Source organism: Ralstonia sp. Ralssp135 (genome assembly GCF_047304345.1).
Classification (GTDB): domain Bacteria; phylum Pseudomonadota; class Gammaproteobacteria; order Burkholderiales; family Burkholderiaceae; genus Ralstonia; species Ralstonia chuxiongensis.
The window spans coordinates 1-55,959 of the sequence record NZ_JBGLYZ010000033.1; the positions used below are offsets into that span (position 1 = coordinate 1).

General features: G+C 64.6%; 52 protein-coding genes (1 of these 52 only partly in view). 24 read left to right on the forward strand and 28 right to left on the reverse strand.

Going from position 1 to position 55,959, the window contains the following annotated elements; translation table 11 throughout:
• Window positions 1-39 precede the first annotated feature (39 nt).
• Both ACCD03_RS19610 and ACCD03_RS19615 read right to left on the reverse strand, forming a co-directional pair.
• Window positions 40-1,056, reverse strand: coding sequence for a helix-turn-helix domain-containing protein (locus ACCD03_RS19610; RefSeq protein ID WP_253535217.1), 1,017 nt, complete (start codon window positions 1,054-1,056; stop codon window positions 40-42).
• An 88-nt stretch (window positions 1,057-1,144) separates the two neighbouring features.
• Complete coding sequence (locus ACCD03_RS19615; protein WP_325654325.1) at window positions 1,145-2,662, reverse strand: sensor domain-containing diguanylate cyclase; 1,518 nt, start codon at window positions 2,660-2,662, stop codon at window positions 1,145-1,147.
• Window positions 2,663-2,953: 291 nt separating this feature from the next.
• Between ACCD03_RS19615 and ACCD03_RS19620 the strand changes: the two genes are divergently transcribed.
• The 3 genes from ACCD03_RS19620 (at window position 2,954) to ACCD03_RS19630 (ending at window position 7,825) form a co-directional block, all read left to right on the forward strand.
• Window positions 2,954-3,148, forward strand: coding sequence for a hypothetical protein (locus tag ACCD03_RS19620; RefSeq protein WP_413412626.1), 195 nt, complete (start codon window positions 2,954-2,956; stop codon window positions 3,146-3,148).
• Between the two features lie 283 nt (window positions 3,149-3,431).
• Entirely contained in the window at window positions 3,432-6,065 is a 2,634-nt protein-coding gene (gene mprF, locus ACCD03_RS19625; protein WP_325654322.1) for a bifunctional lysylphosphatidylglycerol flippase/synthetase MprF, read from the forward strand.
• On the forward strand, window positions 6,062-7,825 hold the full coding sequence (locus ACCD03_RS19630; RefSeq protein WP_413412627.1) for a virulence factor: 1,764 nt from the start codon (window positions 6,062-6,064) through the stop codon (window positions 7,823-7,825). Before mprF ends, ACCD03_RS19630 begins: the two co-directional genes overlap by 4 nt.
• Window positions 7,826-7,903: 78 nt before the next feature.
• On the opposite strand, the gene ACCD03_RS19635 is transcribed toward ACCD03_RS19630, so the two are convergent.
• From ACCD03_RS19635 to ACCD03_RS19645, 3 genes are all read right to left on the reverse strand, one after another.
• Entirely contained in the window at window positions 7,904-9,625 is a 1,722-nt protein-coding gene (locus ACCD03_RS19635) for a SulP family inorganic anion transporter (protein ID WP_413412628.1), read from the reverse strand.
• Window positions 9,626-9,704: 79 nt separating this feature from the next.
• Window positions 9,705-10,226, reverse strand: coding sequence for a signal peptide protein (locus ACCD03_RS19640; protein ID WP_413412629.1), 522 nt, complete (start codon window positions 10,224-10,226; stop codon window positions 9,705-9,707).
• A gap of 209 nt (window positions 10,227-10,435) precedes the next feature.
• Window positions 10,436-11,362, reverse strand: a complete 927-nt coding sequence (locus ACCD03_RS19645) for a LysR family transcriptional regulator (protein WP_413412630.1) — start codon at window positions 11,360-11,362, stop codon at window positions 10,436-10,438.
• A gap of 112 nt (window positions 11,363-11,474) precedes the next feature.
• Between ACCD03_RS19645 and ACCD03_RS19650 the strand changes: the two genes are divergently transcribed.
• Window positions 11,475-12,224, forward strand: coding sequence for an SDR family oxidoreductase (locus tag ACCD03_RS19650; RefSeq protein WP_413412631.1), 750 nt, complete (start codon window positions 11,475-11,477; stop codon window positions 12,222-12,224).
• A 90-nt stretch (window positions 12,225-12,314) separates the two neighbouring features.
• Here ACCD03_RS19650 and ACCD03_RS19655 read toward each other — a convergent pair whose 3' ends face one another.
• The 3 genes from ACCD03_RS19655 to ACCD03_RS19665 all read right to left on the reverse strand — a co-directional run bounded on the left by ACCD03_RS19655 (window position 12,315) and on the right by ACCD03_RS19665 (window position 17,417).
• On the reverse strand, window positions 12,315-14,642 hold the full coding sequence (locus ACCD03_RS19655) for a TonB-dependent siderophore receptor (RefSeq protein ID WP_413412632.1): 2,328 nt from the start codon (window positions 14,640-14,642) through the stop codon (window positions 12,315-12,317).
• A gap of 449 nt (window positions 14,643-15,091) precedes the next feature.
• Window positions 15,092-15,898 (reverse strand): oxidoreductase, encoded by an 807-nt coding sequence (locus ACCD03_RS19660; RefSeq protein WP_413412633.1) that lies wholly within the window; start codon window positions 15,896-15,898, stop codon window positions 15,092-15,094.
• Between the two features lie 58 nt (window positions 15,899-15,956).
• Window positions 15,957-17,417, reverse strand: coding sequence for an efflux transporter outer membrane subunit (locus ACCD03_RS19665; protein ID WP_413412634.1), 1,461 nt, complete (start codon window positions 17,415-17,417; stop codon window positions 15,957-15,959).
• 86 nt (window positions 17,418-17,503) lie between these two features.
• Between ACCD03_RS19665 and ACCD03_RS19670 the strand changes: the two genes are divergently transcribed.
• The 7 genes from ACCD03_RS19670 to ACCD03_RS19700 all read left to right on the forward strand — a co-directional run bounded on the left by ACCD03_RS19670 (window position 17,504) and on the right by ACCD03_RS19700 (window position 25,629).
• Complete coding sequence (locus tag ACCD03_RS19670; protein ID WP_413412635.1) at window positions 17,504-18,118, forward strand: TetR/AcrR family transcriptional regulator; 615 nt, start codon at window positions 17,504-17,506, stop codon at window positions 18,116-18,118.
• A gap of 87 nt (window positions 18,119-18,205) precedes the next feature.
• Window positions 18,206-19,321 carry an efflux RND transporter periplasmic adaptor subunit gene (locus tag ACCD03_RS19675; protein WP_413412636.1) on the forward strand — a complete coding sequence of 372 codons (1,116 nt, stop codon included), beginning with the start codon at window positions 18,206-18,208 and terminating at the stop codon, window positions 19,319-19,321.
• A complete protein-coding gene (locus ACCD03_RS19680) occupies window positions 19,318-22,440 on the forward strand; it encodes an efflux RND transporter permease subunit (RefSeq protein WP_413412637.1) in 3,123 nt (1,040 codons plus the stop codon). The genes ACCD03_RS19675 and ACCD03_RS19680 overlap by 4 nt, the downstream gene beginning before the upstream one ends.
• 140 nt (window positions 22,441-22,580) lie before the next feature.
• Window positions 22,581-23,222 (forward strand): transcriptional regulator, encoded by a 642-nt coding sequence (locus ACCD03_RS19685; protein ID WP_413412638.1) that lies wholly within the window; start codon window positions 22,581-22,583, stop codon window positions 23,220-23,222.
• On the forward strand, window positions 23,219-24,187 hold the full coding sequence (locus ACCD03_RS19690) for a threo-3-hydroxy-L-aspartate ammonia-lyase (RefSeq protein WP_413412639.1): 969 nt from the start codon (window positions 23,219-23,221) through the stop codon (window positions 24,185-24,187). Before ACCD03_RS19685 ends, ACCD03_RS19690 begins: the two co-directional genes overlap by 4 nt.
• The gene (locus tag ACCD03_RS19695) at window positions 24,184-24,597 is read left to right on the forward strand and encodes a RidA family protein (RefSeq protein ID WP_413412640.1); all 414 of its coding nucleotides are present in this window, start codon (window positions 24,184-24,186) and stop codon (window positions 24,595-24,597) included. The genes ACCD03_RS19690 and ACCD03_RS19695 overlap by 4 nt, the downstream gene beginning before the upstream one ends.
• Before the next feature lie 150 nt (window positions 24,598-24,747).
• Complete coding sequence (locus tag ACCD03_RS19700; protein WP_413412641.1) at window positions 24,748-25,629, forward strand: flagellar brake protein; 882 nt, start codon at window positions 24,748-24,750, stop codon at window positions 25,627-25,629.
• 4 nt (window positions 25,630-25,633) lie between these two features.
• Here the strand turns inward: ACCD03_RS19700 and ACCD03_RS19705 are convergent, their stop codons facing one another.
• The gene (locus tag ACCD03_RS19705; protein ID WP_253535183.1) at window positions 25,634-26,518 is read right to left on the reverse strand and encodes a LysR family transcriptional regulator; all 885 of its coding nucleotides are present in this window, start codon (window positions 26,516-26,518) and stop codon (window positions 25,634-25,636) included.
• Between the two features lie 114 nt (window positions 26,519-26,632).
• Here ACCD03_RS19705 and ACCD03_RS19710 point away from each other — a divergent pair, with 114 nt between their 5' ends.
• Window positions 26,633-27,070 (forward strand): multidrug/biocide efflux PACE transporter, encoded by a 438-nt coding sequence (locus ACCD03_RS19710; protein ID WP_253535181.1) that lies wholly within the window; start codon window positions 26,633-26,635, stop codon window positions 27,068-27,070.
• 115 nt (window positions 27,071-27,185) lie between these two features.
• Window positions 27,186-27,827 carry a response regulator transcription factor gene (locus ACCD03_RS19715; RefSeq protein ID WP_413412642.1) on the forward strand — a complete coding sequence of 214 codons (642 nt, stop codon included), beginning with the start codon at window positions 27,186-27,188 and terminating at the stop codon, window positions 27,825-27,827.
• A gap of 17 nt (window positions 27,828-27,844) precedes the next feature.
• On the opposite strand, the gene ACCD03_RS19720 is transcribed toward ACCD03_RS19715, so the two are convergent.
• The 9 genes from ACCD03_RS19720 to ACCD03_RS19760 form a co-directional block, all read right to left on the reverse strand.
• Entirely contained in the window at window positions 27,845-28,063 is a 219-nt protein-coding gene (locus ACCD03_RS19720) for a DUF1059 domain-containing protein (RefSeq protein WP_206273118.1), read from the reverse strand.
• 138 nt (window positions 28,064-28,201) lie between these two features.
• The gene (locus ACCD03_RS19725; protein ID WP_413412643.1) at window positions 28,202-28,648 is read right to left on the reverse strand and encodes a DUF3455 domain-containing protein; all 447 of its coding nucleotides are present in this window, start codon (window positions 28,646-28,648) and stop codon (window positions 28,202-28,204) included.
• A gap of 113 nt (window positions 28,649-28,761) precedes the next feature.
• Entirely contained in the window at window positions 28,762-29,172 is a 411-nt protein-coding gene (locus ACCD03_RS19730; RefSeq protein ID WP_413412644.1) for a DUF488 domain-containing protein, read from the reverse strand.
• Window positions 29,173-29,226: 54 nt separating this feature from the next.
• Complete coding sequence (locus ACCD03_RS19735) at window positions 29,227-30,255, reverse strand: ABC transporter substrate-binding protein (protein WP_413412645.1); 1,029 nt, start codon at window positions 30,253-30,255, stop codon at window positions 29,227-29,229.
• A gap of 291 nt (window positions 30,256-30,546) precedes the next feature.
• Window positions 30,547-31,443, reverse strand: a complete 897-nt coding sequence (locus tag ACCD03_RS19740; protein ID WP_413412646.1) for an ABC transporter permease — start codon at window positions 31,441-31,443, stop codon at window positions 30,547-30,549.
• Window positions 31,433-32,227, reverse strand: coding sequence for an ABC transporter ATP-binding protein (locus tag ACCD03_RS19745; RefSeq protein WP_045202037.1), 795 nt, complete (start codon window positions 32,225-32,227; stop codon window positions 31,433-31,435). The genes ACCD03_RS19740 and ACCD03_RS19745 overlap by 11 nt, the downstream gene beginning before the upstream one ends.
• A gap of 56 nt (window positions 32,228-32,283) precedes the next feature.
• Window positions 32,284-33,006: a GntR family transcriptional regulator gene (locus ACCD03_RS19750; RefSeq protein ID WP_045202034.1), complete on the reverse strand. Its 723-nt coding sequence runs from the start codon at window positions 33,004-33,006 to the stop codon at window positions 32,284-32,286.
• A 146-nt stretch (window positions 33,007-33,152) separates the two neighbouring features.
• Entirely contained in the window at window positions 33,153-35,429 is a 2,277-nt protein-coding gene (locus tag ACCD03_RS19755; RefSeq protein WP_045202033.1) for a nitric-oxide reductase large subunit, read from the reverse strand.
• 32 nt (window positions 35,430-35,461) lie between these two features.
• Window positions 35,462-35,752, reverse strand: a complete 291-nt coding sequence (locus tag ACCD03_RS19760; protein ID WP_004627827.1) for a DUF2249 domain-containing protein — start codon at window positions 35,750-35,752, stop codon at window positions 35,462-35,464.
• Between the two features lie 273 nt (window positions 35,753-36,025).
• On the opposite strand from ACCD03_RS19760, the gene nirK reads away from it, so the two are divergent.
• From nirK to ACCD03_RS19775, 3 genes are read left to right on the forward strand one after another with little or no spacing between them, the layout of a single operon-like run.
• Window positions 36,026-37,525, forward strand: a complete 1,500-nt coding sequence (gene nirK, locus ACCD03_RS19765; protein WP_253535157.1) for a copper-containing nitrite reductase — start codon at window positions 36,026-36,028, stop codon at window positions 37,523-37,525.
• A 46-nt stretch (window positions 37,526-37,571) separates the two neighbouring features.
• Window positions 37,572-38,333, forward strand: coding sequence for a formylglycine-generating enzyme family protein (locus ACCD03_RS19770; protein WP_413412663.1), 762 nt, complete (start codon window positions 37,572-37,574; stop codon window positions 38,331-38,333).
• The gene (locus ACCD03_RS19775; protein ID WP_045202029.1) at window positions 38,330-38,914 is read left to right on the forward strand and encodes an SCO family protein; all 585 of its coding nucleotides are present in this window, start codon (window positions 38,330-38,332) and stop codon (window positions 38,912-38,914) included. Before ACCD03_RS19770 ends, ACCD03_RS19775 begins: the two co-directional genes overlap by 4 nt.
• 18 nt (window positions 38,915-38,932) lie before the next feature.
• On the opposite strand, the gene ACCD03_RS19780 is transcribed toward ACCD03_RS19775, so the two are convergent.
• Together ACCD03_RS19780 and ACCD03_RS19785 are read right to left on the reverse strand one after the other, a co-directional pair.
• Window positions 38,933-39,781 carry a fumarylacetoacetate hydrolase family protein gene (locus ACCD03_RS19780; RefSeq protein WP_413412647.1) on the reverse strand — a complete coding sequence of 283 codons (849 nt, stop codon included), beginning with the start codon at window positions 39,779-39,781 and terminating at the stop codon, window positions 38,933-38,935.
• A complete protein-coding gene (locus ACCD03_RS19785) occupies window positions 39,778-40,560 on the reverse strand; it encodes a GntR family transcriptional regulator (RefSeq protein WP_413412648.1) in 783 nt (260 codons plus the stop codon). The genes ACCD03_RS19780 and ACCD03_RS19785 overlap by 4 nt, the downstream gene beginning before the upstream one ends.
• Window positions 40,561-40,776: 216 nt before the next feature.
• Here ACCD03_RS19785 and ACCD03_RS19790 point away from each other — a divergent pair, with 216 nt between their 5' ends.
• From ACCD03_RS19790 to ACCD03_RS19815, 6 genes are all read left to right on the forward strand, one after another.
• Window positions 40,777-42,084, forward strand: coding sequence for an MFS transporter (locus ACCD03_RS19790; RefSeq protein ID WP_316673126.1), 1,308 nt, complete (start codon window positions 40,777-40,779; stop codon window positions 42,082-42,084).
• Between the two features lie 161 nt (window positions 42,085-42,245).
• Complete coding sequence (locus tag ACCD03_RS19795; RefSeq protein ID WP_024978375.1) at window positions 42,246-42,974, forward strand: aspartate/glutamate racemase family protein; 729 nt, start codon at window positions 42,246-42,248, stop codon at window positions 42,972-42,974.
• A gap of 21 nt (window positions 42,975-42,995) precedes the next feature.
• Window positions 42,996-44,411 (forward strand): dihydropyrimidinase, encoded by a 1,416-nt coding sequence (hydA, locus tag ACCD03_RS19800; protein ID WP_260781168.1) that lies wholly within the window; start codon window positions 42,996-42,998, stop codon window positions 44,409-44,411.
• 30 nt (window positions 44,412-44,441) lie between these two features.
• Window positions 44,442-45,179, forward strand: coding sequence for an aspartate/glutamate racemase family protein (locus ACCD03_RS19805; protein WP_413412649.1), 738 nt, complete (start codon window positions 44,442-44,444; stop codon window positions 45,177-45,179).
• 87 nt (window positions 45,180-45,266) lie between these two features.
• The gene (locus tag ACCD03_RS19810; protein ID WP_024978378.1) at window positions 45,267-46,151 is read left to right on the forward strand and encodes a LysR family transcriptional regulator; all 885 of its coding nucleotides are present in this window, start codon (window positions 45,267-45,269) and stop codon (window positions 46,149-46,151) included.
• Between the two features lie 146 nt (window positions 46,152-46,297).
• Window positions 46,298-47,251 carry an AEC family transporter gene (locus ACCD03_RS19815; protein WP_413412650.1) on the forward strand — a complete coding sequence of 318 codons (954 nt, stop codon included), beginning with the start codon at window positions 46,298-46,300 and terminating at the stop codon, window positions 47,249-47,251.
• Between the two features lie 27 nt (window positions 47,252-47,278).
• Here the strand turns inward: ACCD03_RS19815 and ACCD03_RS19820 are convergent, their stop codons facing one another.
• Window positions 47,279-48,325 carry an alpha/beta fold hydrolase gene (locus ACCD03_RS19820; protein ID WP_413412651.1) on the reverse strand — a complete coding sequence of 349 codons (1,047 nt, stop codon included), beginning with the start codon at window positions 48,323-48,325 and terminating at the stop codon, window positions 47,279-47,281.
• Window positions 48,326-48,359: 34 nt separating this feature from the next.
• The gene (locus ACCD03_RS19825; protein WP_045202009.1) at window positions 48,360-48,758 is read right to left on the reverse strand and encodes a cupin domain-containing protein; all 399 of its coding nucleotides are present in this window, start codon (window positions 48,756-48,758) and stop codon (window positions 48,360-48,362) included.
• A 329-nt stretch (window positions 48,759-49,087) separates the two neighbouring features.
• Here ACCD03_RS19825 and ACCD03_RS19830 point away from each other — a divergent pair, with 329 nt between their 5' ends.
• Both ACCD03_RS19830 and ACCD03_RS19835 read left to right on the forward strand, forming a co-directional pair.
• Window positions 49,088-49,339: a hydroxyquinol 1,2-dioxygenase gene (locus ACCD03_RS19830; protein ID WP_413412652.1), complete on the forward strand. Its 252-nt coding sequence runs from the start codon at window positions 49,088-49,090 to the stop codon at window positions 49,337-49,339.
• Window positions 49,340-49,399: 60 nt separating this feature from the next.
• Window positions 49,400-50,182, forward strand: coding sequence for an alpha/beta fold hydrolase (locus ACCD03_RS19835; RefSeq protein WP_413412653.1), 783 nt, complete (start codon window positions 49,400-49,402; stop codon window positions 50,180-50,182).
• Window positions 50,183-50,204: 22 nt separating this feature from the next.
• Here the strand turns inward: ACCD03_RS19835 and ACCD03_RS19840 are convergent, their stop codons facing one another.
• The 6 genes in view from ACCD03_RS19840 to ACCD03_RS19865 are tightly spaced (each overlapping or abutting the next) and all read right to left on the reverse strand, a layout consistent with a single transcriptional unit that may run on beyond the window.
• On the reverse strand, window positions 50,205-51,296 hold the full coding sequence (locus tag ACCD03_RS19840) for an acyl-CoA desaturase (RefSeq protein WP_413412654.1): 1,092 nt from the start codon (window positions 51,294-51,296) through the stop codon (window positions 50,205-50,207).
• A complete protein-coding gene (locus ACCD03_RS19845) occupies window positions 51,280-52,410 on the reverse strand; it encodes a sterol desaturase family protein (RefSeq protein ID WP_413412655.1) in 1,131 nt (376 codons plus the stop codon). The genes ACCD03_RS19840 and ACCD03_RS19845 overlap by 17 nt, the downstream gene beginning before the upstream one ends.
• Window positions 52,407-53,030 (reverse strand): phosphatase PAP2 family protein, encoded by a 624-nt coding sequence (locus ACCD03_RS19850; RefSeq protein WP_413412656.1) that lies wholly within the window; start codon window positions 53,028-53,030, stop codon window positions 52,407-52,409. Before ACCD03_RS19850 ends, ACCD03_RS19845 begins: the two co-directional genes overlap by 4 nt.
• Window positions 53,027-54,337 carry a F390 synthetase-related protein gene (locus tag ACCD03_RS19855; protein ID WP_413412657.1) on the reverse strand — a complete coding sequence of 437 codons (1,311 nt, stop codon included), beginning with the start codon at window positions 54,335-54,337 and terminating at the stop codon, window positions 53,027-53,029. The genes ACCD03_RS19850 and ACCD03_RS19855 overlap by 4 nt, the downstream gene beginning before the upstream one ends.
• Window positions 54,334-55,140, reverse strand: coding sequence for an MBL fold metallo-hydrolase (locus tag ACCD03_RS19860; RefSeq protein WP_413412658.1), 807 nt, complete (start codon window positions 55,138-55,140; stop codon window positions 54,334-54,336). The genes ACCD03_RS19855 and ACCD03_RS19860 overlap by 4 nt, the downstream gene beginning before the upstream one ends.
• Window positions 55,118-55,959 carry the 3' portion of an NAD-dependent epimerase/dehydratase family protein gene (locus ACCD03_RS19865; protein ID WP_413412659.1) on the reverse strand. 172 nt of this gene lie beyond the right edge of the window, so 842 of the gene's 1,014 nt are visible here — the last part of the coding sequence; its start codon lies off the right edge, out of view; its stop codon occupies window positions 55,118-55,120. Before ACCD03_RS19865 ends, ACCD03_RS19860 begins: the two co-directional genes overlap by 23 nt.

The following is a 55,959-nucleotide window of genomic DNA, read 5'->3' on the forward strand; positions in this document are numbered from 1 at the left end:
GAAGGAAAACCGGAGCGCGGCAGGGGTACCGCGCGCGCTTCAGCGCATCTGCATGACCCAGGTGCGCCAGTCTTTTTGCTGAACGAAACGCATGGCGGTGGCACGACCTTCGATGGCCAGCATGCGTGTCTCACGCGGTGACATGCCAGAGGCGCGGCGGTACGCGCGCGTAAAGTTCGATGCGTCGGAAAAACCGTAGGTCTGCGCGATTTCGGCCACCGAACGGTGCGTCTGCGAGCGGTCTGCCAGGATCGCGTGGCACTGTCGCAGGCGCTCCGTGCGCAGGTAGTTGAAGAAGCCGCCTTCGCGCTCGAAAAGCCGGTACAGCGTGGCACGCGAGATGCCAAACTGCACGGCAACCCCCTCGGGCGAAAGTGTGAGGTCGGACAGGTTCTGCTGCACGTGCCGGCAGATCGAAGCAAACAGGCTTTCCCTGACGGCGGGCGCACTGGCTTCGGTCACCTGGCAGTTGATGGCGGCCGCCGCCAGTTGCAGCGTGCCCGGGATGACGGCCTGCGCCTCGGCCTCGCTCAATTTTCCGACCGATTGATAGAGCGAGCACAGATGATCGCGCAGCAGCCCGACCATCGGGGCATCGCCGCGCAGCACGCGCATGCTGAGTTCGTCCGGCGCGCGCAGCAGCGGCGCCAGCAGCCGCCGTGGCACGGCCAAGCTCAGGAATCGGCTGTCGCTTGTGCTGGTGGCGAGCGGCTGCGCAGCGTCGACGATGAACAGATCGCCGGGGCGCGTGGCGGTGCCGGTGGCGCCGTCGCGCTGACCGCAACTGCCTTCCAGGTAGTACTGGAGCACGTAGACATCCATGCCGTCGCGCCCGAGCTTGGAGCGGGACCGATCATAGTGCTGTGCCTGCGCGCTGATCATGCCCACACCCGTCTCGCCGCAAAGATACGCGTCGACGCTGGCTTGAAAGCCATGCGACTGCGGGGCGGCGGAGCGCGTGTCGAACAGCACGTTGATGGCATCCCGCCACGCCGCAAATTGATGCTCGCGCGGCAGCGCAGACGTATCGAAGTGGGAATGCGGAGGTTTGCTCACGGTGGTTTCCTGAAAGGCCCGTGCATTGTGCAGAAGCGGTGGCGCATGATGGCATGCCCCCAAAGTGGGGTGCCCGACGGGGGCTGGCCTAAACGACTGCCAACTTCGGCCGCTCCTGTCTGGGGATGACCACGTTGCGGCCCGCGGCCTTGGCTTCATACAGGCGCCCGTCGGCCAGGTGGATCAGGTCTTGAACGGTATCGTCCGCCGCCGCGACGCCCGAGTGGGAAGCCACCCCGACGCTGACCGTCAGCTTGCCGTACGCGCTTCCCGCGTTGGGTTCGTCTGCGCGTAGCACGGCGGTGCGGATGCTCTCGGCCACGCGCAAGGCGCCACTGAGGTCTGTATTGGGCAGCACGGCGCAGAACTCTTCGCCGCCATAGCGGCCGGCAAAATCGCCGGGGCGCTTGATGCTGTCGTTGATGCAGCGAGCCACCGTGCGCAGCGCGGTATCGCCCGCGGCATGGCCATACTTGTCGTTGTAGGGTTTGAAGTCGTCCACGTCGATCATCAGCACTGATATCGGGGTGTGATGGCGATTGGCACGGCGCCATTCCACATCCAGTGCAGAGTCCAGCGCGCGGCGCGTGCCGAGCCCCGTCAGGCTGTCGGTATTGGCCAGCAGGTGTAATTGCTGCTCCATCTCGAGCCGCTTGCACAGTTGCTGCGCAAGGAGGAACGACAGCACCATGAATACCGCGTCAAGCATCAGCACGATGCCGCTGATCACCCATGCGCGCTGCCGCCATTCTGCGTAGATGTCTTCGGTGGCCAGCCCGACGGTGACAATCAGCGGGTGGTCGCCGATATGGCGGAAGCTGAACAGGCGCTCGATGCCGTCGAGGCTGGCGACGTCTACGTACGAGCCTTGCGGCGTGAGCAGGCGCTTCTGGAAGGCAGCGGCATCGGCCAGGCTGCGACCGATGAGCTTTTCGCTGTACGGTCGCCGCATCAGCAGCGTGCCGTCCGTGCGTATCAGCGTGACGGTTGCGTGGGGGCCCAGGTTGATGCCATCGAATAGCCGCCGGAAGTAGTTCAGGCGCAGCGTGCCGACCACGATGCCGTTGAATTCGCCATGCGGGCCGTTCAGCCGCCGGCTGAGGCCGAGCGACGTGTCCAGGCCGGTCACGCGCGGCGTAAAGGGCTCGCTGATGTACAGCCCGACATTTGCGGAGCCCCGATGCACCTGGAAGTAGTCGCGATCGCCCAGGTGAATATGCCGCGGCGGTACAGAACGGGAATCGAGGACCACGTCGCCAACCTTGTCGGTCACTAGCAGGGAGCCCAGGTCCTGCGCGTTGGTCGACCGGTCGAACAGCACGAGCTGACGTACGGCGGGCGGTAACGCCACCATGGCGGGCTCGCGCACGCCGTCGATCACGGCCTGCAGCGACAGGTCGTACACCTCGATGTTGCGGGCAATGTCGCGTTGCAGGATCAGCGACAGGTTGTCGGCGGCATCGCGCGCGCGCGCCAGCGCGTCCGTGCGCATTTCCCAGAGCGAGAGCGCGGTGAGCGCGGCCAGCGCCAGCGACAGCACCGACGCGCCGATGATCAGCAGGGAAGGCCGCCGCAGGAATGCACTCGTGACGCGCTCTAAAGGCATGCGCAGAATTGTGAAAATATTGAAAACGACAGCCTCAATTGTGTACCGGACCCCACCTTTCTACGCAATACTATCTAAGACGTTTTCTGCAGTGAAAACGTTTGCGGCCATTGATTTCACCCTGTCCACGCAACGTTTGTGGCGGTGGGTGTGCCGCTTGCTGATCCTCGGCTGAGTGCCGCACCTGCGGCGCCGGGCATGCTGCCCGCCCGAAAGATGTGCATTCCGCTCCCCATGCCATCGTCTCAGGCCAGCTTTGCCTATTCTGGGTAAGCATCCTTGGAGAACGCCATGCCAGAGCCAGACGATCGCGCCTCACCCACTCCGGCGCCCGCCAACCCGCATCCGCCCGTGGCCGATACGCACGATGAAGCCCTCCTCGACGAGGGCATCGAGGAAACCTTTCCTGCCAGTGACCCGGTTTCCGTCGATGCCGGCAAGCCCAATGTGCCCCCCAAGGCGCCGGGGAGCGCGCCCAAACCGTAAAATGCTGGCTGCGTGTCAACGTATCGGCGGCTTCAGTCGTATTACGTAGGCCGCAAACAACGTGCGAATCCAGCACACGCGCCGTCTGAAGCGCGGGGCGAGAGAAAGCCGGCGCGCGCGACAAGCCCGTGCCGGTAGGCCGGGGTCCAATCAAGACGTCGATACCGTGCGGAGCATGGGCTTCGGCGGTTTGGCTTGCCGCGCTCTCCCGTCTCTGCGTGTTCGGATTCGTATATCGCTTTGACCGGCACTCCACCAAGCCAGCAGGATTTCGTTTTTCACCATGCCTGACGCCGCGTCCAACGACGCCAGTCCAACATCACGCCGATCCTCGGCCCGCACCGCGCCTGACGCGCCCGCCACGCCTGCGCCCTCTGACTCCGGCTTTGGCCTTGCCGGCTGGATCGTGATCGGTGTGGTGCTCGTGCTTGGCGCGCTGGTGTTCGACAGCCTGTATGCGCTGCTCGACCATGTGCACTACGCCGACATGGTCGCCGCGCTGCAGGGCACACCGCGCTCGCACCTGATGCTGGCCATGCTGGCCACGGCGCTCAGTTACGTCGCCCTGACCGGTTACGACGCGTCCGGCCTGCGCTATGCGGGCGCGCATGTGGCGCCCACTACGGTGGCGACCACCTCGTTCATTGCCTATGCGCTGGGCAACACCGTCGGCCTCGGTTCGCTGACGGCCGGGGCGGTGCGCACGCGCTTGTACTCAGCGGCCGGGCTTGACCCTGCGCGCGTGACAGAGGCGGTGGCCTTTGATGCGGGCGCGCTGGGCGTGTCCACCACGGCTTTTGGGGCGGTCGGGCTGTTGTGGGGCGCGCCGCACATCGCGGCCATTGCGCATTTGCCGGCGGCGTTGCTCGAAGTCGTGGCGTTGCTGGTGCTGGCCGGCGTCGTGGCGTTGTTGGTGCTGTGCATGCGACAGCGCCACGTGACGCTGTTCGGCCGCTGGGAGATCCGCCTGCCGCCGCCAGGGTTGGCCGCGCGTCAGTTCGCGATTTCAGCAGCCGACATGAGTGCGGCTGCGGCGGCGCTGTGGGTGCTGATGCCAGCAGGCGCCGTCGATCTGCCCACGTTTGTGGCGTTCTACGCGCTAGCGGTCACGCTGGGCGTGCTGAGCCAGAGCCCGGGCGGTCTAGGCGTGTTCGAGGCGGTGATCCTGCTGGGCTGCAGTGGCCAGGCGCCGCCGGCCGAGGTGCTTGCTGCGCTGTTGTTCTACCGCGTTATCTATTTCCTGCTGCCGCTGGTCGTGGCCGCCGCCATGCTCGGCGTGTTCGAGTTGCGCTCCGGTGCCGGGGCACCGTTCGCCCGCGCAGCGGTCAAGCTGTCGCCGGGGCTGTTGGCCGCGCTGACGATGGTGGCAGGCGTGATGCTGCTCGTCTCGGGCGTCACTCCCGCCACGGACGAAGCCGAAGACCTCCTGCGCATGCATGTGCCGCTGTTCGTGGTGGAAGCCTCGCACATGATCGGCAGCGTGGCGGGGCTCATCATGCTGTTTGTTGCGCGCGGGCTGCTGCACCGGCTGGACGCCGCGTGGTGGGCTGCGCTGGTGCTGTCGCTGCTCACCGGCGTGCTGGCGCTACCCAAGGGCATTGCCGTGTCTGAGATGGCCGTGCTGGTGACGCTGGCGGTGCTGCTCGTCATCTCGCGCCGGCAGTTTGACCGGCCGTCGTCGTTGTTTTCGCAGCGACTGGAGGCGGGGTGGTTGATCGCCATGCTCTGCGTATTTGCGGCGTGCGTGTGGATCCTCTTCTTCGCCTACCGCGAGGTGGCCTACGCCAACCAGCTCTGGTGGCAATTCACATTCGACGGCGATGCGCCGCGCTCCATCCGCGCGCTGATGGCGGTGGCCGTGACCGGGCTCGGGTTCGGCATGCGCCAGCTCTTTCGCAAGGAACCCGGTGTCACCACGTTCCCGAGCGACGAAGAACTCGCCCGCGCGGCTGAGATCATCCGCAAGCAGCCCGCTGCCGACGCCACGCTCGCGCTGATGGGCGACAAGAGCTTGCTGTTTTCGCCGTCCGGCAACGCGTTCATCATGTATGCCAAGCAGGGGCGCTCGTGGGTGGCGCTGTCTGACCCCGTGGGCGCGCAGCAAGAATGGCCCGAGCTGATCTGGCGCTTTATCGAAATGGCCGATGCGCATGGCGGCCGCGCCGCGTTCTACAAGACGCGCCCGCAGACGCTGTCGCTGTATCTCGATGCGGGGCTGCGCGCCTACAAGCTGGGCGAAGAGGCGTATGTGTCGCTGCCCGAGTTCAGCCTGAAGGGCTCGCGCCGCGCCAACCTGCGCCATGGCGTCACGCGCGGCGAGCGCGAAGGCCTGTCGTTCGAGATCATCCCGGCGGCAGACGTGCCGACCGTCCTGGACGAATTGCGCGCCATCTCCGATGAATGGCTACGCAATCAGAACGCGCGCGAGAAGGGCTTCTCGCTTGGCGCATTTGACGACCGTTACATCTGCAGCCAGCCCGTGGCCGTGGTGCGCCGCGAGGGCGTCATCCTGGCGTTTGCCACGCTGATGTGCCCCGACGTGCTGCGCATCGAGGCGAGTGTCGACCTGATGCGCTATCGCAGCGACGTGCCGCCGGGCACGATGGATTTCCTGTTCGGCAAGGTCATCCTGCACTTCCAGGCGCAGGGGTATCAGCGTTTCGGGCTGGGGATGGCGCCGATGTCTGGCATGGTTGAGCATCAGCTTGCGCCGCGCTGGCACCGCTTCGGACGGATGATGTTCCGACACGGCGCGCGCTTCTACAATTTCAGAGGGCTGCGCAATTTCAAAGACAAGTTCGAGCCGGTGTGGGAAGCCCGCTACCTGCTCGCACGTGGCGGTATTGCGCCGCTATTCACATTGACGGACGTTGCCGCGCTGATCGGCGGCGGCTTGAAGGGAGTGATCTCCAAATGAGTTGGCAAGCACCGCGCACGCAAGAGGCGCGGCATCGGGGAGTACTACGCAAAGGCTTGCGTTGGGCTGGGTATCTGAGTGCGGTCGGCATGGTGCTGGCGGCGTCCTGGGCCTTCGCTGCTGATGCTCCAGCCGCAGCCAAGCCCACGCCCGTGCAAGGTCCGGTGCTGGTGCCGCCCGTCGGCATGACGGGCGCCAGCGGCGTTGTGGCTGCGCCGCCGCGCGGCGACATGCCGCCTCGCCTGCAGATGAGCGCTGCGGCCGTCACCGCCAACAAGACCGCCAATGGCGGCGTGCTGTCGCTGCCCGTGGTGTCGCCTGCTACGCCTGCGGTGGCGCCCGGTGCCGTCGAGTTCGTCACGCACGGGCGCTTTCGCGATGTGCCGGTCTACAAGCCCAAGGGCGAAATCCGCTCCGTCGTGCTGATGCTCTCGGGTGACCTGGGCTGGACGCCCGCCGCATCGCGCATGGCAGAGAGCCTCGCGCAGCAGGGCGCCTTGGTGGCCGGTCTATCGACGCCTGCGCTGTTCGCCAGCCTCGAGGCTGACCTGGGCGATTGCGCCTTCCCCGACGGTGACCTCGAAAACTTCAGCCGCTTCCTGCAGGCCTACGAGAAAGTCCCGGGCTACTACCCGCCCATCCTCGTTGGCGACAACGAAGGCGGTGCGCTGGCCTACGCCATGATTGCCCAGGCACGCCCGAACATCTTTGCCGCGGCCATGTCGATGGAATTCTGCCCGGTGCTGGAGTTGCGCAAGCCGCTGTGCAAGGGCGAGGGCGTGCACTTCAGCCGCCGCATGAGCGAGAGCCGCACCACGGCCAAGCGCGTCAAGCCGCCGGAGAACGCCGGCGTGGTCCTGCTGCCCGCCACGAAGCTGTCTGCGCCATGGGTGGCGCTGCAATCAGCCACGCCGACGTCGTTTGCGCGCCGCTCCGGTCCGCTGTGCGAAGCGCGTGCCACGCAAGCCTTCATCGATACGATTTCGGGGGCGCAATCGGTGGCGTTGCCTGCCACCGCGTCGGCTGCCAATGCACCGCCCGTGACAGCCAGCGAGCCGTTCAAGATGGCTTTCGCCAAGCTTGTTGCCCAACGCAAACCGCCGCCCCCGCCGCCGCCCGCAGCGGTGTCGGACTTGCCGATCATCGAAGTGCCCGCGCAGCCCGGTACATCGTCGGAGTTGTTTGCCGTGCTGCTCTCGGGTGACGGCGGTTGGGCCGGGCTCGACAAGGAGGTGGCTGCTGCACTGTCCAAGTCGGGCGTGCCCGTGGTGGGCATTGATTCGCTGCGCTACTTCTGGACGCCGCGTACGCCAGCCTCCGCCGCTGCTGACATGGATCGCCTCGTGCGCTTTTATGCGGCGCGCTGGAAGAAACAGAAGGCTTTGCTGATCGGCTATTCGCAGGGCGCAGACGTGCTGCCCTTCATCGTCAACCGGCTGCCGGCGGCATCGCGCGAGCATGTTGCGCTGGCCGTGATGATGGGCCTGGGCAAGCGCGCCGATTTTGAGTTCCACATGACCAACTGGGTGTCGAGCAGCGCGTCTGGCTTGCCGATCCTGCCCGAGGTGCAGAAGCTGCCGGCGGGCCTGGGCATGTGCATCTACGGCAAGGAAGAGAAAGACACCAACTGCCCAGGTCTGGACCCGAAGCAGGTGCAGCTTGTGAAGCTGCCTGGCGGCCATCACTTTGATGGCGATTACGCCAAGCTGGCGCGCATCATTCTTGAAGGCGCGCGTGCAGCGGGCAAAGTCCCGCGCTAATCCGCCAACGCCGGGGCTGGCGAGCGTCTCGCAGCCCCCGGAAGACTGGCGTGTATGGAATGCGGTGGCGGTGTCGCGCTAGGCCGGCGCCGGTGTGCCGTCAGTCGCGGCCAGCGACTGCACGCACTCATCCACGCTCAGCTCATGCAGCATCTCGGCGCGCAGCGTGTTGTCGGTGGCACGCTGCAAGACTGTCAGCGCGCGCGGCTTGAGCCGCACCAGCATCAGTTGCAGGCCGCGCGCCGCACATTCGGCGGCAAAGATGCGCAGCGCCTCGATGGCCGAGCCGTCGACGTCCGGTGTTTCTTCCAGGCTGATCATGACGGTGCGCACCGCAGGTTCGTGCGGCTGTTGCAGCATCGCGCGCACCGTGCCGAGCACGCGTTCGGTGTTGGCGAAAAACAGCGGTACTTCCGGCCGGACGATCAACACGCCAGGGACGGCCTTGGCTTCCGGGTGCAGAGACACATCGACAAAATCGTGGCTTTCGCGCAGGCGCCCCAGCACGCTCACGTTGGGCTCCGAGAGCTGGCGCAGAGTCAGCAGCAGGCTCACGCCAATCGCGGCCAGCAGCCCGTGCAGCACTCCCAGCACCAGCACGGCCAGCAACGCGGCAATCACCACCAACCGATCGCGGCGCCAGGCCCAGTAGGGCTTGAACACGGCCGGATGCAACGAATGGCTCACCGCAAAGATCACGATGGCCGCCAGCACGGGCTCGGGAATGCGCGCGAGCTGCGGCAAGAACAACCACACGATCAGCGCCACCACGGCTGCTGCACAGAGCCCCGAAAAACGCGATTGCGCGCCCGCGGCTTCGTTGGCGGACGTGGCTGAATATCCGGCGCCGACGGGCATGCCGTGCAGCAGGCCCGAGAGCAGATTTGCGCAGCCCAGCGCGACGAGGTCACGGTTGGCGGAGATGCCATCGCCGTGCTTGAGCGCGAAGTTGCGGATCGAGCCGTAGGACTCGGCATAGAGGATCAGCATGAGCGCAAAGCCCAGTTCAGCGCTTTCCATCCATTGCACCCGGTTCAGCGCAGGCACGCCGAAGCTGATGTTCTGCAGGTCGATATGGCCGACCACGGCAATGCCGTAGCTGTGCCAGTCGATCCAGTAGCCGGCCGCGATGGCCAGCACGATGACGACCAGCGTTGCCGGAATGCGCCCCCAGCGCCCAAGGCCGAATAGCAGCGCGAGTGCGACGGCTCCCAATGTCGTGCTGTACGGGTTGGCACTGGCCGCACTGGTGATGAGGTCCAGCGCGATGCGCGGCGTGTCGCTGTGGCGCACCGTCACGTCGAGGATCTTGGGCAACTGCTTGACGGCAATCGTCAACGCCAGCCCGAACGTGAAACCGCGCAGCACCGGCCGCGCGATGAAATCCGACATGCCGCCCAGGCGTGCCGCGCCAGCCAGGATGAACAGCACCCCCGTTGCGATGATGAGCGCCGCTGCCATCGTGAGCGCCGTCGCGCCGTTACCGCTAGGTTCCGATAGCACCGTCGCAAACAGCACGGCGGCGGATGACGACGTGGCCGAGACAATGGCAAAGCGGCTTGTGCCGACCAGCGAATAGACCACCAGGCCGCACAGCAATGCGATTAGCCCGGCCTGCGGCGGCAGGCTGGCGATGCCTGCGTAGGCAACGGCTTCGGGCAGCAGCAGGCCCGCAATCGAGAACCCGGCGATGACGTCGCGCACCACGCGCTGCTGTGGCGGCTGTGGTGGCGCATCCAGCGGGGCGAAGCCCTCTGGGTGTTGCAGGGCGACGGCGGGATGTTCGTTGCTGGGGGGCATGCGATGCGGTGATCAGGCTGAAATGGACGACGCCGCGACCCGGGTGGGCCGCGGCGTGCGGGTTTGCGTCAGGCGTGTCTTACTTGGTGCAGGCCTTGTTGCGGCTGGGGCGCATGCCGGCGGCCTTTGCGTCGGCTTCGGTCATGTATTCGCCCTGCTTGGTCTTGCCGTAATAGCGATCGCCCGGGCAATGGTAGACCTTGGTGCTGGCATTGGCCCAAACCTTGTCGGGGCCGCCGCCGGGGGCAACGGTGCCCGCAGCGGCCGCGGCCGGCTTGGCAGGCGCTGCGGCTGCAGGTTTGGCTGCTGGCGCGGGGGCGGGAGCCGGAGCGGCGGCAGGTGCAGCGGGAGCGGCTGCGGCAGGTTTGGCGGGAGCCGGAGCAGCAGGTGCACCGCCTGCGCTGGCTTTCTTGTCGACACCGCCATGGCCGCGGCAAGCGCCCTTGAGCGTCGCGCCGCTATACGGCGTGCCATCCTTGCAGACCGCGTGGACGGCCGCCGGGGCTGCGGCCGGTGCGGTGGCGGGCGCGGCGGTGCCCTGCGCAAACGCCGAGCCCATCACCAGCGCACCCATCGAAAACATCAACGCAGACAGTTTCATAACGAGACCCTCAACGAGGCACGGAGATACGTGCGTGACCGATTAACGCTGGCCGACGGCGCGCGTTGACCCACCCGAGGGTTTGTCAGAAGACAAACGCTGCAACGTTGATCATTCCGCAACAGTCGGCGTCGCTTGTGTTGCGCCGACGGGCGATGCGGCGCCGGCGCCATCCCAGCATAGGCAAGATCACGTGGCCCGGCGAAGTTTTAGGCGAATGCGTCGATACCCTGGACCAGCCGCTTGGCCAGGCGGGGCTGCCGTAGTTGTTCGAGCCACCATTGGAGTGCGCGGCCTTCACCGTCGCCATCGCCGCTGCGCCAGCCGACGTAGAGCAGGTTCGGTTCGCGCGGATCGGTGGTGCGTTTCTCTACCAACTCGCCGCGCGCGAGCAGCGACGCCACGCGATGCCTCGGCAGCCAGCCGACGCCCAGGCCGTCGCGCTGGGCAAGCGCCTTGGCGCGCATGCTGGGCACGGCCAGCGTCGGTTGCCCGCTGAGCATGCCGTAGGCGCGGCCGGCCGTGGTGCGCGCGGAATCGGCCACCACGACGGCCCGATGCCGGGCAATTTCCTCGCGCGTGAGTGGCGCCTCGATGGCTGCCAGCGGATGCCGGGGCGACACGGCAAACACCCACTCCACCACGCCCAGTTCGAACCACCCGAGGTTCGGGATGGACGGCGGCTCGTTCGTCGCCCCGATGACGAGATCGGCGCGGCCGTCGCGCAGCGCCTCCCATGTGCCGGCCAGCACCTCGTGCGTCACGCGCAGCGCCACGCCCGATTGCAGCGCATCGAACGCGTGCATCACGGGCATGAGCGATTCGAACTCCAGCAGCTCGTCCGTCACGATCCAAAGGCGGTCTTCCCAGCCGTTGGCCACCTGCCGCACGCGCTGCGTCACGCGCGACACATCCTGCGCCAGCCGTGCGGCTTCTTCTGTAAGCAACTGCCCGGCGCGCGTGAGTTGCAGCCGGTAGCGGCGCCGATCAAACAGCAGGGCGTCGAAGCGCTGCTCCAACTGTCGCGCGGCATACGACACGGTCGACGGCGCCTTACCCAATTGCGCCGCCGCGCGCGACAGGCTCCCCGTCTGCCGGATGGCTTCCAGCAGGGCCAATTCTTCATCCGTCAACATGTGCAATTCCTTCGAACATGTTCATCGTCCAGATCGTATGGCAAACCGCTTGCCGGCGTCCACACTGCAGTCACGCGATTGTTCAAGTTCAACTTTCCTACTGGAGGACATCATGAATCGCTTCGAAGGCAAGACCGTTCTGGTCACTGGCGGCAACAGCGGTATTGGCCTGGCAGCCGCCCAGGCATTTGTGCGGGAAGGCGCCCGCGTGGTCATTACCGGCCGTGACGCCGCAGCGCTGGAAACGGCGCGCGCCGCGCTCGGCAACAACGCCATCGCCATCCGCAATGAAACCGGCAGCGTGGCGGCCGCACGCGAGCTGACCCGCCAGTTGCAGGAGGCAGGCGTGCGTCTGGATGCCGTGTTCATCAACGCTGGCATGGCCAGGTTTGCCGCCGTGCCGGACGTGGACGAGGCGCTTTGGGACGCCACCTTCAATGCCAACGTGAAGGGAGCGTTTTTCCAGATCCAGGCACTGTTGCCCATCCTCAACAAGGGCACGTCGATCGTGCTGAGCGGCTCCATCAACGCGCACATCGGCATGCCGAATTCTTCGGTCTATGCCGCGAGCAAGGCTGCGCTGATCTCGCTGGCGAAGACGCTGTCGGGTGAGCTGATCGGCTCGGGCATCCGCGTGAATGTGGTCAGCCCTGGCCCGGTGACAACGCCGCTGTACGGCAAGCTCGGGCTGGATGCCGACACGCTGGCCGCCACCGCCGCCCAGATCCAGGGTCAGGTGCCGCTGGGCCGCTTTGGCCAGCCGGAGGAGATTGCATCGACCGTGCTGCATCTGTCGGCGCCGGAATCGGCCTTCATTGTCGGCACGGAAATCATTGCCGACGGCGGCATGAGCCAACTCTGAGCCCGTCTGTTGGCCGGTACAGCTGACTTGGTGGCGAGCACTAAGCGGCTTTCCTTAAGCGCGGCGCCTTGCCGGCTTGGTCGGCCAACGTCAGAAGTTGTGGGTCACGCGCAGTGTCAGCGTGCGGCCCGGCTGAACGGGGATGAAGTTTCCAGACTGTGCGTTGCCGTAAGCCCGGATATTGAAGAGATTGCGCGCGAAGAGATCGACGCTCCAGGATTTCTGGTGCCAGAAGAGACTGGTGTCGACGCGCACGAAGCCGGGCATGCGAAACGGGGTGTCGCCGTAGCATGGGGCGCCGCGTTGCCCCGTGATGCCAATCCCGGCGCCCGCGCCTTTCAATGGGCCCGCCTGCATGGTGTACGTCGTCCAAACCGCGCCGCTCAGGAATGGCGCTTGTGGCAGGTATCCCGTGATCAGCGTGCCGGATACGCGAGACAGTGCCACCCACAACGAAGTGTCCAAGCCTTTGGTTACCGCGCCTTGCATCGAGGCTTCCAGTCCTTCGCTGCTTTGGTGCGCGATTTGTGTGTCGTAGCCGGCGGGCGCCACATCCACCAGCCTTACGTGGTGCGCGTCGATGCGATACAACGCCGCCTGCATCGTCAGCGCGCGGTTGGCATCTGCCCAGCGCAGCCCGGTTTCCAGCTGGCGACTCCGTTCAGGCAACAACGCTTGGCACGGGTCGAAGTAGCTGGTGTTGAGGCGGAAACCGCGTGAGTAATCGGCAAACCATGCGGTATGCGGCGTCAGCTTGTAGAGCACGCCCAGCGACGGTGTCCAGGCGGAGCCCTGAAGCTGCCCGAGCGGCAGTTTGGCGATGTAGTCATTCACGTACATGGCGCCGGACAGCTCCCAATGCTCGCCAATGGCGACTTGGTCACGCACGCGAAACACCGACTGCCGTACCGATTGCGAAACCTGAATGCCCGGCACGAACGTGGCCGGCGGCAGTTGAACAGGTGCAAACGGATTCTGCGGCATCAGAAGAGGCGCTGCCGCAAAAACCATGTCCTGCCGCTCCTGAAACTCATCCCAGCCGAATGTGAGCACGTGCTGGAACGGCCCATGCGCGAACCTGCCCGTGAGCTCGTTCGAGATGGCCCACGAGGTGTCGTTGCTGCGGTCGCCAAAGTTCAGCGTCGACGTAGGTGCCATGTTGTTGACGACGAGCGCCGTATGCCAGAGCGCAGATTGTTCGGTGAGCGCTTCGTACGTGCCGCGTGAGTGCAAGGACCAATCTTCCGAGAGGTTGCGCGAGACCTTGTAATAGGCGCGGCTCGCGCGGGACTGCACGTTGTCGTCGGCATTGCCTAGCGGGCTTTGCATGGCCAATCGGACAGGCGCGCCATTCAATGCAAACGTGGCGGGCGGCATGGGCTGGCGGCTGGTGACGGATTCGAGTCCGACTGTGACTTCCGTAGCTGCATCGTGCCAGCCGAGCGCTGCAAGCCCGTAGCTCTTGTGCCGACCGGCGTATCCCGAATCGCTGTTGGCCGTCGTGTCCTGCAACGCCACCGCCCGGTAAGACAGGTCGGTCGATCCGATCGGGCCGGCCAGATCCACCACGGCTTTGCGCTCGGCGTGCGAGCCGATTTCCACCGCCACCGTTCGTTGTGGCGCTGCCGTGGGTGCCCTGAGATTGGCATTGATTCCGCCAACGGCTGTGGGGGCGCCGCCAATGTCGGCATGCGTTCCTTTGATCACCGAAACATCCTCTACCGCCTCGACGGGTCGCACCGCAGCCATCTTGTCGGGCTGACCATCGACGGAGATCTGTCCCGTCATGAAACCACGCGTGGCGTACCGTGGCGCGGCGCTGGGGTCGAGCGACATCGACGAGACACCGGCAAGTGCCAGGGCATCTGCCATCGTCGGGGCATTCTGGCTGGTGAGCAACTCTCTTGTGAGGGTGCTGACGGCGTGGGGCACGCTCGTGATGGGCGTCTCGATATGCGTGATGGAGCCTGTTGTGAACGCGGCAAAATCGCTGCCCATCCTTGCGCGTACCTCGGCGGGTGGCAGGGTCCCGATGTCGCGCGGCGCCTCGGGGGCATCCACGATGGTCAACGTGTTGTCGGTCAGCGTGGTCAGTTGCAGCCCGCTGTTTTTTAAGGCCTGCTCCGCCGCCTGCTGGGCCGACATGGTGCCGCGAACCGGACCGGCGAACAGGTCTTTCGCAAGACCGGAGGGAAACGACATGGGCTGTCCGCTCACGCGAGCGATTTCCATCAACACGCGCTCCAAGGGCGCTCGCTCAATGGAGAAATCCCATGTGTCTTGTGATGCGGCGTGGGCGCACTGCACAGCGAACAGCGCGGCAAGACCGAGCAGCCGCACCCCGCGCGATGTGCGGCCCGTGCGCGGCGGCAGGCAGGCCTGCGCCGCAGCGCATGCGAAGGCTTTAAACGACCGCATGGTGCTGATGCACGCGGCGCAGCGGCACTTCGGGCACATCCTGAACAGCGATCAGGCAGTGGGATCTGCGGGCACCCTGGCGGGCGCGGCTCCGTCTCGATAGCGGCTCTGAAAAACACCGCGCCGCTGCCTGGCGTGAGCCCCTGCGCACATCCCTCTTGGTGAGCGAATTTCCCGTGTGTACTGCCCCTTCATCACGCAAGTCCCCCGAATTTTTTTGGTGGTACGGCGCAACGCGGAGTGCAGGAACCATGCCATGCACGGCTTTGGGGGGCAGAGACATGCTGTGCCGCCACGCCTGACAGGATGCGTCGTCAAGCTTCCATGGCGGGGCAGATTTGATGAGGTTTTTTCAAGATGTTTTCGGGCCGCACGTCCGAGGTTCCGGACTCGCGGTGAACATTGTTGAGATTTGCGGTGGGAGTGAGCGCACCCCCGGGGAACGCGCTTCAGGAGAGGCCGAACGTTTTTCTCAGGCTCGAGTCAACGGGGCCAGCCGGCATGAAACGGCGCAGCTTGCTCAGAAGAGATGCCTCGCCTTTTGGTGTGCGGCGCATCTTCCATGCCCCCAGTGCAGCATCGACGATGGTGCTTGCGACACCATCGGGGTCCGGCGCCTTCTGGACGCTTTTTTGAATCGCCTGAGAAACGATGCCGCGCTCCGCGTCGTAGGCGGAGACTTTGGAAACCGCTTGAGGTGCGTTGGCATCCAGGCTGGTCTTGGTGAATGACGGCTCGACAAGCACCACACGGATCCCGAGCTTGCGTACCTCGTGATCCAAAGTCTCGGACATTCCCTCCACCGCGTGCTTGGATGCCGAATACAGGCCCATGTAAGGCGCCGGCAGGAAGCCGAGCACCGAGCTGATGTTGACGATGCGCCCCGAGCGTTGCGCGCGCATGTGCGGCAATACGGCCTGCGTGGTGCGCAGGATGCCGAACACGTTGGTGTCGAACAGCGTCTGGGCTTCGGCAACCGACGTTTCTTCTGTCGCGCCGAGCAGGGCCACGCCGGCGCTGTTGACCAGCACATCAATACGCTTGGCCTGCGCGATGATCGTCTCGATTCCGCGCTGGACAGAGGTTTCATCACGGATATCCATCTGGACCAGTTCAACACCGGCGATCGGTTGAGTGCGAGCGATGTTGCGCACGGTGCCGAATACGCGGCACCCGCGCAGAGCAAACTTCGCGGCGGTGGCACGGCCGATGCCCGAGGACACGCCGGTAATCACAACAACTTTGGAATTCGACATGGCAATTTCTTTCTGTATGGGTGAATGGGCGCTGCGGTAAATCGGTTTTGCCAGCGGTCTATTTGCTGGCGACGGCGGTTGGCGTATCGGGCTGCCAGCCACCGCCCAGCGCTTTGAATGCCGCCACAGCGGCACGCGCGGATTCCGTTTGGGCCTGGGCGCGTGCGTCCGAGGCACGCAACAGGCTCTCGTCTGCCTGCAGGACTTCGATCAGGCTGACGACGCCTTTTTGATACGCCGCAAATGAAGCATTCCGCGCGCGGCTCAGCGAATCCACGCCCTGCGCGAGCACCGTGGCTTGCTCCTCGTGCTTGACCAGGGCGGAGAACGCGTCCTCCACATCTTCCGTAGCACGCAGCACGGCGAGCCGGTACGCAGCGAGCATCTCCGCCTCTTGCCCCTTGGCTTGATCGATCTGCGCGTTGATGCGGCCGAAGTCGAACAGGCGCCAGCGCAGGCCGAGCACGCCCGCAAATTGGCTGGCGCCACTGCCGAACAGGCTTCCAGCGCCCACCGATGTGGCGCTGCCGAGCAGGCCGCTGAGCGAGAACTTCGGGTAGTACTCCGCGATGGCGACGCCGATTCGCGCGTTGGAAGCAGCGAGGCGGCGCTCGGCGACGATGAGGTCGGGGCGACGCCTCAGCAAATCGCCGGGCGATCCGCTGATGGCAATCTGCGGTGCGGCGGGGATGTCACCGTCTTGCGCAAGCTCGTCCCGGTGCGTGCCCGGTAGCGAGCCGAGCATCACGTCCAGCGCGTTCATCGCTGCATCCAGGCCTGCTTCAAGCTGTGGAATGGAGGCGCGAACCTGCGCCAGCGCGCCTTCCGCCTGCCTGACTTGAAGCTCCGCCGCCAGCCCCTTGCCGTAAAGCAGGTTGATGGTGGCGAGCAATTCCTCTTGCGTCTTCACCTGATGGCGCGCCACCTTCAGGCGCGTCTGCAAGCCGCGGATGGTGATGTAGATGTCGGCCGTCTGCGCTGCCACGGCCAGCCGTGTGGCCACGGCGCCAGCTTGGGAGGCTTGGTAGTCCGCCAGCGCAGCCTCGCGGCCACGGCGCAGGCCGCCAAATACGTCCAGCTCCCAGCTGGCGTTTACGTCAGCCTCAAACGTGTTGCCGTAGCGGTCAAAGCCGGGCCTCGAGTTCAACACGCGGCCTAGCGGGGTTTCGACAGATTGGTATGCACGCGCAGCCTGGCCCGTGACATTGCCGGAGGGCAGCAACGCGGCATTGGCGGCGCCCAAGCCCGCACGCGCTTGCGTGACGCGGGCGAACGCCTGGGCAAGGTCCAGGTTCTGTTCCAGTGCAAGCTGCACCAATCGGGTGAGTTGCGGATCGCCAAAACCCGCCCACCACGTGGAGAGGTCAACTGCTGTGTTGGCGGGGCGCTGCTCCACTGCGGGCTGGCCACGGAACCGTTCCGGAATCGGCGCATCGGGCTTCACATAGTCGGGGCCGACCGCACATCCGGCCACCAGGCTTGCGAGAAGGAGGGCCGCAGAGGCGTGTTTTGGCAACATGACGAGGTCCATCGAAATTTTTAGTGACTATAGTACAAATTGGTCACAAGTTGTTCAACTATTGCGACTCACGTAAGCTGGAGCCCATGAAGACCCCTCCCTATCCCGTTTCCGCTCGCGGCCCGGCGGATCACGACGTGCGAGACCAGATCGTCGCGGCCGCTACCGAGCACTTCAGCCGCTACGGCTATGAGAAGACCGCCGTGTCCGATCTGGCGAAGGCCATCGGTTTTTCCAAGGCCTACATCTACAAGTTCTTCGAGTCCAAGCAGGCCATTGGCGAGATGATTTGCGCCAACTGCCTGCGCGAGATCGAGGCCGACGTGAATGCAGCCCTGGCGGAGGCAGACTCCCCGCCGGAGAAGCTGCGCCGCATGTTCAAAGTCTTGACGGAATCGAGCCTTCGGCTGTTTTCCCACGATCGCAAGCTGTACGAGATCGCCGCTTCGGCAGCGACTGAACGCTGGCAAGCGGTGATCGCCTATGAAGGCCGCATCCAGAAGTTGCTGCGCGATGTGCTGCAGGAGGGCCGGGAGACCGGAGACTTCGAGCGCAAGACACCATTGGACGAGGCCACTGCAGCCATCTACCTGGTCATGCGCCCGTACATGAACCCGTTGCTTCTGCAATACAGCTTTGATTACACAGAGGTGGCGCCCGGACTGCTTTCCAGCCTTGTACTCCGAAGTCTTTCCCCCTGAGACGCAGATTTTTTCGTTGTGACCATTGACTAAATTGGTCACAAGAACAAGAATGAAAGCCCAGATCATCCTGTCGATGGGGCTTTCATGCTTTCGCGTCGCTTTGTTACCTCTTCCGTTGTTCTTGCGTTGCCGCTTGCGCTGAGCGCTTGCGGCGAAAAAGCCCCCGTCGACCCACGCACCCAGGCGCCTCTGGTGCGCGCCGCGTTTGTTCGGCCTGTGGCGTCTGCATCGCGCTCCTTCACAGGCGTCGTGGCTGCCAGGGTGCAGAGCGACCTCGGGTTCCGCGTGCCCGGCAAGGTGCTGGAGCGGCTGGTGGACGCGGGGCAAACCGTCAAGCGCGGGCAGCCGCTCATGCGCATCGATCCTGCGGATCTGAAGCTCGCCGCGCACGCACAGCAAGAAACCGTGGCCGCCGCCCGGGCACGCGCGCAACAGACGGCGGAAGACGAAGCGCGCTACCGCGACTTGCGCGGCACGGGCGCGATTTCCGCCTCCGCCTACGACCAGGCCAAGGCTGCGGCGGATGCAGCCAAAGCGCAACTGAGCGCCGCTGAAGCGCAGGCTGACGTAGCGCGCAACGCCAGTCGCTATGCAGAACTCGTTGCCGATGGAGACGGCGTGGTCATGGAAACACTGGCCGAGCCCGGCCAAGTGGTCAACGCCGGGCAGGCGGTGGTGCGCTTGGCTCATGCCGGGCGCCGTGAAGCGGTGGTCCAGTTGCCGGAAACGTTGCGGCCGGCAATCGGTTCGGTCGCACAAGCCACGTTGTTCGGCAAGGAAAGCGATGGAACGCCCGCCAAGCTCCGACAGTTGTCGGATGCTGCCGATCGGCTCACCCGCACGTATGAAGCGCGCTATGTGTTGGATGGCGAACTGGCCAATGCGCCGCTTGGCTCGACCGTCACGATCCAGATTCCCGATCGATTGGCCACCGCGCAAGCCGATCTGCGGGTGCCGCTGGGCGCTGTGTTCGATGCCGGCAAGGGCCCCGGCGTGTGGGTCATCCAGGGCGACCCTGCCAAGGTGTCGTGGCGCTCCATCACCATCGTGCGTCTTGGTGACGAAGGGGCAAGCATTGCCGGACAGATCAAACAAGGCGAGCGGATCGTCGCGTTAGGCGCACAACTGCTGCGCGAGGGCCAGCAAGTCCGCGTGGCCGGGCAGGGCACCGGCACCGCCCTCGTGGGAGTGCGACTGTGAGCCCGGGCCACTTCAACCTATCGGCGCTTGCCGTGCGCGAGCGTGCGGTCACGCTGTTCCTCATCTGCCTCATCTCGCTGGCGGGGCTGATTTCCTTCTTCAAGCTGGGGCGTGCAGAAGACCCCGCGTTTACGGTCAAGGTGATGAACATCGTCACCGTGTGGCCGGGTGCTACCGCGCAGGAAATGCAGGACCAGGTGGCAGAGAAGATCGAAAAGCGCATGCAGGAGCTGCGCTGGTACGACCGCACGGAAACGTACACGCGGCCGGGCCTGGCGTTCACCACGCTGACGTTGCTCGACAGCACACCGCCATCGCAAGTGCAGGAGGAGTTTTACCAAGCGCGCAAGAAGGTTGGCGACGAGGTGGGCAACCTGCCGTCAGGCGTGATCGGGCCAATCGTCAATGACGAATATTCGGACGTGACCTTTGCCCTGTTTGCGCTCAAGGCGCAGGGCGAGCCGCAACGTGCGCTCGTGCGCGATGCAGAGACGCAGCGCCAGCGCTTGCTGCACGTGCCCGGCGTGAAGAAGGTCAACATCATCGGCGAACAGTCGGAGCGCATCTACGTCGAGTTCTCACATGACCGACTGGCAACGCTGGGCGTGAGCCCGCAAGACGTGTTTGCTGCGCTCAACAACCAGAATGCGCTGACGGCCGCCGGCTCGGTGGAAACAAAAGGGCCGCAGGTGTTCGTCCGCCTGGATGGCGCATTTGATGAGTTGCAGAAGATTCGCGATACGCCGGTGGTGTCGCAAGGCCGCACGTTAAAGCTCTCCGACATCGCCACCGTCAAGCGCGGTTATGAAGACCCGGCCACGTTCATGGTGCGCAATGGCGGGCAGCCGGCCTTGTTGCTGGGCATCGTCATGCGCGAGGGTTGGAACGGGCTCGATCTCGGCAAGGCGCTCGACAAGGAAGTCGGCGCAATCAATGCGGACATGCCGCTTGGCATGAGCTTGACCAAGGTGACGGATCAGGCGGTCAACATCGCCGCGTCCGTTGATGAGTTCATGCTGAAGTTCTTTGCGGCATTGCTGGTCGTGATGCTGGTGAGCTTCATCAGCATGGGCTGGCGCGCAGGCCTTGTGGTGGCCGCAGCCGTGCCGCTGACGCTCGCCGTGGTGTTTGTGGTCATGGCCGCGACAGGCAAGAACTTTGATCGCATCACCCTCGGCTCTTTGATTCTCGCGCTGGGCCTGCTGGTGGACGACGCGATCATCGCCATCGAAATGATGGTGGTGAAGATGGAAGAGGGCTACAGCCGCGTGGCCGCTTCGGCCTATGCGTGGAGTCACACCGCCGCGCCCATGCTGTCGGGCACGCTGGTCACGGCCGTCGGTTTCATGCCCAACGGCTTTGCACGTTCCACCGCGGGCGAATACACCAGCAACATGTTCTGGATTGTCGGCATTGCGCTGATCGCGTCCTGGGTGGTTGCGGTTGTGTTCACGCCTTACCTGGGCGTGAAGATGCTGCCCGACTTCAAGAAGGTCGAAGGTGGTCACGCTGCCATTTACGACACGCCGCGCTACAACCGCTTCCGCGCGCTGCTCGGGCGCGTGATTGCGCGCAAATGGCTGGTGGCGGGTGCGGTGGTTGGGCTCTTCGCGCTGGCCATTGCGGGCATGGCGGTGGTCAAGAAGCAGTTCTTTCCAATTTCGGATCGCCCGGAAGTGCTGGTCGAGGTGCAGATGCCTTATGGCACATCAATCAACCAGACCGACGCGGCGACCGCAAAAATCGAAAGCTGGCTCGCCAAGCAGAAGGAAGCCAGAATCGTGACGGCGTATATCGGCCAGGGGGCGCCGCGCTTCTTTCTGGCAATGGGGCCGGAGTTGCCGGATCCGTCGTTCGCCAAGATCGTGATCCGCACCGATAGCCAGGAAGAGCGTGACGCGCTGAAGCAGCGTCTGCGTCAGGCCGTTGCAGATGGCTTGGCCCCCGAGGCGCGCGTGCGCGTGACGCAGCTCGTGTTCGGCCCGTATTCGCCGTTCCCGGTGGCTTACCGCGTGACGGGTCCGGATGCGGAGACACTGCGCCGCATCGCGGCCGATGTGCGGCAGGTCATGGACGCCAGCCCGATGATGCGCACGGTCAATACGGACTGGGGCATGCGTGTACCCACGCTGCACTTCACCTTGCAGCAAGACCGTCTCCAGGCTGTGGGCCTGACTTCCAGCGCTGTCGCGCAGCAACTGCAATTCCTGCTTAACGGCGTTCCTGTGACGGCGGTGCGAGAAGACATCCGCACCGTGCAAGTGACCGCGCGCTCGGCTGGCAACGTGCGGCTCGACCCGGCCAAGATCGCAGACTTCACGCTGGCTGGCGCCAACGGGCAGCGCATTCCGCTCTCGCAGATCGGCAAGATCGATGTGCGCATGGAAGAGCCCATCATGCGCCGTCGCGACCGCATGCCGACCATCACGGTGCGTGGTGACATTGCTGATGGTCTGCAACCGCCCGACGTGTCGACCGCCATCAGCAAGCAGCTTCAGCCCATCATCGAGAAACTGCCGAGCGGATACCGCATTGAGCAGGCGGGCTCCATCGAAGAGTCGGGCAAGGCGACAAAGGCCATGCTGCCGCTGTTCCCGATCATGCTGGCGGTGACCCTGCTGATTCTCATCTTCCAGGTGCGATCGATTCCGGCGATGGTCATGGTGTTCCTGACCAGTCCGCTGGGGTTGATTGGCGTGGTCCCGACCTTGATCCTGTTTGGGCAGCCATTTGGCATCAACGCGCTGGTTGGCCTGATTGCGTTGTCGGGCATCTTGATGCGCAACACGTTGATCCTGATCGGGCAGATTCAGCACAACAAAGACGAGGGGTTGGACCCGTTCCGGGCCGTGGTGGAAGCGACGGTCCAACGCGCCCGCCCCGTGATTCTCACGGCGCTGGCCGCCATCCTTGCCTTCATCCCGCTGACGCATTCGGTGTTCTGGGGTGCGCTCGCTTACACGCTGATCGGGGGAACGTTCGCCGGCACGATCCTGACCCTGGTGTTCCTGCCGGCGATGTACTCGATCTGGTTCAGGATCCGGCCTGGCAACGCGGCCGAGGCGAAGCACGCATCTCACGAAACGGCGCAGCCCCCAGGCCAACTGGTGCCTGAGTAATCTTTCTTCGCCTGCCCCAGTTACCTCCGTTCTCTCTCGACCTTCGGGCAGGCGTTTTTTTCTCGCCGGGAGCCGCACGCCGTCATGGCGGCTCCCATGGTGTTGACGAAATGTCAGAAATTGACGTATCGTCAACACCCATGAAGTCCATCGAAGAAAACCGCCTTCTGCTGCGCGAAGGCCGCAAGATCGTCGAGGCGCTAGGCAACACGCTGGCGCCGCTGGTGGAAGTCGTCCTGCACGACCTGACCGATCCCGATCATTCCGTCGTCGCCATCGCCAATAACCTGTCCGGCCGCCAAGTGGGCGACGCCGTGACGGAGCTGGGACTCGCGCGCCTGGCCGATCCGGACTTCCCGGAAGTCATCGAAAACTACGCCAACCGGTTTCCCGATGGGCGCCCGGCCAAGAGCACGTCGATCGGCCTGAAGAACAGCCGTGGTCAATATGTCGCGGCCATCTGCCTGAACATGGACGTCTCCATGTTGAACGCGGTGACCGCCGGCCTCACGCAACTGATGCGCGTGGATGTGACCGCGCCGCCGGTGCCCGAGTCGCTCGGCTCCCGCCGCGTGGAAGACGTGCGCGTTGCGCTCGAACAGTTTGCCGCCTCCCGCAACACCACGCCCATGGCCATGACGCTCGATCAGCGCCGCGAAGCCATGCGCGAACTCGCCGCCAGCGGCCTGCTGAACTTGCGTCGCGCGCTGACCGAGGTCGCCCAGACGCTCGGCGTGGCGCGCTCCACCGTCTACACCTACCTTCCCGAGAACCTCGCATGAGCCTGCCCATTTCCTACGACGACGTTGTTGCCGCCCACGCGCGCTTGCAAGGCGTTGCCCACAAGACGCCCGTGCTGACGTCAGCAACCGCCAATGCCATGACCGGCGCCGAGCTGTTCTTCAAGGCCGAGAGCTTCCAGCGCATGGGTGCGTTCAAGTTTCGCGGCGCGTACAACGCGCTGTCGCAGTTCACGCCGGAGCAGCGCAAGGCGGGCGTGATCACGTTTTCGTCCGGCAACCATGCGCAGGCGATTGCGCTGTCGGCCAGGCTGCTGGGCATGCGTGCTGTCATCGTCATGCCCAAGGACGCGCCCGTCGTGAAGGTGGAAGCCACGCGCGGCTACGGCGGCGAGGTGGTGTTCTTCGACCGCTACACCGAAGACCGTGAAGCCATCGGCCGCAAGCTGGCGGAGGAACACGGTCTCACGCTGATCCCGCCGTACGACCATCCGCACGTGATGGCCGGGCAGGGCACGGCGGCCAAGGAGCTGATCGAAGAGGTTGGGCCGCTGGATGTGCTGCTGGCCCCGCTGGGCGGTGGCGGCTTGCTCTCCGGCTGCGCCACGGCAGCGCGTGCGCTGAACCCCGCGTGCAAGATCTTTGGCGTGGAGCCCGAGGCTGGCAACGACGGCCAGCAGAGCTTTCGCAAGGGCGAGATCGTCCATATCGATACGCCCAAGACGCTGGCCGATGGCGCGCAGACGCAACATCTGGGCAACTACACGTTTGCCGTGATTCGCGAACTGGTCGACGACATCATCACCGTGAGCGATGCTGAACTTGTCAGCGCCATGCAATTTTTCGCGTCGCGCATGAAGGCCGTCGTCGAGCCCACGGGCTGCCTCGCAGCCGCCGCCGCACTCACCGGCAAAGTCGACGTGCGTGGCAAGCGTGTCGGCGTGATTCTTTCGGGCGGCAATGTCGATTTGCAGCTCTTCGCCAAGCTGGTGCTGGAGGCGGCATGAGTGCCCACGGCCAAACCACCCCCAGCGGCGCTCGCTATGTCAACGCGCCGGGTTTGCGACCGCCGGCGGGGCACTATTCGCATGCGGTCTGCGCCAATGGTTTCGTGTTTGTGGCGGGGCAGATTCCAGTCACGCCGGCAGGCGAAAAGCTCGTCGATGCGCCATTCGAGACGCAGGTGCGCCAGGTGCTGTCCAACCTTGACGCCGTGCTTGCCGCGGCCGGCACCGACCGCTCTCGTCTCGTGCAGGTGCGCGTGTACGTGACTGACATGGAAACGTACTGGCCAGCGTTCGATGCGCTGTATCGTGCGTGGATCGGCGAACTGCGTCCCGCGCGCGCCGTGGTGCCTGTGCCGACGTTGCATTACGGTCTGGCAGTGGAAATCGAGGCGACGGCCCTGGCGGTGTGATGCAAACGCTTGTCGTTGATGTGCGTCAGACATGCAGGGTTCGCGCGAGTTGATCTCCGGCCGTTTGCCCGCCATTGTTGCAGAATGGCCGGTATGCCTGCCGTGGCATATGCCTATGCCCGGCCCAGACGCACAGATCCATCGCCCCTCATGACCCAACCAAAAACGCGGCAGCTTACCCAGGAAGACGTGCCGGTCGGCCAGCCGCTGCCGTTCCCGCTGGCCGATAGCGTAGGCCGCCTGCTGCTGCCCGCCGGTACCGTGGTACCGGATGCCGAAGACGTGCGCCTGCTGTTTCATCATGGTCCTGTGTTGGCGTTGGACGAAAGCAGTGACGTTGCCCCGTCCGTGGCTGCCGCACCGGCAGAAACGAAGCCCCGCCTTGGGTCGACAGGGCTGGGCGTCGGCACCGTCCTGCAGGTGCAGGAAAAATCCGCCCCGCTGCGCGGGCTGCTGCCATGCCGCCTGATTGGCTACATCGAAGGCGAAGCGGTGTTCATCACGCAGCCTGCCGATGGCAAGCGAACGCTGCGCCCCGAAGTCCGGGACGTCCTCTTGCTGCGCGGATTCTCGGGCCGCGCGGTCGTCACCATGATGTGTAGCGTGGTGTCCGTCGGCCAGTTTCCCTCGCCGTATCTGGTGCTGTCTGCGCCGATCAAGATGCAGAAGATGCCGCTGCGTCGCGCCAAGCGTGTGCAGGTACGGATCGGTGCCCGCTTACGCCCCGAAGGGCAGGCGGCTTCAGCAGCAGATCGCGTGGCGGTGATCCGCGATATCTGCCTGAATGGCGCGCTTGTGCAAAGCGCCAGCGCGGCATTTCAGCCCGGCGACCGGCTGTCTGTCGATTTCAGTGCCTACGTCGATGGACAGTTGGAGTCGTTCTCCCTGACAGGCCGCGTGGCGAGCGGGTCGCCCGCCCTGGGGTCGCCTGCTTCTGCGTTCCCGTCGTTTGGCATGGAGTTTTCGCTGACGAAGGAGCAGACGGCGCAGCTTTCGCACCTGATCATCGATCGGCTTGACGAAAACTCCTGAGCGCCTAGCCCGCCAGCATCGTTTCCAGCAGCCACGCGCCGGCCTGCCCAAGCGTGCGCTTGCGTGACCATACGGCGTCGACCGGGACGAGGCGGGGCCAGCCGCGTGCACGTACTTCATGCAACCGGTCTGCCGCAAAGTGATCCACCAGCCAGCGCGGCAGTTCCGTCCACCCGAAGCCCAGCACGGCCATTTCCAGCAACATCAGATAGCTCGGCGCGGACCATCGCCGAGGGCTACGCACAGGCACCGCGTCGGCGCGCGGCCCGGCCGGGTCGACGAAGGTGTTCAGCCGCAGCTCGCGTGCCTCGCGCAGTACCGCGTGCGGCACCTCCTCATCGCCATATCGGGCGAGCGGGTGCTGCAGCCCGACGAAGAGTCCAATCTCCGACTGCTCTGCAATGGTCGCCGACCCGATGTCGGCCGGATATGCCGCCTGCGCGGCCACCAGACCGATCTGCGCGCGGCCTAGCTGGATGATGTCGACCACGTCCTCGTGTTCGGCGATCAGGCATTCGAGTTCGAGGTCGGGGTAGCGCTGCTCGAGCGTGGCGAGCGTCTGCTCATAGCGGTCCGACTGGTAGGTGTCCGACACGACGAGCGTCAGGCGCGCCTCCAGGCCACCGGCCATTTGCGCCGCCAGCCGGTCCATCTGCTCGCTGGCGTCGAGCACGCGACGCACCTGAGTGAGCATCGCGCGGCCCGCTTCGGTCAGCGTCGGTTGTCGCGTGCCGCGGTCGAACAACGTGAGGCCCAGGTCGATCTCCAGATTGCCGATCGCCTCGCTCACCGTCGATTGCCGTTTGCCCAGCTTGCGAGCCGCCGCCGAGAACGAGCCCAGCGTGGCGGCTTCGGCAAAGGCATGCAGGGCTTCAGGGGAGTGGCGCATAGATCGCTCCAGAGCAGACGAATTGGCTCAATATATCGGAAAAACCGATGCTATCGAATTGGTAAAACCCGCTTTCGCCGATGAAAATCTCGCCCATTCATCGGAGTCGTTGCCATGCAAATCCCAGCCAAAACCCCTGTCGAGCGTGTATTCCATGCGCTGAGCTTTGAGTTGCTCGCCACCATCATCTGCGCGCCGCTGTTCAGTTGGATCATGGGCGTGTCGCTTGCACACATGGGCGCGTTGACTCTCATGTTTGCCGGTGTGGCGATGGTGTGGAACATGGTGTTCAACGCGATCTTCGAGCGGGTGGAGCACCGCTACAAGCTTTCGCGCACGTTGATGGTGCGCGTGGTGCATGCCTGCCTGTTCGAGGGCGGGCTGGTCGTGATGCTGGTGCCCCTGGGCGCGTGGTGGTTGAACATCAGCCTGTGGGAGGCCTTCGTCATCGACATCGGCATCATGCTGTTCTTCCTGCCTTACACGTTCTTCTTCAACCTCGCGTACGACCATCTGCGTGCGCGCTGGATGTCGCGTCGCGCGCTGGCCTGAAACGCGGGCTGGCCTAGGGCAAAAGGGGCAGTGCGGGAGGTGGCGCGCTTCCTATAATGAAGTCCCTTTCAAGACGGGCGCCGCGGTCGCAAGCCGCTGCGCCCGTATTGCCTTCATGCTGCATCTTTCCGTCATGTCACCTCATGCCTCGGCAACCGTGCTGCGCCAGTGCTACGTGGCGGCCTGTGCGGGAGATGCCGTGGGCGTGATGAACGTGCTGCGCGATGCGTGCGGCGCGGACCATGCTGCGGCCATGATCCGGTGGCGCGTCGATGGGAGGTGGCACTGGGCGGCGTCGCGCGGCGCATCCTCGGCCGACGTGCTGCCGCATGCGGTTCGCGGTGATGGCGTCGATTCGTGGCCCGTGGCCGATGCCGAAGTGCGCGGCGCAGTGTGGCTCGATTACCGCAAGTCGGGCGTGCCGCAATCCATGCAGCATGGTGCGGCGCCACAAGCCTTGCTGCCGCACTTTGCGCAAGCACTGCCGTTGTGCTGGCAACGCGTGGCTGCACGCACAGGCATCTCGCCTGCGCAGCCGGCCAGCCTGTGGTTGACCGATGCATTCCACCTGACGCGCCGCGAAGCCGATGTGGCCGATCTGCTGGCAAGCGGCTCCGACCCAGCCTGTATAGCGCGTACGCTGGGCATTTCACTCGACACGGTGCGCACGCACCTCAAGCACGTCTATCGCAAGACCAACACGCACAGCCAGTGCGATGTGGTGCGGCTGATGCTGGCGCTGTCGGCGCGTCGGTAGGGGCGGCCGCGTTTTGATCAGGCAGTGGCCATCTTTGGTGGCGCCACGGCAGGGGTGCCATCCTGGAAAAGAGTCTGCAGTTGCGCTCGCAGTTCGGGCGAATCGGTGTGCTTGTGCACGGAAACGGCATGCTGCACAGCCGCCTCCAGCAATTCGGCATCGCTGTCGGCGCTGATGGCGACCGAGCAGTTGGTCTCGCTGGGGAAGGCGCGGCAATCGATGTAGCGGCGGCCCATGGCGGTGCTCCTGAAATAACGAATGACGACGGCGCGACGTGGCGAATCACCGGTCGCGCGTCTCTTCGTTATAGGGTCGCCAAGGAAGCCCGTCGTCCCCCGTATGGGGTAGGGGCACTCACCTCGGAGAGCGGTGCGTCAGTCGAGGAAAACGTATTGCGCCAGGTACGGGCTACGGCCTTCCTGGCCTTCTTCCGTGCAGGGTTGTGCGGGTGCGATGCCGCCGTGGGTCTGCAGCCGCTGCACGTAGCGCACACCGCTCAACAGGCCCGCGCCGGCAACATTGGTGGCTTGCAACAGCAACAGCGGAATGGCACCGGCTTCCGAGGTGTTGGGCGCCTGCTGCAAGACTTTTCCAGTGATCTTGCTGCCGTCGGAGGCTTCCCAGCTTGGGCCTGCTCCGTGTTTGACGACGAGCTTGCCGCTGGCATCGTAAAGCTCCGCCAGTGGCGCCTTGAAGACCCACGCCAGAGGCTTGTCGCCGTCGCGCTTGCAAACGTAGATCTGCACCCCCGTGGCCGATAGCGTGGCGACGATGTGGTGTGCGTCGGCTGGCTGGAGCGCGGCGGGCGCAGTTTGCGCCATGGCTGTCTGCGCACTGGTCATTGCCAGTGCGAGCAGAAGGGCAGATGCGGTGCGGTGGCGAAGCATTTGAGGCAAGCTGGACATGGTCTTCCTTGTATAAGTGGCGTGCTTGTTCACGGAGCCAACTTCGCTCCACGTTCCTTCAACAACTCGCGCAGCACCGACCGATGGCAATGCGCCTCGTCCTCGCAATAGCACCCGACCGACAGGTTGGTCTGGTGCGAGAGCGCGGCCAGCATGTCGAGCAGACGCGCGGCATCGCCGTCGCGCATTTCGGTGCGGAAGTGGCGCACGAAGGTTTGCCAGCCCTTGTTTTGCTGATCCTTGTCGTGCTCGGATTGGGCGGCCTGTGCCTGCTTGACGAGTTCGGGCGTGGGAGAGAGCAGCGGCATCCAGACGTCGTAGAAATCGCGGCTGGCGAATTCTTCCTTGGGTACGCCGCGCGGCGGTCGCCGCACGGTGCCGATACGCAAGCCTTCGTCGGGGTGACGCGGCTCGCCGAGCCGGACGATGCGTAGTGCCATGAAATGCCTCCGTGCGGATGCTGCGTGCTGCTCGTTGTGCTCAAGTGTTTCGCGTTACGAACCCTGCCGGTTCTGCACCGTCGGGAAGAAAACATCCTTCCACGACGCGGGCTTGTTCTTGAGCGTGCCCACGCGCTGCATGAATTCAGCATAGTGCGCGACGCCCACCGGCGTGGTCGTGAAGCGCGAATCCGGATCGTCCAGGATCTTCTTCACCTCTTCCGGCGAACTCTTCACCTTCGACTGCGCAATGTAGATCTGTGCGGCTTTGGTCTTGTCTTTGGCGATGAGGGCGTTGGCTTCATCCAGCGCGGCCACGAATGCCGCCGACAGCTTCGGGTTGGCCTCGTAGAACTTCTTGCTGGTGTAAGTCATGTCCAGCGTGATGTTGCCCAGTACGTCGACCGTGTTGAACACGCGGTGCAGGCCGGGCGCCGCGGCTTCGGTGTACGAGAACGGCGGCGAAGCCATGTGGCTGTTGATCTGGCTGCCGCCGGCGAGCATGACAGCGGTGGCGTCGGGGTGCGGCAGCGGCACGGTGATCGGGTCAAGCTTGTTGAACTGCTTGTCGCCGAAGGTCTTGGCGGCAGCCATTTGCAACACCACGGCCGGCAGCGAAGTCTTGATGCCCGGCACGGCGATGCGGTCCTTGTCGGAGAAATCCGCCAGCGTCTTCACGTTCGGGTTGCGCGTCATCAGGTACATCGACGAGGAGCTGAGCGACGACAGCCCGCGCACTTCCATCGCGCTGCCGCGCGTCTTGTCCCACAGCGTGAGGAAGCCCGGCACGCCCAGCGAGGCGATGTCGAGCGCGCCCGAGAGCATGGCGTCGTTGATGACGTTGCCGCCATCGAGGATGCGGTAGTTGACCTTTACGTCGCCCAGGCCGGCGGCCTTGGCCTGCTTTTCCAGCAGGTGTTCGCTGGCCATCACCATGATGGGCAGGTAGAGGATGCCGTAGCCGTGGGAGATGCGGATTTCGCTGGCTTCTGCGTGCGCGGTGCTGATGGCGCCGCCGAAGAGGGACGTGGCCAGCGTGGCGGCCATGGTGAAACGGAGGATGTTGCGGCGGGGTTGCTGCATTGCTTGTCTCCTTGTCGTTGTTTGTATGGCTGTGTGTTGGTGGTGCATCTGGTGTTTCGTCCCCTGCCGGGGCCGACTCACTTTCTTTGTCTTGCCAAAGAAAGTAAGCAAAGAAAGGCGCGCCCGATGCGACGAAAGACTCCTTGAATTTCCGTGACCGTGCGGAGAAGGAGGCAAACTCGCTTCGCTCAAACAGGCCTCCTTCTTTTTTCCGCCCGCTCACAAAAATTCAAGGCGCCGCATAGGGCAGGGTACGGCCAAACCGTCTGGGCGCTTGCGTTGCGCCAATGCTCAGTTCTGCATGCCCCAGCGTTTGACGGTGCGGGCTTCCAGCGTGCGGAACACCAGGTTCTCGACGAGCAGGCCGATGATGATGACGGTCAGCAGGCCGGCGAACACTTCGGGAATCTGCAGTTGGTTCTTGTTCTCGTAGATGTACCAGCCGAGGCCGCCTTGGCCAGAGCTCACGCCAAACACGAGTTCCGATGCAATCAACGTGCGCCATGCGAAGGCCCAGCCGATCTTCAGGCCTGTGAGGATGGATGGGAACGCTGCCGGGATCAGGATCTTGGTCAGATACCCCATACCAGAAAGCCCGTAGTTGCGGCCCACCATACGCAGCGTGTTCGATACCGACAGGAAGCCTGCATGCGTGTTGAGCGATACGGCCCACACCACGGAATGCACGATCACGAAGATCAGGCTGCCGTTGCCCAGGCCGAACCACACGAGCGCGATTGGCAGCAGGGCGATGGCGGGCAGCGGGTTGAACATGGCAGTGAGCGTTTCCAGGAAGTCCTGCCCGAGCCGATTGCTGATGCCCAGTACCACCAACGCACACGACAACGCCAAGCCCAGCGCGTAGCCCGCCAGCAGCGTTTGCATCGACGTGCCGATGCGAGCAAACAGCGTGCCGCTAGCCAGGCCAGCCCACAGCGCTTGCACGGTATCGGAGAAGGTCGGCATCAACAGCGGGTTGTCGAGCCAGCGTGCACCGCCTTCCCACACGAGTGCCAGCACGACGAGGATGACGAGCTTGCGCAGCCACGCCTGCTCGTACAGGCGTTCAGCAAAGGAGAGCGGTTTTTCCACCACGCCGATACGCTCGAACGCCACGGGCGTGCTGTAGACGGGGGCGCGGTTGCTGATGTCGGTGGTGGCCGGCATGGAAAGCGTTTCAGTCTGCATGGGTTTCCTCCACCGTGCGGGCGAACAGCATGTCGTGAATCTCGGCTTCTAGCGCCTTGAAGCGCTCAGGATCATCATCGTCGCGCGCGAGGCTCGGCAGTTCGGCGCGCACCTGGCCGGGATGCGGCGAGAGAATCAGGATGCGGCTGCCGCAGCGGATCGCCTCCGGAATCGAGTGCGTGACGAACAGCACGGTGAAGCGCGTTTCATCCCACAGCTGCAGCAATTCGTCCTGCATCTTGCGGCGCGTGAGCGCGTCAAGCGCGGCGAAGGGCTCGTCCATCAGCAGCACGTCAGGTTCCATCGCCATGCCGCGGGCGATGGCCACACGCTGTTTCATCCCGCCCGACAGCATGTGCGGGTGATGGTCGGCAAACTTGGTCAGATTGACTTTGTTGATGTAGTGCAGGGCGCGTTCTTCGGCTTCACGCGCGCCCAGCTTGCCCGTGGAGAGCAACGGGAACAGTACGTTCTCTTTCACCGTCTTCCATGGCAGGAGCTGGTCGAACTCCTGGAACACCATCATGCGATCCGGGCCAGGCTTGGTCACGGGCTGGCCCTTCAGGCGGATCTCGCCTTCGGTGGGCGTGAGGTAGCCGCCGATGGCCTTGAGCAAGGTCGATTTACCGCAGCCCGATGGGCCCAGCAGGATGTAGCGCTCGCCGGGATAGACCTGAAAGTCGACGCGGTAGGTGGCCGTCACCAGATGCTGGCGTGTCTTGTACTGCAGTGTGACGCCGCGCACGTCCAGCAGCGGTGGGGCCGTCGATGAGTTGGCCTGCATGATGTTGTCTCCTGTGTGTGTTTTCTTGTCGGTATGGCTGGCCGCGTGTGGGCGCGTTACCGGATATCCACGTGGTATCGGAAGTGCGCCGCCGCGCCGCGTGAGCGCCGCCATTCAAGCGGTATCCGGTCGTAGCCGCGCGCAACGCGTTCGATCACCATCACCGGATCGCCGGGCTGGATGCGCAAGAGACGCGCATACGTTGCGTTGACGGCCTCGGCGGTGAGCGTTTCTTCGGCGCTGGCGATGATCTGGCCGCAGTGGGATTCGTACAGCGGATACAGCAGGTCGCCAAACGCGTCGAGTTCCAGCGTGGCGAGCGGGGCGAAACGGTCGTACGGCAACCAGATTTCTTCGGCCAGCATTGGCGCGCCATCCAGCAGGCGCAGCCGTGTCAGGCGAATGACCGGCGAGCCGGTTTCAATCTGCAGACCCGCAGCCGGCGCAGACGGCGCATCGAGCACGTCGCGCTTGAGGATGCGGCTCTCAGGAATGCGTCGCTCGCCGCTTTCACTCTGGAAACGGAAGAAGCGGAACAAGGAGCTGGCAAAGCTGGCGCGCCGCACGAAGGTGCCGCGGCCCTGGAAGCGTTCGAGCAGCCCTTCGGCCACCAATACGTCTACAGCTTTGCGGACGGTGCCGACCGCCACGTTGTACGTCTTGGCAAGCTCGGCTTCGGTCGGGATGGCGTCGCCCGGGCGCCAGTGCTGTTGGGCGATCTGCGCGGCCAGATCGTCGCGCAATTGCTGATAGCGGGGCAGGCGGAGATCGGCGGGCATGGGGTATCTGAAGTGGTCAACTATTCATCTATATGACTCGTCATTGTAGGGAGCTTGTGAGCGGCAGGCATTACAGGAAAACCCGCAGGGCCCGGTCGAATCGACACGGGCCCTGCGGGTTTTTGAGAGAACTGCGCGGTTAAGAATTAACGCATGGCGCGAGCCGAAGCCGGCAGCGGCTCGGTCTGTTGTGCCTTCGGACGGCGCAGCAGCCGCAGCGCATACCAAGCCAGCACAAGCGCACCGATGGCGAACACGATGTCACCCGGCACACGCAGCCAGACCAGCGTTTCCATCACTTTCGAGTGCACCACCTCCGGCGAACGGGCGTACCACATGCCCTTGGTGACGCTGGCCCAGGCCTGGTAGATACCGGCCGGCAACAGCGACATGAACACCATCATTGCCAGGCCGATGTTCAGGCCCCAGAACGCGGGCTTGAGCAGGCGATCGGCATGCAGGCTGCGCGCATACAGGCCGCGCAGGCAGAACAGCATCAGACCGATACCGAGCATGCCGTACACCCCGAACAGCGCGGCGTGTCCGTGGGCGGCCGTCATGTTCAGACCCTGCACGTAGTACAGCGAAGCAGGCGGGTTGATGGCGAAGCCGAGCAGGCCGGCGCCGACGGTGTTCCAGAAGCCCACGGCCACGAAGCACAGCACGGGCCACTTGTAGGCGTTGAGCCACGGCGTGCCTTGCGTGCGGCGATAGTTCTGCAGCGCTTCGAGCCCGATCAGCGAAAGCGGCACCACTTCCAGCGCAGAGAACACCGCACCCACCGAGATGATCGAGGTCGGTGTCCCCGTGAAGTACAGGTGATGCAGCGTGCCCAGGATGCCGCCGAACAGGAACACGATCGTCTCGGCCACGATGGCGCGGTTGGCGCTGGTGGCACGGATCAGGCCCAGGCGCGTGAAGATCAGCGCAATGACGGCGGTGGCGAACACTTCAAAGAAGCCCTCGACCCACAGGTGGACGAGCCACCAGCGCCAGTATTCGATCATCGAATAGTGCGTGTGTTGGCCCCACACCAGCGAGGTCGAATAGAACCCGCCGATGCACGTGGCCGACAGGAACACCATGGCGATCAGCCCGCGCGATTCCGACGGCGTCTTCAGTGCCGGCCACAGCGCGCGGCCCAGCAGCACGACCCAGAACAGCAGGCCGACGAACAGCAAGATTTGCCACACGCGGCCCATGCTGGTGTATTCCAGCCCCTGGTTACCGACCCAGAAGCCGAAGTCCGCACCGCGATGCTGCAGCGTGCCGAGCCAGCCGGTGGCGATGGAGCCCACCACGATAAAGATCAGCGCCCAGAACAGCACATCAACGCCCAGCTTCTGGAACTTCGGTTCACGCCCCGACAGCAGCGGTGCAATGTACAGGCCTGTGGCCAGCCACGCCGTGGCAATCCACAGCACGCCAAGCTGCGTGTGCACGGTGCGGCTGATCACGTACGGCAGCACCTGCGCCAGGGGAATCCCGAAGAACGATTCACCTTCCACCGCATAGTGCGCGGTGATGGCGCCCATGCCGATCTGCACCAGCATCAGGCCGATCACGGCAAAGAAGTACTTGCGCGTGGCCTTCATCGACGGCGTGGCAACCACGTTGAGGAACGGATCGGCCGGCAGCGGCGCAGCCTCCTCTTCGTGCTTGCTGCTGCCGTGCAGCCACAGCATGGCGGCAATACCGCCCAGCAGCAGCACGATGCTGACCATCGACCACATGGCGGCACCGCCGGTCATGGTGTTGCCCACGAGCGGTTCATGCGGCCAGTTGCTCGTATACGAGATGTCGGTCTCGCCCGGGCGGTCGGCAGCGGCGGCCCACGACGTCCAGAAGAAGAACGCAGCTAGGGCTTCGCGATCGGCCGCCTCCGGCAGCACGCCGGTAGCCATGGCGTATTGATCACGCAGCGTTGCCAGCGACGGATCGGTGCCGAACAGGGCCTCGAAGTGCTGCGACACACCGCGGATGGCCTCTGCGCGCTCACGCGACACGGTCAGGATGTCGTGATTTGCGTCGTACGTATTGCGGCGCATTTCCTCTTTTACGCTGGCGTCGACGGCGGCTTGCTGCACGGTCGTCAACGGCGCATCGGTATCGAACTGCTGATGCGCGCGGATGGCTTGCAGCGCCGTGGCTTCACGGTGAAGCCAATCGGCAGACCAGTCAGGCGCAACGTAGCTACCGTGGCCCCAGACGGTGCCAAGCTGCTGGCCGCCGGCTGCCAGCCAGGCTTCCTGGCCGCGCTGGATTTGTTCGCCGGTAAAGAGCACCTCGCCCACAGAGGTGACGACGGCATGCGGAATCGGCGGCGCTGCCAGATAGATCTGCCGGCCCAGATAGCCCAATGCTCCGAACGACAGGATGAAGATCAGGCCGAGCCACCGCCATAGCCTTTGGTTGTTTTTCATGACAAGGTTCCTTGCAGGATGCAATCGGAAGTTCAGGCGCCACCACCGCAACCACCACAGCAGTGGCCAGCGCTGGCGGCAGATGCCACCTTGGTGATGGCAACGCGCCACGTGCCGGGGCCGCGCTCCAGGTAGTCCCAGGAAAACTGGCCCGGGCGCTCCACTTGAAACTGCGACTGCAGCGGGCGCGGATCGTGATCGTTGATCAGCTCCAGGCTCTGGCCGATGCCGAGTTCCCCGAAGGCGGAGAAGATCAGCGGATGGCGCTCGCGCGGCGCCAGCACGCGGAGGTCGAGCTGGATGGTGGAGGCGGACTGTGTCATGGGGATTCCCTCTGTGGGTGTCGCATCAAAAAGATGCATTAAGGATGCAACTATATTACTGAGGGGAATCTCCGGTGTTATTGATGTATATCAGATGCTTGTTTTATGGGTATCTTGATGTGGCGAATCACGCCACGACTGGGCTTGCGCGCCACGCGGTGCGGTGGATGTACCGGTCGGGGCCGGTTTTCGTTTGCGCTGTATCAAAGCCCTAATGGCCTCCGGGGCCTAACGTGGAGCGGACGACACCAGACCGATACACGGGAGAAAAAAATGAGCCGTCTTCACACCGTCCGCAGCCTGATGCGCGCGGGCTTGATTTCTGTGGTGCTGGGCGCACTGCTTGCGGGCACTGCGGCCCGCGCCGCCAGCGCCAAGTTGCCGGGTGACTTCGGACCGCCGCGTGGCGAGCCGATCCACGCCGTCCTAACGAGCCCGCCGCTTGTGCCACCGCCGGTTCACCGGAACTATCCAGCCAAGGTCATCGTGGAGCTGGAAGTGGTCGAGAAGGAAATGCAGATCTCCGAAGGCGTCAGCTACACCTTCTGGACGTTCGGCGGCACCGTTCCCGGCAGCTTCATCCGCGTGCGGCAGGGCGACACGGTGGAGTTCCACCTCAAGAACCACCCAAGCAGCAAGATGCCGCACAACATCGACCTGCACGGCGTGACCGGGCCGGGCGGCGGCGCAGCATCGAGCTTCACCGCACCTGGCCATGAATCGCAGTTCACCTTCAAGGCGCTCAACGAGGGCATCTACGTCTACCACTGCGCCACCGCGCCGGTGGGCATGCATATCGCCAACGGCATGTACGGCCTGATCCTGGTCGAACCGCCCGAAGGCCTGCCCAAGGTTGATCACGAGTACTACGTCATGCAGGGCGATTTCTACACGGCCGGCAAGTACCGCGAGAAGGGCCTGCAGCCATTCGACATGGAAAAGGCCATCGACGAACGCCCGAGCTACGTGCTGTTCAACGGTGCCGAAGGTGCGCTTACCGGCGACAAGGCGCTGCACGCCAAGGTGGGTGAAACGGTGCGCATCTTCGTTGGCAACGGCGGGCCCAACCTTGTCTCCAGCTTCCACGTGATCGGCGCCATCTTCGATCAGGTGCGCTACGAGGGCGGCACCAACGTGCAGAAGAACGTGCAGACCACGTTGATCCCGGCGGGTGGCGCGGCGGTTGTGAAGTTCACCGCGCGCGTGCCCGGCAGCTATGTGCTGGTTGACCACTCGATCTTCCGAGCCTTCAACAAGGGCGCCATGGCGATCCTCAAGGTGGATGGCCCGGAGAACAAGCTCGTGTATTCCGGCAAGGAACTGGATTCGGTGTACCTGGGCGATCGTGCGGCACCCAATATGAGCGCCGTCACCAAGGCGACCGAGGCTTCGGTGAGCGGCACGCTGACCGTGCAGGATCAGGTGCAGGCTGGCCGCGCGCTGTTTGCGGGTACCTGCTCGGTGTGCCACCAGGGCAATGGCGCCGGCTTGCCGGGCGTGTTCCCGCCGCTTGCCAAGTCGGATTTCCTGGCGGCAGATCCGAAGCGCGCCATGAACATCGTGCTGCACGGCCTGAACGGCAAGATCAAGGTCAACGGGCAGGAATACGACTCCGTCATGCCGCCGATGACGCAGCTCAATGACGACGAGGTCGCCAACATCCTGACCTACGTGCTCAACAGCTGGGACAACCCCGGTGGCCGCGTGAGCGCAGACGACGTGAAGAAGGTACGTGCCCAGCCGGCGCCTGCCAAGGCCGTGGCCGAACATTGACCGGATCTGCACGACCATGGGCCGCCTGACCTTGCACCTTGCTGCCATGTTGATGGCGCTGGCTAGCGCTGCCGCACAGGGCGCCGCCTATGTGCGGTTGCCCGGCGGCGACTTCGACAGCGTGCTGCCCCAGAACGCACCGGGGCAGCCGCAGCGGGTGCGCATCGAGCCGTTTGAGTTGCGCACCACGCCGGTCACCATCGGTGAGTTCCAGGGCTTCGTGCAACGTCACGAGGCCTGGCAGCGCGGCCGGGTGCCGCAAGTCTTTGCCGGCAAGGCCTACCTTGCCGACTGGGCCGATGCGACGCACGCCGATGCGCAAGCCTCACCTCAAGCGCCGGTGACTGGCGTGAGCTGGTTTGCGGCCCGTGCCTATTGCGAAAGCGAAGGCGCGCGCCTGCCGACGTGGCTTGAGTGGGAATCCGCCGCTGCCGCCGACGCAACACGTGCTGACGCCCGCGACGACCCGCAATGGGCGCAACGCATTCTCGGCTGGTACGAACGGCCCGCCACGCGTGTGTTGCCACCCGTTGGCGGCCCAGCGGATGTCCATGGCGTGCGCGATCTGCACGGCCTGATCTGGGAATGGGTCGACGATTTCAACGCACTCTTTATCGCCGGGGATAGCCGCACGCAGGGCGACCCCGACAAGCAGAAGTTTTGCGGCGCCGGTGCCATCAGCATCGTGCGCCGCGACAGCTACGCCGTGCTGATGCGCGTGGCGTTGCTGTCATCACTTGAGGGCGCCGATGCCACGGGAAGCCTTGGCTTTCGCTGCGCCCGATCCATCAATGGAGAACGTCCATGACGCTTCTTAAGCAACTTTGCCGTGCCTTCGTGGCACTTATGCTGGCCGGTGCCGCAGCCGCCGCGCTTGCTGCCGGGCCCGTCGCTTCGGGCTCGCTGTATCAATCTGACGTGGCGTTGACCGACCAGAACGGCCGCGTCTTCCACCTGGCAGACCTGCGCGGCGAGCCGGTACTCGTGAGCATGTTCTATTCGTCGTGCCAGATGGTCTGCCCGATGATCTTCGAGACCATTCGCGCGACGCTCGCCAAGGGCGGTAAGCCTGCGCACGACGGCGTGCGTGTGCTGATGGTGACGGTCGACCCCGAGCGTGATTCCGTTGCGGCGCTCAAGAAGACGGCCAACGCGCATGGCGCCGACGACCGCTGGCAAGTCGCCCGCGCAAACGCCAGCGGCACGCGCGAGGTGGCGGCACTGCTGGGCGTGCAATACCGGCGCCTGGCAGATGGCGATTTCAACCATTCGAGCACGATCCTGCTGCTGGACGCAGAAGGGCGCATCACCGCGCGCACCAATACGCTGGGCGCGGTCGATCCGAAGCTGGTGGATGCCATGCGCAAGCTGGTGGCGGCGCAACGCTAAGCCGGCCGCGCCGCATGTTCAGGCTTTGGTGTAGGCGGCGACCGTCTGCGTTTGCACGCCAAGGCCGTCGATGCCCAGGCGCATGGTGTCACCGGCCTTGAGATAGCGCGGGGGCTTGGCTCCCATGCCCACGCCGGGCGGCGTGCCGGTGCAAATCAGGTCACCCGGGTGCAGCGTCATGAAGCGGCTGACGTAGCTCACCAGATGCGCCACGCCAAACACCATGGTCGCCGTGTTGCCCCGCTGTGCACGTTCGCCATTGACGTCGAGCCAAAGGCCAAGCGCTTGCGGGTCGGGCACTTCGTCGCGCGTGACCAGCCACGGGCCGACGGGGCAGAAGGTGTCGCAGCCCTTGCCCTTGTCCCATGTGCCGCCGCGCTCAAGCTGGAACTCGCGCTCCGACACATCATTCACCACGCAATAGCCGGCAACGTGTGAGAGCGCTTCTTCGCGGGAAACATCGCTCGCCGTCTTGCCGATCACCACACCGAGTTCAACCTCCCAGTCGGTCTTTTCAGAGCCGCGCGGCAGCATGACCGCATCATTGGGGCCGTTCAAAGCGCTGTTTGCCTTGAGAAAGAGGATAGGTTCTGCGGGGGGGGGCAAGCCGGCCTCGGCTGCGTGGTCGGCATAGTTCAGGCCGATCGCGATGATCTTGCCGATACCGGTCCATGGCACGCCAAAACGGCTATCCGGCATCAAGGGCAAGGCGGCGATGTCGACGCCCGCGAGCTGCGCGAGGGCAGCACCGGACAACTGCTGCGGGCCCAGTTCGCCAACCACACCAGACAGGTCGCGCACGCGGCCTTGCATATCGATCAGGCCCGGGCGTTCTGCGCCGGGCGCCCCCACGCGTACGAGTTTCATTGCGCGCCTTTCTTGGGGGCTTCCTTGGTCGATCGGGTCGGGCGCCCGGCCTCGGCCAGGCTGCTTGCCACGACGCTCAGCACTTCCTTGGCAGTGTTCTCCGAGTGCAGGCGCAGCACCTGTGCCAGGCGTGGGCGCCCTGGCTCGCGAAGGGCGGCCATGATGGCTTCGTGTTCTTCGTGCGATTCCTGCCAGCGCAGCGTGTCGGCGTTGGCCGCGCCGCGCGCGCGGTGCACCTTGCTCATCAACGTCGCGTAAATGCCGGCCAGCACAGGGTTGGCCGTGCCATCAATGATGAGCTGGTGAATTTCCTGGTTGATGCGGAAGTACTCGGTGCGCCTGCCCGCCGCGTGCGCGTCGAGCATTGCCTGGTGCTTGCGTTCCAGGCGCGCCAGAGCCACCTCGGACAACCGCGCCGCCGCCAGTTCTCCAGCCGTGAATTCCAGCCCATGCAGCGTTTCGAAGGTTGCGCGCAGTTCATCCAGATCGAGCGGGGCGACGCGGTAGCCGATGTACTGCCGATGCAGCACCAGACCCTCGGCCACCAGCACCTTGAGCGCCTCGCGCAGCGGCGTCTTGGAAACATCGAACATTTCACAGAACGCACGCTCGTCGATGCGGGCGCCGGGCGGCAACTCGCCTTCTTCGATGAGGGTGCGCAGGCGTGAGGCGATTTCGGCCGACATGCCGAGCGTTCGCAGGCGAGGGGATTGGAGCAGCGGTTGAGTCACAGACGTCACCAGAATGGGGAAGATGCACCACAAAAGGCTATCACACACCGATATTGTGCTTTTTACAGTCAATAAAATCAACAACTTACAGATGTTGTAATTACAGATTACGTATCCTATACTCGGCCACGTTGCGCAACACAAACCAATCAAATCGACTTGGGAGGTCGTTTCGGTGGGCGGAGTTGGGGCGGATCGGCGTCAAGACCGGCCCCCAAGCCCGTTTTCCGAAACGACTTCCGGAGCTACCAGGAGACACGCGTAATGGAAACCACAAGCCCGGCCCCGGCCATGGCGCTAACGGAGACGAAGAGCTCTGTGCGCTGGAAGATTTTCTTGATGATGTTGATGCTGATTTCCATCAACTACGTCGACCGCGCATCGTTGTCGGTCGCCATGCCGTTGATTGCGAAGGAATTCAACATCGGCCCGGCGGCGCAAGGCTTACTGCTGAGTTCGTTCTTTCTGACGTACGCGCTCATGCAGATTCCGGGCGGCATGCTGGCCGACCGCTTTGGGCCGCGTGTGGTGATTGCCGGCGCCACGCTGGGCTGGGGCTTCTTCCAATCCATTGCGGCGCTGTGTACCGGTTGGGTGCCGCTACTCGTCACGCGTCTTGGCCTGGGTGCGGCCGAGGCGCCCATCTACCCCGCCGGCGGCAAGCTCAACGCCATCTGGATGACGCAGAACGAACGCGGTCGCGGTGCCACGCTGCTCGACGGCGGCGCGCCGCTGGGCGCGGCACTGGGCGCACTCATCATCGCCGGGCTGATCGCCGAATTCGATTCATGGCGCACGTCGTTCGTGGTGGCTGGTATCGGGACGATGGTGGCGGGCCTCTTTTCGTGGTGGTACATCCGCAACCACCCGCGCGAGCATCCGTCCGTCAATGATGCTGAAGCCTCCTACATCGAAGATGCACATGCCGCCGACCAGGCTGCTGAACCCGCCGCTGTCAGCGGCAACGTGCTGGACTTTTTCAAGTACCGCTCGGTGTGGGGCATGTTCTTCGGCTGGATGTGCTTCAACGCATTGTTCTACGGTCTGCTGACCTGGATGCCGACCTATCTGTCGAAGGTGCATGGGCTGGACATCAAGGAGATGGGCGGTGCCGTGTTCACCATGTTCTTCTCCGGTTTTGTGGGCGAGATGGTGGGTGGATGGATTGCGGACAAGTGGATGGCCACCGGGGCATCGCGAGCCCGGGTGCTGCGCACGCTGTTCGGCATTGCTTCGGTACTGGCCACGATCGCCATCTACACGGTAGCGCGCTTCAAGGAGCCGGCCGTTGTGGTGGCTCTGTTGTCGACCACGTTGTTCTTCCTGCGCTGGTGCGGCCTGTTTTGGTGCATTCCGTCGATCCTGGGAACGCGCAAGCGTGTGGGTTTCCTGGGCGGCACGATGAATCTGGGCGGCAACTTCGCCGGGGTCGGCATGCCGATCATCGTCGGCCTGATCGTGCAGACGACCGGTTCGTACGACATGGCGCTGATGCTGTTTGCGGCCGCCGGCGCGGGCCTCTTCATCTGCTCGACGCTGCTGATCGACTACAGCAAGAAGCTGCCGGTCTGAGGCGCGATGAACTAACGTCAGCCAACGCCATTCGCGCCTGCGGCGCGGCGTTTGCTTCCGACTGCTCACCACAAGCTGCACCGTACTCATCAACATAACAAGCTGGCCCCGATGCTCACACTTGCGTGCACCGGGGCGCGCAAACCACGAAGAAGACTCCCATGACAAAACGCATCAAGCTCGGCATGCTCACGCCATCGTCCAACACGGCGCTGGAACCCATTACCAGCGCCATGGTGAGCGGCCTGCCCAATGTGAGCGCGCATTTCTCGCGCTTTACCGTGACGGAAATTTCGCTGCGCGACCAGGCGCTTGGGCAGTTCGATCTGGAGAAGATCCTGAACGCCGCCAAGTTGCTGGCCGACGCGCACGTCGACGTGATTGCCTGGAACGGCACGTCATCGGGGTGGCTCGGCTTTGAGAAAGACGAGGCGCTGTGCCGTCAGATCACGGAAGCCACCGGCATTCCGGCCACCACGTCAGTGCTGGCGCTCAACGAGATCCTGGCCAAAACCGGCGCACGCGATTTCGCGCTCGTTACGCCGTATCTGGACGACGTGCAGCAGCGCATCGTGCAGAACTATGCGCGCCACGGTTTCAAGTGCGTGGCCGAGCGCCATCTGGACTTGCACGTCAACCACAGCTTTGCCGACGTGGAAGAAGACACCATCCGTACCCTGGTGCGCGACGTGGCGCAGCAAAAGCCGGCCGCCATCACCACGTTCTGCACGAACCTGCGCGCCGCTCACCTGGTTGAAGCGCTGGAAGCGGAAACGGGCATCCCCGTGTACGACACCATCTCGACCGTCGTGTGGAAATCGCTGCGGCTCGCAGGCGTCGACACGCGCGAGCTGCGTGGCTGGGGCCGCCTGTTCTCGGACGTTGCTTAACGGAATGAAGGAGCGCTAAGCATGTCCACGGAACTCGACCTGGTGATCCGCAATGCGGATGTGGTGACCGCGTCCGATCGCTTTAGCTGCGACATCGGTGTGCGCGATGGCCGCATCGCCGTGCTCGGCCACGGCTTGCCGCGCGGCGCGCGAGAGATGGATGCCAGCGGTCTGCTGGCGCTGCCGGGTGGCGTCGACGGTCATTGTCATCTCGACCAGCCCATGCCCGACGGCATGCGCATGGCCGACGATTTCTTTACCGGCACGCGCGCGGCCATCTGCGGTGGCACGACAACGGTGATCCCGTTTGCCGCGCAAGAGAAGGGCGGCTCGCTCAAGGCGGCGGTGGCCGATTACCACCGGCGCGCCGAGGGCCGCGCGGTGGCCGATTATGGCTTTCATCTGATCGTGGCCGATCCCACGCCCGACGTGCTGAAGCACGAACTGCCGGAGCTGATTCGCCAGGGCTACACCTCGTTCAAGGTCTACATGACGTATGACGACCTGAAGCTGTCCGACCGCGAAATGCTCGACGTGCTGGACGTGGCCAAGCAGAACAACGCCCTCGTGATGGTGCATGCGGAAAACGCCGACTGCATTTCCTGGCTGACCGAGAAGCTGGTCGGCGAAGGCCGCATCTCGCCACGCTTCCATGGCCTGTCACGCCCGGCTGCCGTGGAGCGTGAGGCCACGCACCGTGCCATCACCTTTGCCGAACTGGTGGACGTGCCGATCCTGATCGTGCATGTCTCCGGCAAGGAAGCCATCGAGCAGATTCGCTGGGCACAAAGCCGTGGCTTGCAGATCCTGGCCGAGACCTGTCCGCAATACCTCTACCTGACCGCCGAAGACATGGGCCTGCAAGGTGACGATGGCTACGAAGGTGCCAAGTGCGTCTGCAGCCCACCACCGCGCGATCCGGAAAACCAGGCGGCTGTCTGGCGCGCGCTTGCAGGGGGCGTGTTCAGCGTGTTCTCTTCCGACCATGCGCCGTTCAACTATGACGACCCGGAAGGCAAGAAGCTTGGTGGTCAGGCGCAACCGTTCGACCATATTCCCAACGGCGTACCCGGTATCGAGACGCGATTGCCGCTGCTGTTTGATGGCGTTGCGCGCGGCAAGCTGTCGCTGCACCAGTTTGTAGAGCTGACGTCGTATCGCCCGGCACGGCTGTACGGTTTGTACCCTCGCAAGGGCACGATTGCCGTGGGGGCCGATGCCGACATCACGCTGTGGGATCCGGAGCGCCGCGTGCGTATCACCAACGATGCGTTGCATCACGCGGTCGACTACACGCCCTATGAAGGCATCGAAGTGACCGGCTGGCCGGTGCATTGCTTCTCGCGCGGCGAGATGTTGGTCGAAAACGGCAAGTACCTCGAACCGGCACCGGGGCGCGGGCAGTTCCTGCCGGCGGGCGCGCCGTCGCTGGTTTGACGGTTTTGGTTGGGTTCTCAAAATTTCATCATGCGTATTCTGGTCGTCAATCCCAATATCTCCGAGAGCGTGACGGAGTTGATTCATGCCGAGGCGCGTCGCTCCGTGTCACCCGGCACCACCCTCACGATGGCGACGGCGCCATTTGGCGTGGCCTATATCGAAACGCGCTTCGAAGCACTGGTGGGCGGCTACGCCACTGCGTGCGTCGTCGCCGAACATGCCGGTCAATTCGACGGCGTGGTTGTCGCGGCGTTTGGGGATCCGGGCCTGGCCGGCATCAAGGAGCTGTGCAACGTGCCGGTGGTCGGCATGACAGAAGCGGCGCTGGCCAGCGCCTGCCTGCTCGGCCAGCGCTTTTCGATCATCGCCATTTCGAACCGTATCCAGACGTGGTACCGCGAGTGCGTAGCCGCCAATGGGCTGTCGTCGCGGCTGGCGAGCGTGCGCTCTTTGCAGCAGCCGCTGCGCGACATCGGCAGCGTGCAGGAAGACCATGCGGCACGGCTGGAGGAACTTAGCCTGCAGGCAGTGCGTGAAGACGGCGCTGACGTGATCATCGTGGCCGGCGCACCGCTTGCCGGGCTGGCCCGGACACTCAAAGACCGCATTCCCGTGCCGGTGGTGGACGGCGTCTCCAGCGCCATCCGCCATTGCGAGAGCCTGATTGCGCTTGCCCCGAACGGAGCGGCGGAAGGCAGCTTTGCGCGTCCGCCGCACAAGCCAAACCGCGGGTTGCCTCCTGCGCTGGCTGCCATGCTGGCGTAAGCGGGTTGTCTCACTGCCCTGGAGGGCGGGCCGATGTGGCGAGAGGTACGATGCGCTATCTGCACCCGATCGAACCTCGTATCCGCCATGTCTCTCCGCGCCTTGAGAACGCTCGTTGCCATCGCCCGCCACCGCACGTTTGCGCGTGCCGGCGAGGCCATCGGGCTCACGCAGTCGGCCGTCAGCCTGCAGGTCAAATCGCTGGAAGAGGAGTTCAACGTCCGCCTGTTCGACCGCTCCCGCCGCGAGCCCGCGCTGACAGAGGCGGGCCGCATCGTGCTCGCCCAGGCCGAACAGATCCTCGCGCTGTATGACCGCATTCCCGATGCGCTGAGCGATGAGAGGGCGCTGGTCGGGCGGTTGCGCATCGGCGCCATCCAGACCGCGCTATCCGGGCCGCTGCCCAACGCGCTGCTAGCCCTGCGGACGGCGCATCCGGGTCTGCGCGTGCACGTGGCCGCCGGCATGTCGGCCGAGCTTGCACAGCGCGTGGCCGACGGCGAACTCGACGCCGCAATTACCTCGCACCCCGTGCGGCCGCATCCGGCGGAACTGGTGTGGACAACGCTCTATGAAGACCGCTTCTGGCTGCTCGCCCCCGCCCAATATGCCGAGCATGATGCGCGCGCGCTGCTGACCGAGCTGCCGTTTATCCGCTTTGATGCGCAGGCCTGGGCCGGCCGCATGATTGCTTCGGAACTGCGGCGCCTGGGCGTGCGGGTGCGTGAAGAGATGGTGCTCGACAACAAGGACACGATCGTGCGCATGGTGGCAAGCGGATTGGGCGCCGCCGTGGTGGCGCTATCCGACTCCGAACTGACGCAATTGCCGCCCATTGCCCGGCTGGCGTTCGGCCAACCGCAATTGCACCGCGCGGTGGTACTGCTTGAACACCAATCGCGGACTGCACAGCGCTTTACCCAGGCATTGGCCGATGCCGTGGTCGCTTCTGCAATGAGAATTTCTCATTGATCGCCAGATAAATAACAATTATTGCTGCTGTGACTGCGTGATAGCTTGGCGGTGTTCCTGTTTCTCGCCGAGCACCTCATGCCGTTCTGCACGCTCCTCTGCTTCTCGCCCGCATTGCGGGCACGCCACGGTGCAGGAGCACGGCCATGACCGCTGCAATCCTGCTCGCTCTCGCGCCTGTTGCGCTTCTGGTGGCGCTCGGCCATTGGCTCAAGCGCTCCGCTTTCCTCGCCGAAACCTTCTGGCCGCAGGCTGAGCGGCTCTGCTACTACGTCCTCTTGCCCGCGCTATTCATGCACGGACTGGCCACGGCGCACATGCAGTCGCTGCCTGTGCTGCCGCTCGTGCTGACGTTGATTGGTGCGACATTGCTCGTGGCAGTTGCGCTAATGCTGGGCCGGCCGTGGATGCAAGTGGATGGCGCGGCGTTCACCTCGGTGTTTCAGGGGGCCGTGCGGTTCAACAACTATGTAGGCGTGTCGCTCGCCACGGGCATCTTCGGCGCCAAGGGGATTGCGCTGGCGGCGGTGTGCAACGCGGCGATTGTGCCGACAGTCAATCTGCTGTGCGTGCTGGTCTTCGCCCGCTATGGCGCGGTACGCCTCAGTGGGCGTGCGCTGGTGCGTCAGATCGTGACGAATCCGCCGGTGGTGGCCTGCACGCTGGGCATTGCCATGCAGGCGCTGGGGCTGCAGATGCCCGTGGCGATCGAGCCGGCGGTGCGTGCGCTCGGGATGGCGTCCATGCCGCTGGGCCTGCTGTGCGTGGGGGCCGCGCTCAACTTCAGCGGCGTGCGTTCGTGGGCGCAGCCGGTGCTGGTGTCGTCGGTCATCAAGTTCCTGGCCATGCCCGTGTTGACGCTCGCCCTTGGCCACGCGCTCGGCCTGACCGATGCTGCGTTGATCGTGGCGCTGCTGTTCCAAGCGCTGCCCACGGCATCCTCGTCGTACATCATGGCGCGTCAACTGGGCGGGGACGCGCCGCTCATGGCCGGCATCACCGCCGCCCAGACGGTGATGGCCGCGGCAGCCATGCCGGCCGTGATGACGCTGCTGGCCCTCACGCGCGGATTACCCGAAGGGTTGCTCTCGGCGTTGTGAGCCAGAAGCGTCAAAGGGCTTGGCGGTTCAGAGGTGCGCCACATCCAGCATGGCCTGCACAAACGCCTTTGGCGCTTCCTGGGGCAGGTTGTGCCCGATGCCGCCACCGATGTTCCGGTGCTGGTACTTGCCCGTGAACTTCTTCGCATAGGCTGACGGCTCCGGGTGCGGTGCGCCGTTGGCATCGCCTTCCATGGTGATGGTGGGCACCGCGATGGCCGGCGCGGTGGCCAGGCGCTGTTCCAGCGCGTCGTACTTCGATTCACCCTGCGCCAGCCCCAGGCGCCAGCGGTAGTTGTGGATGACGACGGCAACGTGATCGGGGTTGTCGAATGCGGTGGCGCTGCGGTCGTATGTGGCGTCGTCAAACTTCCACGTGGGCGAAGCAAGCTTCCAGATCAGGCGGTTGAACTCCTTGCAGTTGGCGGCGTAACCCTGCGCGCCACGCTCCGTCGTGAAATAGAACTGGTACCACCACGCAAATTCCGCGGCCGGCGGCAACGGCTTGCGGTTCGCCTCCTGGCTGCCGATCAGGTAGCCGCTGACAGATACCAGCGTCTTGCAGCGCTCCGGCCACAGCGCCGCGATGATGTCGGCCGTGCGCGCGCCCCAGTCATATCCGCCAAAGTGCGCCTGCTTGATCTTCAATGCGTCCATGAACGCGATGATGTCGGCGGCCAGCGCTGCCTGCTGCCCGTTGCGCGGCGTGTCTGCGGAGCGGATGCGCGTCGATCCATAGCCGCGCAGATACGGCACCAGCACGCGATAGCCTGCCGCCGCCAGCGCGGGCGCCACCTCTGCATAGCTGTAGATGTCATACGGCCAGCCGTGCAGCAGGATCATCACGGGGCCGTTCTTCGGTCCAAGGTCTGCGTAGCCGATGTTGAGCACGCCGGCATCGATCTGCTGCAGCGTGCCGAACGGGTTGGCTTGTCCGGCCAGCAGCGCGCTTGCATTGGGGGACGGTGCCGGTTGTGCATGCACAAGTTCGGCCAGCCCGAGATCGAGCACGCCAATGCTGGCGATGGTGGTGCCCAGAAGGCGGCGACGGCGGAGGTTGACGGGGTTCGACATGGGGGTTCTCTCTTTGCGGTGGTTGGGGCAGGGATTAGTGAACGAGCTTGACCAGCGGCTCACCGGACTTCACGACATACGTGGCCAGTTCCGATGCCTTGCCGCTGCCAACGTTTCTTGCCGAGTGCGCAATGCCGGCCGGGATGAACAACGAATCGCCGGTCTGCAGCGTCACGGGAGGCTGGCCATCCAGCCGGTATTCGATCGTGCCTTGCAGGACGTGGGCGATTTCCTCGCCGGGGTGGACATGCGCGGGGGCGAATGCACGCTCATCGAAATCCACGCGCACTTGCAGGGTTTCGCGACCTGGCACGCTCAGGTCGTGGTGGACGAGATCGGTCCGATGCAGGCCTGCGGCTTGCGCAAACGCGTTGTGCGCGCCCAGGGCGCCTGCCAGTACGAGCAACGTTGCGGTCAATCGGGTCGGTTGCATGAGGGCTCCAGTGATCAAGGATGGATGACGAGGCGGGGTCTTGTTTGCCTCGTTTCCAGCATTGGGCGCCTGCGATGTATCCGGTCGGTTTCACGATGCCGCCGATTTGTATTGCTTTGTAGCAACGGGCATCGATGGACGGGGTTTTGTATGCGTTTGTATCCGGCGGCAGCTCCGGTACATGCCCAGACAAAACGGCTAGCACATCGCTACGTGCCGGATACGTCAGGCGACTTAAATGCATTCCGTGGCCACGACGCCGGGCCAACGCAACGCAAAGCACCGGCAGGCCGCGCAATCCCAAACCAACCGTTCAAAGGAAATCGATCATGACCCGCAATCTCGCCAAGACCCTCGCTTTTGTTGTACTCGCTGTGGCAGCTGCCGGGGCCCAAGCCGCTTCGTCAGTCGGCGCACGCGACCCGTACACCGATGGCGCCCGCGCCGTGCAAAGCGCGGTGGACGCCTATACAGAGGGCGCGCGTTCGTCTGATGTCTATACGGACGGCGCGCGTGCCACCGACATCTACACCGATGGCGCCCGCAGCGCGAATCCGTACTACGACGGTGCGCACGCCTGAAGCGGCAGCCTCGCGCACACCCCATCCCACCGAGAACCGAACAGATAACAAGGACCCGACATGTTCAACCGCAAAGCCGTCTCCATCGCAGCGCTGGCACTTGGCATGGCCGCCAGTGCGCCCCTCTTTGCCGCTACGGCGGCCGATGCCAATCAACCTTCCGTCGTGATCGTGCACGGCGCTTTTGCCGATGGGTCCGACTGGGCCAAGGTGATCCCGCTGCTGCAGGCCAAGGGCGTGAAGGTGCGGGCGGTGCAGAACGGACTGAACTCGCTGGCTGACGATGTGGCTGCAACGCGCCGGGCGATTGGCAACCAGGCCGGCAAGGTCGTGCTGGTGGGGCACTCGTGGGGCGGCACGGTCATCACGGAAGCCGGCGCCGACAGCAAGGTTGCCGGGCTGGTGTATGTGGCCGCGTTCGCGCCGGACGCCGGGCAGTCGACGGAAGAGGTGGGCAAGGACTACGCGCCCGCGCCGGGCATCAGCAAGCTCGTCGCTGATGCCAACGGCTATCTGTCACTGCCTGCCGAGGCGCTGGCGAGCGACTTTGCCCAGGATGTGCCCGCTGCCCAGGCGCGCGTGATGGCCGCCACGCAAGGGCCCATCAAGGCGACGGCATTTGCCGAGCGCACCACGGTGGCGGCGTGGCAGAGCAAGCCGTCGTGGTTCATCGTCAGCGCGCACGACCGGATGATTCAACCGGATCTGGAGCGTGCCATGGCCAGGAAGATTGGCGCCAAGGTGACGACGCTGCCGACGAGCCACGTCCCGCAGCAGTCGCGGCCGCAGGATGTGGCAAAGGTGATTCTCGATGCGGTGCACGCGGTCGAGGCGCGCAACTAAGGCCGCGCGTGTTGTCTGCGCGTCAGTTCGGGCGTTGGCCCATGGCGCGCAGGAAAGTCTGCTGCGCGGTCAGCAACTCCCGGTAGGTGAGCGCGCGGTAGTCGAGCGCATGGGCGCGCGCCACCTCCGCCACACATGCTGCCAGCGCCGGATAGTGCCGGTGGCTATACGTCGGGAAGAGGTGATGCGTCAGGTGCCAGTTCAAGCCGCCAAGCCAATAGCCGATCCACGCCGGCTGCGGTTGCCAGTCGCAGGCGGTATGGAATGCATGCTCGTGCCACGTGTGGGGCAACTGGCCCGATTCGGGCGGCAGATAGAACGTCACGTCTGCCCAGTGCGTGCCCAGAATCAGCGCCACCAGCACGCACGAGGCCAGCATCTGCCCTGCAAAGTAGCTGAACGCCACCCAGCCCCAGCCGAGGCCAAGTTGATGCGCCACCCATGCGGGCACCGCCACGGCAATCAGCAGGTGCAAGGTCTTGGCACACAGGAACGTTGCCCAGCCGCGCAGGCCAGGCAACACGCGGTCTGTGGTCAGCGGCGTGAGGCCGAGGCGATCCGACCAGTCGTAGATCCAGTTGATGTACGGCAACGACAGCGCGGCAATCAGCGGCCAGTAGCGATGCTGGTAGCGAAAATGCGGATACCACGGCTGAAAAGGCGTCTGCCGCAGGAAGCGGTTGGCGGCGGTGTCCAGGTCGTAGTGCTCCACGTTGGCATGCGCGTGGTGATAGTGCACATGGCGCACCGCCCAATAGGCCGGTTCGATGCCGAGCGGGATGGCAGTCACGCGTGTCAGGAAGCGGTCCAGCCATGGCCAGGGGGAAAGCGCGCGGTGTGCGCCGTCGTGCAGCACGTTCATCGCCAGCAGCATCGCGATGAACGGAAAGGCCACATAGGCGAGCACGAAAATCATCGTGCTCTTGGCCGTCACCATGGCCCCATACAGCAGTGCAGAAACTACGACAAGGAAGGCGCCCTTGGCGACGAGGCTCGCATCGGCAAAGCGGTGGTCGCCGCTTGCTTGCAGATGTTCATGCGCGGCCCGGCGCAAATCGTCGGCCAGCGACGACGAGCGCGGTGAAGCGTAGCGGAGCTTAGCGAGATTCGGCATGCGGCGATGAAGAAAGCGGCGATTCGGCGCGCAGCGCGTGCCATAGTCCGCAGACTAGGCCATGCAACCCGAGTGCAACGGCCAACGTGTCGGACAACGCATCGCCCGCGCCGCATGCGCCGATCATCAACACGGGCAGTGCAAGCGCCAGCAGCGGCCACAGCCAGCGGCCCCAGGCGCGCCCATCCGACAAGCCGCCCAGCGCCAGCGTGAGCAGCAGGATGAGCGCGAACCAAACCGCTTGCCAATGCCCGGGCCACAGGCCATCGGTGCGCACGTAGTCGATCACCACGCCAAACAGCAGCACACCGCCGGTGGCGATCCAGCCGGCGGGCGTGGCGCGCGTATCGCGTTGCAGCTGCGGCGTGCGCAACCCCAGCCATTGCAATGCGGGCACCACGTTGGCCCAGAAGGGGTTGTCGCTGTGGGTGGGCCTGTGCACGCCGTAGCGGATCGGCACGTCGGGCAGCGCGCGCTGATACGTGTCGAACAGCTTGTCCCACAGGAGCAGCGTGCCGCCGAAGTTGCGGTCGATGTATTCCGGGTTGCAGCCGTGATGTACGCGATGGTTGGCAGGCGTGACCATGAAGCGGTCCAGCACGCCCGAGCGGCCGACCAGTCCGCAGTGGTTGTAGAACTGCACCGAGTAATGCAGGCCGGACACCGCCACGAACATTTCCGGCGTGACACCCAGCAGCGCCAGCGGCACGAAAAACGGCAGCGATGTCAGCGAAGACAGCCACGCGTTACGCACGCCCAGCGACAGGTTGAAATGCTCGCCCTCGTGATGCACCGCATGGATCGCCCACAGAAAGCCCAGCTTATGGTGCATGCGGTGCAGCCAGTAGAAGCCCAGATCCCATGCAATAAAGGCGAAGGCCCAGCCCACAATCGGATGCCACCCATCCACCCAATGCAGGCTGGCATGGGCATACAGCCACGTGAAGCCCGCTACCTCCCCGCCGCGGCACAGCCACATCAGCACGTGGCCCGAGTTCAGATTGAGGATGACGTCGCGCCACGGCACCGGTTGGCCGCGCCACCACTTCAGCGCAGCCAGTTCCAGCAGCACGCAGCCGAGCATCAATGCAAGCGGCAGGGCAAAGGCATTCATGTCGACACCGGTTCGATGGAGAGCGTTGACGCGCGCCGCGCCAACCATAGACGGACAGCCGCGCCGCACAGCACGCCCACGGCCACGCCTGCCGACAGGTCAAGTGCGACGTGCCGGCGCGTCTGGATCGTGGCGTACAGGATGCCCAGCCCCCAAGCTGCGGCGAGCGCCGTGCGCATCGGCCTGCGCGAATCGGCCAGCGCCCACACCGAGAGCAACGTAAGCGCCCCGTGCAGCGAGGGCAGGCAGTTCTGGCTCGAATCCACGGCGATCAGCATGCGTTGCACGCTGGCCGGCAGCGATGCATCGGCCAGCGGCGGATAGTGCAGCGTGGTCGGCCACAGCAGGAACACCGCACCACTCACCAGCGCGCTCATCTGCATGGCATGTTCCAGCCAGGGCAGGCGAGACATGTCGGCCAGCAAATACGCCAACGGAATCAGCGCGAAGAACGACACGTACAGCCAGATGCCTGACGTGCTGAACGGAATCGCGTGGTCTAACGCGGTTTCCGGCACAACCGTGCCCACGCCTTGCAGCACGCCGCACAGGCCATAGACGAGGCCTACCGAACACCAGCCCAAGGCCATATGACGGAGGCGCGTGGCAAGCGGGCTCATCGTGCCGCTCCTCGCGCAGTGAGCCGGACGATGCGGCGGCGCTTGGTGGTGAAATCGGTGGCGATGCGCTCGGGCGTGGCGTGCCAGGTTACGCGCGATGCATCGACGCCCTGGCAGGCGAAGACATCCGCCAGATGCGCCTGGCACGCGCGGGCAATGTCGGCGTCTGCGGGGTGGATGGACAACGCCAGCGTGCACGCATCGGTTTGCACCAGGCGGTAATCGGCATGCAGCGGCAGCGCCTGGGCCAGCGCACGTGAACACACGTCGGCAAACAGCGTGACGGAGCCGCCGCCCAGTGCGGGCAGGACGAGTGTGTCGTCGCAGCGGCCTTCGATGCGCTCGATGGCCATGGCCGGATTGCCGCACGGGCAGGCCCCAAGCGCCGGGTCGCGGCGGATGAGGATGTCATCCAGCCGGTAGCGCACGATGGGCTGCGTGCTGCGGGTGAAATCTGTGATGACGGGAACGAAGCGGCGCGCGTCCAGCCATTGCGGCTCGATGTGCACGTGCGCTTCGTTCAGATGCAGCGTGCCGTGCGGGCAGGTCGCACCCAGGAAACCTTCGGTTGCCTGATAGACCTCGCCGACGCTGCCGAAGGCCTGCGCAAGCAGCGCGCGGTCCATCGGCTCCAGCACTTCGGCACCGGACAGCACCTGCACCGGCGCAATGTCGAGCCGGCCGGCCAACTTCTCCATGGCAAGCGCACGCAGCACCTGCGCCGGCCCCACGATGATGGTTGGCTGCAATGCCTCCAGCGGCGCGCGGTGCGAATCGAACGGCGCAAACAGATCGAAGAACGAGAACGTCAGCCACGGGTTGCGCACGGCCGTGTACAGATTGCTGTTGGCGCGCAGGAACAGCGCGACGCGTTCGCCATGCAACAGCCCGCGGGGCAACAGCTTGGCGAGCAGGATGCCGGCCCACTGCGCGCGCTCGGTCGGGCTGACGACGAAGACGCCGCGTCCGCCGGATGTGCCGGACGACAAGCCCACTGAATAGGCCCCCACCATCGGCCGGAAATCACGCGACTGCTCGGCCTGTTGCGCGCAGGCGAGCACGTCGGCCAGATGCAGGCCGGCCGTGTTCATGGCATCGAAATTGGCCATCATCGTGGCCTTGTCCATCAACGGCCATTCATGCATCGGTTTCGATGCAAACGGGCGGAAATACGGGCTGCGGGCGAGCACGCGTTGCGTGAAGCGCGCGATCTGACGCTGCTGATGCGCTTGCAGCGCTGCGCGATCAGGCAGCCGCAACCGGCGCGTTTGCCAGTAAGACCACAGCAGGCGGTGCAACGTCGTCACAGTGCACCCTCGTGCGTGAGCAGGATGCGCACGTGACCGCCGGCATCGAGCGCGTGCAGCTTGCGCAGCGTATCGAAGTAGGCGTGGCGGTCTTCCATGATGGAATACGCCAGCACCGACGGCCCGCGCAGCTCGCGATAGCTCAGCGGTGACCAGGCAGCGTCGGCGGCCAGCAGCACCCAGCCTTCATGCGTGCGCACGAACGCGCCGAGGTGTCCGGCAGCGTGGCCGGGCAGCGGCACAAGCAGCACGTCGCCGTTGCTCTCGGGCAGGGCCCAGGCGGATGTGAATGGCGCCAGCTCTGGCGGCAGCGCAACTTGTTCGAACTGTTCGACAAAGCGCGTACGCGTTTCAAAATCTTCGGGAATCAGCCCGGGCACGAAAGCGCGCCGTAACGCGGAAACGCCTCGCAGCGCACGCAAGTGCATCCATCCCTCGCCAGAGCAGATGACCGGCACGCCCGGAAAGTCGCGCAGGCCGGCAACGTGGTCACCGTGGAAGTGCGAGACGATCAATCCATGCAGGTCAGCGGTGCGTATGCCCTGTTGTGCGAGCTGTGCTGCCATGGATTCCGATGTATCGAAATACACCGGCGTGACCTTGCGATAGATGGCAAATAGGCCGCTGCGCGTGTGGTCATGAAAATGCGAGGCATAGCCCGTGTCCCACAGCCAGCGTCGCCCGGCGGCTTCGATCAGCCATGCGCGTGCGGGAAACGCGCATGTGCGCAAGCCTGAGCCGCGCAGTGCCACGCACGCGGTGTGCGTGCAGTAACCGGCTTCAAAAACGGACAACGTTGCCATGTTCGCGTAACCAGTGGGCCGTGCGGCGGATGCCTTCGGCCATGTCGATGGGCGGCACGTAGCCAAGTTCGATGCGCGCGCGGTCGTTGGCGAGCGTCATGTCGTAGTGCAGGGCAGCGGCGCTGTAGCGTGTGAGCAGCGGCTCGCGGCGCGTGATGGCACTGGCCGATTCCATGGCGCGTGCGGCCAATGCCATGGCCGGATAAGGCACGGCGCGGATGCGGTAGCGCAGGCCGAGCTGTTGCCCCAGCAGTTGATCGAGCAGATCGCGTAGCGTGGCCGGTGCGTGGTTGGTGATGTTGTAGGCGGCGCCGGAAGGCGCATCTGCCGTGGTGGCGCACTGCATGGCGTGGACCACGTTTTCCAGATAGGTCAGATCCATACGTGCCGCGCCGCCACGGGGCAGCGGCAGCACGCCGCCGCGCAGTTTCAGCAGATGCAGGATGCGCGGCAGCACCACGCGGTCATGCGGACCGAACAGCCCACGCGGCCGCAGGATGACGAAGTGCGTGCGGTTCTGTGTGGCGACCTGCTGCTGGATGGCCGCTTCTGCCAGCATCTTGGTCGCCGCGTAATAATTGGCGAAGCGCGCAGGACGATAGCTCTCGGGCAGATCGGCGTGATGCTGGAAGTCGAAGTAGATCGACGGCGTGGAGATATGCACGAAGCGGCGGACGCCACGCTTGACGGCGCCTTCGGCCAGAGCGGCCGTTGCGCGCACATTGGCCGCGTAGAAGTCGTCGTACGCGCCCCAAGGGGATGACAACGCTGCGCAATGCCACACCGTGTCGACACCATCGAGCAGCGCATCGAGCGTGC

Bases quoted from the DNA above. Each gene is read 5' to 3' on its own strand.
- ACCD03_RS19615 (WP_325654325.1), bottom strand. From the start codon at position 2,662: ATGCCTTTAGAGCGCGTCACGAGTGCATTCCTGCGGCGGCCTTCCCTG.
- ACCD03_RS19620 (WP_413412626.1), top strand. From the start codon at position 2,954: ATGCCAGAGCCAGACGATCGCGCCTCACCCACTCCGGCGCCCGCCAAC.
- mprF (WP_325654322.1), top strand. From the start codon at position 3,432: ATGCCTGACGCCGCGTCCAACGACGCCAGTCCAACATCACGCCGATCC.
- ACCD03_RS19630 (WP_413412627.1), top strand. From the start codon at position 6,062: ATGAGTTGGCAAGCACCGCGCACGCAAGAGGCGCGGCATCGGGGAGTA.
- ACCD03_RS19635 (WP_413412628.1), bottom strand. From the start codon at position 9,625: ATGCCCCCCAGCAACGAACATCCCGCCGTCGCCCTGCAACACCCAGAG.
- ACCD03_RS19640 (WP_413412629.1), bottom strand. From the start codon at position 10,226: ATGAAACTGTCTGCGTTGATGTTTTCGATGGGTGCGCTGGTGATGGGC.
- ACCD03_RS19645 (WP_413412630.1), bottom strand. From the start codon at position 11,362: ATGTTGACGGATGAAGAATTGGCCCTGCTGGAAGCCATCCGGCAGACG.
- ACCD03_RS19650 (WP_413412631.1), top strand. From the start codon at position 11,475: ATGAATCGCTTCGAAGGCAAGACCGTTCTGGTCACTGGCGGCAACAGC.
- ACCD03_RS19655 (WP_413412632.1), bottom strand. From the start codon at position 14,642: ATGCGGTCGTTTAAAGCCTTCGCATGCGCTGCGGCGCAGGCCTGCCTG.
- ACCD03_RS19660 (WP_413412633.1), bottom strand. From the start codon at position 15,898: ATGTCGAATTCCAAAGTTGTTGTGATTACCGGCGTGTCCTCGGGCATC.
- ACCD03_RS19665 (WP_413412634.1), bottom strand. From the start codon at position 17,417: ATGTTGCCAAAACACGCCTCTGCGGCCCTCCTTCTCGCAAGCCTGGTG.
- ACCD03_RS19670 (WP_413412635.1), top strand. From the start codon at position 17,504: ATGAAGACCCCTCCCTATCCCGTTTCCGCTCGCGGCCCGGCGGATCAC.
- ACCD03_RS19675 (WP_413412636.1), top strand. From the start codon at position 18,206: ATGCTTTCGCGTCGCTTTGTTACCTCTTCCGTTGTTCTTGCGTTGCCG.
- ACCD03_RS19685 (WP_413412638.1), top strand. From the start codon at position 22,581: ATGAAGTCCATCGAAGAAAACCGCCTTCTGCTGCGCGAAGGCCGCAAG.
- ACCD03_RS19690 (WP_413412639.1), top strand. From the start codon at position 23,219: ATGAGCCTGCCCATTTCCTACGACGACGTTGTTGCCGCCCACGCGCGC.
- ACCD03_RS19695 (WP_413412640.1), top strand. From the start codon at position 24,184: ATGAGTGCCCACGGCCAAACCACCCCCAGCGGCGCTCGCTATGTCAAC.
- ACCD03_RS19700 (WP_413412641.1), top strand. From the start codon at position 24,748: ATGACCCAACCAAAAACGCGGCAGCTTACCCAGGAAGACGTGCCGGTC.
- ACCD03_RS19705 (WP_253535183.1), bottom strand. From the start codon at position 26,518: ATGCGCCACTCCCCTGAAGCCCTGCATGCCTTTGCCGAAGCCGCCACG.
- ACCD03_RS19710 (WP_253535181.1), top strand. From the start codon at position 26,633: ATGCAAATCCCAGCCAAAACCCCTGTCGAGCGTGTATTCCATGCGCTG.
- ACCD03_RS19715 (WP_413412642.1), top strand. From the start codon at position 27,186: ATGCTGCATCTTTCCGTCATGTCACCTCATGCCTCGGCAACCGTGCTG.
- ACCD03_RS19720 (WP_206273118.1), bottom strand. From the start codon at position 28,063: ATGGGCCGCCGCTACATCGATTGCCGCGCCTTCCCCAGCGAGACCAAC.
- ACCD03_RS19725 (WP_413412643.1), bottom strand. From the start codon at position 28,648: ATGGCGCAAACTGCGCCCGCCGCGCTCCAGCCAGCCGACGCACACCAC.
- ACCD03_RS19730 (WP_413412644.1), bottom strand. From the start codon at position 29,172: ATGGCACTACGCATCGTCCGGCTCGGCGAGCCGCGTCACCCCGACGAA.
- ACCD03_RS19735 (WP_413412645.1), bottom strand. From the start codon at position 30,255: ATGCAGCAACCCCGCCGCAACATCCTCCGTTTCACCATGGCCGCCACG.
- ACCD03_RS19740 (WP_413412646.1), bottom strand. From the start codon at position 31,443: ATGCAGACTGAAACGCTTTCCATGCCGGCCACCACCGACATCAGCAAC.
- ACCD03_RS19745 (WP_045202037.1), bottom strand. From the start codon at position 32,227: ATGCAGGCCAACTCATCGACGGCCCCACCGCTGCTGGACGTGCGCGGC.
- ACCD03_RS19750 (WP_045202034.1), bottom strand. From the start codon at position 33,006: ATGCCCGCCGATCTCCGCCTGCCCCGCTATCAGCAATTGCGCGACGAT.
- ACCD03_RS19755 (WP_045202033.1), bottom strand. From the start codon at position 35,429: ATGAAAAACAACCAAAGGCTATGGCGGTGGCTCGGCCTGATCTTCATC.
- ACCD03_RS19760 (WP_004627827.1), bottom strand. From the start codon at position 35,752: ATGACACAGTCCGCCTCCACCATCCAGCTCGACCTCCGCGTGCTGGCG.
- nirK (WP_253535157.1), top strand. From the start codon at position 36,026: ATGAGCCGTCTTCACACCGTCCGCAGCCTGATGCGCGCGGGCTTGATT.
- ACCD03_RS19770 (WP_413412663.1), top strand. From the start codon at position 37,572: ATGTTGATGGCGCTGGCTAGCGCTGCCGCACAGGGCGCCGCCTATGTG.
- ACCD03_RS19775 (WP_045202029.1), top strand. From the start codon at position 38,330: ATGACGCTTCTTAAGCAACTTTGCCGTGCCTTCGTGGCACTTATGCTG.
- ACCD03_RS19780 (WP_413412647.1), bottom strand. From the start codon at position 39,781: ATGAAACTCGTACGCGTGGGGGCGCCCGGCGCAGAACGCCCGGGCCTG.
- ACCD03_RS19790 (WP_316673126.1), top strand. From the start codon at position 40,777: ATGGAAACCACAAGCCCGGCCCCGGCCATGGCGCTAACGGAGACGAAG.
- ACCD03_RS19795 (WP_024978375.1), top strand. From the start codon at position 42,246: ATGACAAAACGCATCAAGCTCGGCATGCTCACGCCATCGTCCAACACG.
- hydA (WP_260781168.1), top strand. From the start codon at position 42,996: ATGTCCACGGAACTCGACCTGGTGATCCGCAATGCGGATGTGGTGACC.
- ACCD03_RS19805 (WP_413412649.1), top strand. From the start codon at position 44,442: ATGCGTATTCTGGTCGTCAATCCCAATATCTCCGAGAGCGTGACGGAG.
- ACCD03_RS19810 (WP_024978378.1), top strand. From the start codon at position 45,267: ATGTCTCTCCGCGCCTTGAGAACGCTCGTTGCCATCGCCCGCCACCGC.
- ACCD03_RS19815 (WP_413412650.1), top strand. From the start codon at position 46,298: ATGACCGCTGCAATCCTGCTCGCTCTCGCGCCTGTTGCGCTTCTGGTG.
- ACCD03_RS19820 (WP_413412651.1), bottom strand. From the start codon at position 48,325: ATGTCGAACCCCGTCAACCTCCGCCGTCGCCGCCTTCTGGGCACCACC.
- ACCD03_RS19825 (WP_045202009.1), bottom strand. From the start codon at position 48,758: ATGCAACCGACCCGATTGACCGCAACGTTGCTCGTACTGGCAGGCGCC.
- ACCD03_RS19830 (WP_413412652.1), top strand. From the start codon at position 49,088: ATGACCCGCAATCTCGCCAAGACCCTCGCTTTTGTTGTACTCGCTGTG.
- ACCD03_RS19835 (WP_413412653.1), top strand. From the start codon at position 49,400: ATGTTCAACCGCAAAGCCGTCTCCATCGCAGCGCTGGCACTTGGCATG.
- ACCD03_RS19840 (WP_413412654.1), bottom strand. From the start codon at position 51,296: ATGCCGAATCTCGCTAAGCTCCGCTACGCTTCACCGCGCTCGTCGTCG.
- ACCD03_RS19845 (WP_413412655.1), bottom strand. From the start codon at position 52,410: ATGAATGCCTTTGCCCTGCCGCTTGCATTGATGCTCGGCTGCGTGCTG.
- ACCD03_RS19850 (WP_413412656.1), bottom strand. From the start codon at position 53,030: ATGAGCCCGCTTGCCACGCGCCTCCGTCATATGGCCTTGGGCTGGTGT.
- ACCD03_RS19860 (WP_413412658.1), bottom strand. From the start codon at position 55,140: ATGGCAACGTTGTCCGTTTTTGAAGCCGGTTACTGCACGCACACCGCG.